Below are 51281 nucleotides of genomic sequence, written 5' to 3' on the forward strand. Positions count from 1 at the left end.
TTTGGGTGTGTTTTTCTTGGTCGTTAAACATCCTACCCAAAAAGCGCTCTTCACTTACCCCCACAACGGCTCAACAACGAACTGCCACCCACGAAAACAGCAATAGAGCCCTATTTTGATGGCCCTGAGGCCTTGGCGATGTCATGGACCAGCGCTGGTGGTCTGTCCGGTAATGCAGTGGACGTTTGGTACAGCGAACTCAATTATGAGATCGAGCATCCGAACGCCTCCGCTTCCGATCTGGCTCAGGAGCGTCAGGGGTATGGCCACTATCTCACCGAGGTGAGCCCATTGGCCGACATCGCCGGCATGGGCGTTGCCGTGAAGGATGGCGTCACCATCACCGTTCTGGAAATCGGAAATAACTATTCCAAGCAGGGCACCACCCAGTCCGTCGAAGATGCGATCAAGAAGTACGAGCCGAAGACCACCTACACGGTGAAGTTCGATTCGAACGGCGGCAGCACGGTCGCCACGCAGACCGTGAACTCGGGCGATTCCGCCACCGAACCGTCCACCGCGCCGACCAAGGACGGCTACACGTTCGGCGGCTGGTACTCGGACGCCGCGCTCACCACCAAGTACGACTTCTCCACGCCCGTGACCGGCAACATCACCTTGTACGCGAAGTGGGATCCGATCACGATTACCTCGCTCGATGATGCCGGCACCGTCTCCACGCCCGCCGGCGTGGACCCGACCGGCCAGCTGCCCCAGCAGGTGACCGCCCACTACAGCGACGGTTCCACCCAGCAGGTCAATGTCACGTGGGACGTCATCAACAAGAACGACTACGCCAAGGCAGGCACCAACTTCACCGTGAACGGCACCGTCAACGGCACCTCCATCAAGGCCAAGGTCACCGTGACCGTGACCGCCGCCGAACCGACCGGCGCCACCGTCGCGCCCGCCTCCGTCTCCACGATCGCCGGCACCGCGCCGTCCCTGCCCGCACAGGCAACCGTCACCTACTCCGACGGCTCCACGCAGTCGGCCAACGTCGCGTGGGATTCCATCGACCCGGACCAGTACGCCACCGAGAACGCCGACGGCTTCGACGTGAACGGCACGGTCACGGCCGGAGACAAGACCTTCGACGTCACCGTGAAGGTCATCGTCACTGCGCGCACCATCCAGTCCGTCACCGCGCCGGCTGACCAGACCGTCGCATCCGGCACCGAGCCCACGTACCCGGACACCGTCGATGTCACGTACAACGACGGTGAAACCGGCATCGCGAACGTCACGTGGACGAAGCTCACCAAGGACCAGTACGGCAAGCGCGCCGGCGGCGTGTTCACCGTGAACGGCACCGTCGACGGTTACACGAAGGGCGTCTCCTTCACGGTGACCGTCAGTCCCGCCACCGTCACGTCCGTCGCACCGTCCGCCACCACCGCGACCACCGTCGTCGGCGAGGTGCCCGACCTGAGCGGCATCACGGCGACCGTTACCTGGTCCAACGGCGACGTCGAGACCAAGGACATCACGTGGCCGCAGCTCACCAAGGACCAGTTCGAGAAGGAAGGCGCCACCGTGCCGGTCAACGGTTCCGTGACCGTCGACGGCACGGAGCATGACTTCACCGTCAACGTGACCGTGGTCAAGGCGACCGTCAAATCCGTCACCGGACCGTCCTCCGATGCCCCGGCCGTGACCGTCGACTCCGGCACGAAGCCCGACCTCTCCGGCGTGAAGGCGACTGTCACGTGGTCCAACGGCACCACGACCCAGGAGACCGTCACGTGGGATGAGCCCGTCAAGGCCGACTACACCTCCCGCAAGGGCGGCACGTTCACCGTCAACGGCAAGGTCACCATCGCCGGCAAGGATTACCCGGTCACCGCCACGTACAAGGTCAATCCGGCCGTCGCCAAGCAGGCCGAACCGGCCGACGGCACCGCCACGATCACCGTGCCGTCCGGCACCGATCCGACCGGCAAGCTGCCGAAGACCGCGACCGTCACCTGGTCCAACGGCGACACGACCACGAGCCCGATCACGTGGAATACCTCCACCTACTCCAAGGCCGACTGGACCGCACGCGCCGGCAAGACGTTCACCGTGAACGGCGCCGTCGATCCAACCGTCGAATCCTCCGCCGCGGCCGACGCCTCCAAGGTCATCGTCGCGAACGTTACGCTGAACGTGACCGCGACCGTCACCGTCGCGCCGGCCACCATCACCAAGGTCGCCGACATCCCCGCCGTGACCACCGAGGCGAAGGTCGCGCCGCAGCTGCCTACCACCGTCAAGACCGACTGGAGCAACGGCGAGACCGGCGTCGACACGCCGATCACGTGGGATGCCATCGACGCGGACCAGTACGCGAAGCGTGGCGAGTTCACCGTGAAGGGCAAGGCAATCGACGCCACGACCGGTGAATTTGCCGACGTGAAGGTCACCGTCAAGGTGACCGCCAAGGCCGAATCCGCCGTCAAGCTCGCCGACGTGACCGTCGATTTCGGCACGGACCCGGCATCCAAGCTGCCGAAGACCGTGAAGGTCACCTACACGGACGGCGCTATGGAAGACGCCGACATCACGTGGGACGCCAAGTCCTACACGAAGGCCGACTACTCGAAGCGCGAGGGCAACACCTTCGTCGTCAAGGGCAAGGCCGCCGGCCTCGACGTGACCGTCACTGTGAACGTGAACCCGGCCACCGTGAAGTCCGTCGACACCACGGCCGTGACCGTCGGCACCACGGTCGGCGTGCAGCCGGACCTGCCGAAGACCACCACCGTCACCTGGTCGAACGGCGACGTTGAGTATGCGACCATCACATGGCCCACGATCCCCGCCGACAAGCTTGACAAGGTCGACTCGTTCGACCTTGAAGGCACCGTCACCGCGGGCGGCAAGGACTATAAGATCAAGGCCACCGTCATCGTGAAGGAAGCGCCGAAGGTGACCGTCGACTCCGTGGACCGTGACGTGAAGGTCACCACCACCGTCGGCAAGGCGCCCGTCCTGCCGAAGACGGTGAAGGCCCACTGGTCCGACGGTTCCACGACCGATGCGGCCGTGACCTGGGCCGACGTGCCCGCCACCGCCTACGCGAAGGCCGGCACCTTCTCCGTGAAGGGCGTCGCCACGGGGAACGGCACCGACTACGAAGTGACCGCCACCGTGACCGTCACCCCCGGCGACACGCTTCGCGCGCCGGACCAGAAGACGAACGGCACGCTGACCAGCACCGGTTCCAGCGTCGCAATCATCGCGGTCGTCGTCGTGCTGCTGGTCATCGCGGGCGTCGCGCTCGTCATGGTCAAGCGCAAGAAGCAGTGACGCGGTGCGGTGACGCGGTGACACGGCGCTAGACCGGCACCGCGACATCACTCCATCCGTGCGCGGAAACGCACCGATGTGAAGTGGCCTCCTTCCTCTCCCGGGAAGGAGGCCACTTCGTGTTTTGGCGCGCGTATCGGGCTACCCCCGCGTGAACCACGACTCGAGCGCATTCGCATCGTCGCGGCGCAGGAACCTGAAACGGATGTCGGAGATCCCGTTCATCACGAACAGTGACATCTGCAATCCCTCGATGCTACGGGATTCGCGCCACAATGCGGTGGTGCGGGTGATGGACTGCACACGGGCCCGCCGCGTCAGCATGGCGAACAGCCCCCATCCCCGCGCGCCCGTCACGACGATGCGGTGTCGCAGCGGACTTCCGTGCGATGGCCCGCATGCGTGTCTGCACGCTGTACCGTCCGAGTCGGGAGCGTCCAAGTCTGCACCGTCCAAGTCTGCACCGTCCGAGTCTGAATCGTCCGAGTCTGAATCGTCCGAGTCTGTACCGTCCGAGTCCGAATCATTCGCATCCGACATGGAAATATCCGGCACGGGGATGCCGGGCATAGGGGCGTCAAGCATAATCGCGTATCCCTCGCTACGCGACTTCAACCAACGCGCCGATAGCCAGCACATTCCAGCGGCGGCCGGAACGAACAGGAGCCACCACGGCCAGACATGCGTCGCCGCGCTGCCGATACCCGTCAGCATCGTCGCCGCGACGGTCACGGACAAGGGAATCGTCAGGTAATAGCGCAGCAGCCCCCGCCCGGTGTACCGCAAACGGCCACGTGCCGCGGAACCGTCCGCTCCGGATACGGCGTCATGTCCCGCGTCCTGCGGCAATCGCGTCATTCCCAGCTCGGCGGGGACGTCCCATTCCGGCAGCATCAGACGCAACACCGGTACGACGCGACGGGTGCCGATGACCGGTAGCACAACCGTGGCCGTCGCGGCATCATTGTCGTGCGCCGACGCGCTCAACCCGAGACGCACCGAACACAAGCGGAACAGGCGCCGCAACACCGACTGGTGGACGACGATCGTCTGAATGCGACTCACCGGAATCGACGTCTCCCGACGGGTGAGCAGACCACGCACTAGCACCAGGTCGTCGCCGCGACGCCACACCGCGAAACCATAGAACCGCAGCAGCGATGTCACGACGCTGACGGTGGCCACCGCCAGCAGACATGTCGTCACCAGCATCATCACGGCGGGGACGCCGCGCGACGCGTAATCGCCGATCGAACGCTCCGCGCCATGCACCATGTCATGCGGCAGCATGTCCTGCAGGTTCTGCACGAACCCGAACACGACGAACACCGCCGCGACGACACCGAGATCGGTGACGGCGAACAGCAGGACGTCACGCGTCGACGCGCGGAACACCGGCGCATGGCCGCCAGCAGCGTTATCGGTGCGTGTCGGACGCGCAGTCGACGTTTCCGGCATCGGCGACGGAGAACCGGACGATTCCCCCGATTCGTGCGATGCCGGTATCGCACCCGTAGCATCGGCATTCCGCCGCGCGACGGCGCGCAGACGCTCCAACTCCAGCTGCAACGCCACCGGCACCGCATCCAACGTGATATCCGCATTGGCTCCCACGGGCGAAACCGTCAGCCGGACGATGCCGAACGGCCGCAGATACACCGGTTGTGCGCTGTTGACCGCATGGATCGCGCCATAGGAGATGGTGCGCCGCTTGCGGAAGAACAGACCCGATCGGTATTCCAACGCGTCGGCGGTCAGCCGGTACCGCGTGGTCAGCCACGCGCACAGCGGGCGGACGATCACGACCGCCACGATCGCCGCGGCGCACGCCCACAGCCACCAATCACCGCGTCGCAGCGACTCGCGCACAATCACGATGAACGAGAACAGCAACGATACCGTGCTTTTCACGTTCGATGCCGTCTGGACGATCAACGCCGCCGGGTGAAGACGACGCCAGCGGTGCACGGGCGCGGCGGTGGCGCGGACGGCTGGCGTATCGGCGGCTGGCGTACTGGTGTCGGACGCGTCCATCACAGATCGTCCTTCGCCCTCGTCACATGGTCGGCGATTAACGCCGCCATGCGTTCCGCTTCGGCCGTGTCCAACGCGGCGATCTCATGCTCGTCGGCGGCCGTATGCACCACCACCGTGGTCAGGCCGAACCGGCGTTGCACAGGATTCTGCTTCGTGTCCACATGCTGCACGCGGTTGTACGGCGTGGTCGTGGTCCGGCGGAACAGCCAGCCCTTGCGTGTGGCCAGATCGCGCTCGCCGATGCGGAAGCGGGTGAACGCGTACAGGTATTTCGTCTGCAACGGCTGGGTCGCGAGGGCGCCGACCGCGTAGAGCGCGACGATGCCCGCTACCAGTTGCGTCCAGAAGCCCCACCATCCGTTGGTCATGCACACCGCCACGAACACGCCGCACGCCGCCAGCCAGATCGCACAGCCGATCGCCTCGTTGATCAGCCACACCGTGCGCACGCGCTCCGGCAACGGGCGCCAGCCCGCATCGTCGGCTCCACCCTCATCGTCGGCGATGCCGATGGGATCGATGAGGCCGTCGCTGGAATCCTCTTCGAGCTCGTTCATACGGCCTACTGTATCGGAGCGGGATGGTTGTCGGCGAATTCATCGGCGCGTTCATATGACGGTCACGAATCGTTCAGGAATAGGGCATAGGTTGGGCGATATGAGTACGAATGAAGAGCATCCGCAGGGGGATGCGAATCCGCAGATGCAGCAATCGGGGCAGGAACCATGGGCGGCGGCGCGGCAGTCGCAGGTCGCGCAGTATGACGGGCCGGTGCAGACGCCGCAATCGGTGCAACCGACGGCATCGCCGGCATCGGAGGCACCTGTTGAACCCGAATCGGTGAAACCGACAGGGGGCGGGGGTGAACCTGCACGGTTCGGCTTCGAATCTGTAGGGTTTTCAGGCGAACCTGTACGGTTCGGGGGCGAACGTGTGGAGGGTGGTCGAGTATCGGCACCCTCCGAGCCGTTCGGCAATCAACGGAATCCGCGGAATGACGCGGTTTCCGGAAATCAGATGATGGCTCAGGGGGCGGGTCTTCACGAGGGGGACCTGCACAACACCGCCGGAAACCTGCACATTGCCGGTGAGACTCCGCACAATGCACCGGAAACCATGCAGGTGAGTAGTGAAACCATACAGGTTGGCGGAACCCCGTATGCCGAGGGAGCTCCGCAGGACGGTGGCGTGCCGCCGCGGACCCGTGGCATGTCTCCGCAGGTCCCCTCCGACCCGGCTTCGGCATGGGGGTATCCGCATCCCATGTATCAATGGCAGGGGTATCCGCAATCCGCCCTGTACTCCCAAGGACGAGGCCAATCGATTCCCGGGGAAGGGCGGACGGAGACTTTGTATCCGCAGGCCCCTTCGCCGACCGAACGGCCCGTGAGCCCCGGATATGCGCAATCTCCGACGTGGCCGTCATCGCAGCCGTCGGTACAGCCCGTGTCGCAGTCCGTGCCATCCGCGTATGCGGCCGTTGCCCCGGAGACGCCTGTGATGCAGCCTCTCGCCGCATCCGCCGCGGTGCCGCAGCAGCCTATGCCGCAGTATGCCTCTCCGGCTCCACAACCCGCGGCACCCCCGCAGGGTGCGCAGTATCAGCAGGCTCCCCAAGCCGCGCAGTATCCGCAGCCGGCAGCGCCTTTTGCCCAGTATCCGGCGCAACCTGCCCAGTACCAGCAGCAGTATCCGCAACACGAGCAGTACCAGCCTCAGTCCCAACCCCAGCCTCAGCCGCAGCCGCAGTTCCAGCAGTATCCCCAATCCCAGCCCCAGCCGATGTGGCCCACCTACTACGCGCAGCCGGTGCCGATGGCCGTGCCGACGTTCGCGCCCATCGACCCACGCGCGTGGTGGCGTACCTGGCGGCGCAAGGTCGTCAACCGTGCGATGGGCCTGACCTTCGCGTATGAAGGCGTGATGTGGGGCGTAGGCCTCGTCGCTGCTTTCGCCTTCGCCATGATCTTCGGTGCGGTGAACGCGAGTGCGTCGTCCTCCGCCTACAATGACGCGTTCAACCGGTGGTCTGGCATCTTGAGCCTCGTCACCGTGTTCGCCGCGGTCGGATTCCTGATCCTCATGCGTCACCGTGACATCTTCACCCGCGAATTCTGGCTTGGCGGCCCGCATCGCGACACCTACGGCGAGCCGAACCAGTTGGGCACGGTCAGCCAATACGGCGAACGGCGCATGACCCCGCTCGCATGTCTCGCGATCATCGTGGTCGCATTGGGCGTGCAGGGGGTGGTCGTCCTCATCCAGCTCGCGTTCTCGATATTCGGCACCGACCTGGCCTCGCCCACGTCGGAGAGCATCGACCAGTCGGCCGTCACCGTGAGCATGTGGCTGTACATCGGACTGATCGGTCCGATCTGCGAGGAGATGATGTTCCGCGGTGTGCTGATGAAGGAGCTGAAGCCGCTCGGCAAGAACTTCGCGATTCTCACCTCGTCGCTCGCGTTCGGCCTGTTCCATGACGATGTGGTGCAGGGTTTCTTCGCGTTCCTGTTCGGCCTGGTGCTCGGCTACGTCGCGATGGAGTATTCGCTGGTCTGGTCGATTGCGTTGCATATCTTCAACAACGCGATCCTGTCCGGCGTGGTCGACGGTCTGGCAAGTCACTTCCTCAGCAACACGGGGTACGGGATCTTCGCATTGGCTTTGGCGGTGCTCGGCGTGATCGGCTCGATTATCGTCTTCGCGTTGTGCGGCAGGAGACTCGGATGGTTCCTGCGTACCAACCGCAGCCAGCAGGACACGTATATCGGATGGACGTCATGGGCGTTCATTGTGTTCGTCGTGGTCAACGCCCTGTACGCGATCGTCTCGTTCATTCTCGCGATGGTCGGTTGAGCCCGTCGCAGTGGAGGGGCAAGCCAGTTACGCATTTTCCGGGACCGTCCCGCCAGTTGCACATTTACCGGGATAGTCCCGGTCGTATCTGTACGGCTCGTTCGTTCCTTGACTTGCACGGTTCACTCCGCGGTTTGCATCGGTTTTCCGTGGCAAACCACGGAGTGAGTCGTGACGATTGGGGAGTGAACCGTGACGGGCGGGGCGCGATCCGTGATGAGTGGGGGAGCGGGGCGCGAGTCGTTTGTGTATGACGATGCCTATGCTGGATAACGGACAGACAGGCGAGGGTGTATCCGCCGGTTTCGGCGATTTCCGCCCGATAACGCCGACAACGCGCATGGGCGCAGCCGCATCCGCACACAGCCATCATCCGCACACAGCCAAGGAGAAGCGAGGACACCATGAGCCAGGACAACCAGCAGTCCGCACCGTTCTACGACGTGAACCGCACGTATGAGGACAATTACGAACAAGGCCCGTTCGGCGCGTTCGCCGAGGCACTGAAGCGGGACGGGGCGCAGCCCGCCTCCGCGTCCGCTGCTCCCACCGACTTCGCGTCCGACGCAGTTCCCGCGTCCGCCCCCGCGGACGGCAGCCTCGCTCCCGCCGACTCGTTCCTCGGCGTGCCGGTGAACCTCGCGTTCGGCATTCCCGCCGGACCGCTGCTCAACAGCCGTTTCACGACGGCCGCGTTCCGCATGGGCTTCGACCTCGCCACCTACAAGACCGTGCGTTCGCGCGCGTGGGGCTGCAATCCGTTCCCGAACGTGCTCGCCGTGCATCCGAAGTCGGCGGACGGCTCGCTCACTCCCGGCAGCCCCGAACTCGACGAGGGCGTGCTCGCCGACACGAACTACGAGCGCCCGATCTCCATCTCCAACAGCTTCGGCGTGCCCTCGCAGGACCCGGATCTGTGGCAGCCGGACATGTTCCGCGCGATTGCGGCGGCCGGCCCCGGCCAGCTGCTCGTCCCCGGCTTCCAGGGCTCCCGCGTGGAGGGCATGAGCGAGGAGGAATACATCGCCGACCATGCGACCACCGCGCGTCTCGTCAAGGAGACCGGCGCGAAGGTCATGGTGATGAACACGAGCTGCCCGAACGAGGGCCATAACGTGCTGTTGTGCCACAATCCGCTGCTCGTCGGCCGCATCGCCGAGGCGGTGAAGAACGAGATCGGCGACATGCCTCTCATGGTGAAGCTCGCCTACATCCCCGACGACGCGGCGCTCGAGCTCATGGTGCAATCCACGGTGGGGCGCGGCACCGTGCAGGGCTTCAGCACGATCAACACGATCTCCGCGCGTCTCGTCGACGCGGAAGGCCGCCAGGCCCTGCCGGGCAAGGGCCGCGACCGTTCCGGCGTGTGCGGTCATGCGATCCGCGGCGCGGGTCTTGACATGGTCGCGCGTCTCGCCGCGATCCGTGAGAAGACCGGTCTCGATTTCGCGATCAACGGCGTCGGCGGCGTCGTGACGCCGGAGGATTTCGCGGCGTACAGGAACGCCGGAGCGGACAGTGTGATGTCCGCGACCGGCGCGATGTGGGACGCCGACCTCGCCCATAGGATCAAGGCGACGATCGGGGAGTAGACATGAAGCATGGCCGTGCATGACGCACGGCCATGCTTCATGGCCTATCGCAGTCGGCCCGGTCCGCCGTCGCGGCGGTTCCGATTCTCAGGCTTCGGCGGCGGCCTTCATGGCGACGGCGCCCACGTAGTAGACGGGCTTGTCGAAGTTCGGCTGGAACAGGAAGTCCACGTTCGCGAGCTGGTCGATGGTGAACTTCGCTTGGATCGCCATCGAGACCACGTTCGCGGCGCCGGAGATGTCGGCCTTCGAGCAGAACTGGCCGCCCTTGACCTCGCGCGTGGCCGGATCCCACGTGAGGATCGAGGTGACCGGCGTGGTGGTGAGCATGAAGTCGGGGCGGTAGTCCTCGGTCAGCTCGGTCTCGCGCACCGTCAGACCGCGGCGTTCGGCACCGGCCTTCGTGAGTCCCGACGCGGCGAGCGACAGGTCGTACAGCTGTACGGCGCTCGTCGCCTGCGTGCCCAGGTACTTGACGGTCGGCTTGTCGATGTTGCGACCGACGAGCAGGCCCTGGCGCACCGCGTTCGTGGCGAGCGGGATGTAGTCATGCTTGCCGGTCGGGTTGTAGAAGACGGTCGCCGAGTCGCCGCACGCGTACACGTCCGGCGCGGAGGCGCGCATGTAGTCGTCGACGACGATCGCGCCGTTCGGCAGCATGTCGACCTGCCCCTTGAGCAGGTCCGTGTTCGGCAGGAATCCGACCGCGAGGATCGCCATCTCGGCCGTGTACTCGCCCTTCTCGGTGACGACGGTGACGGTGTCGTCGTCGTTGTCGCGGAAGGCGGTCACCTTCTGTCCGAGCGCGAGCGTGACGCCGTGCTCCTCGAACGCGGCGGCCACCTGGTCGGTAATCTGCTTGTCGAAGTTGTTGGCGAGCGGGCGGTCGAGGCCGTCGACGAGCGTGGTCTTGACACCGGTGAGCGAGAACTGTTCGGCGATCTCCGCGCCGATGTAGCCGGAACCGATCACGACCGCGGACTTTGCCTCCTTCGCCTTCTCCTTGATGGCGATGGCGTGGTCCCAGTTCTTGCACAGCAGCACGTGCGGGCTGTCGATGCCGGGAATCGGCGGGATGACCGGGCGTGAGCCGGTGGTGACGACGAGCTTGTCGAAGTGGAGGATCTGCTGCTCGCCGGCGGCGTCGCCCACACCGATCGCATCGACCGGACGGTAGGTGAGCGTCTTGGCGGCGACGTCGATGGACGTCACGTCGGTGCGCATGTGCATGGTCGCGCCCGCCTCGGCCAGCGCCTCGGGCGACGAGTAGAACATCTTCTTCGGGTCGGACACGTGGTCGCCGACCCACAGTGCGATGCCGCATGAGAGGAACGACAGCGTGCCGTTGCGCTCGAAGACGTGGACGGTCCAATCGGGGTGTTCGGCGAGGATCGACGTGGCGGCGAAGGTGCCGGCGTGCGTGCATCCGACGATGGCGACGGTGGTCATGGATTATGCTCCTTTGCGTGGGTTTCGGGGCGGTGCGTTCCGGGCAGCCTTCTGTTGCCTGCCTTCCGTGAACGTTCACCTCTGTCTCTCACCATAGCAAAGCGATTGCAATGCGTTGCCGGGCGGGCGGTGATTATCCACGATTGTGACATGGGTCACAGTCACGTGTGGCGGGTACGTTCCGCTCGCGACGATTACGCCGCCAGCCGCATCGCCACGTGCTTCACGGTGTTCGCACATGCCTTATGGCACACTGTTTGATAGTGTTTCGCGGTCCTGTTGAATCGAAAGAGGTAATCGTGGGCGAAAACGAGAACGACGTGCTGCACGTCGAGGGCGGCAAGCCGCTGAACGGCACGATCAAGGTGCGTGGCGCGAAGAACTTCGTGAGCAAGGCGATGGTCGCCGCGCTGCTCGCGCCGGGCAAGTCGGTGCTGAAGAACGTTCCGGAGATCCGCGACGTGCACGTCGTGTCCGATCTGCTGCGTCTGCACGGCGTGGACGTGACCGTCGACGGCGACCACGGCGTGGTCGAAATCGACGCGACGCACGTGCAGCTCGCCGACGTGGCGGACGTGGACACGCTGTCCGGTTCGTCGCGCATCCCGATCCTGTTCTCCGGCCCGCTGGTGCATCGTCTGGGCGAGGCGTTCATCCCCGCGCTGGGCGGCTGCAACATCGGCGGCCGTCCGATCGACTTCCACCTGGAGACCCTGAGGAAGCTGGGCGCGAACGTCGACAAGGAGCACAAGGACGGCATCCACATCACCGCGCCGAACGGCCTCAAGGGCGCGAAGATCCACCTGCCGTACCCGTCCGTGGGCGCGACCGAGCAGACGCTGCTCGCGGCCGTGCTGGCCGAGGGCAAGACCGAGCTGTCGGGTGCCGCGATCGAGCCGGAGATCATGGATCTGGTGGCCGTGCTGCAGAAGATGGGCGCGATCATCAGCGTGGACGTGGACCGCACGTTCCGCATCGAAGGCGTCAAGGAGCTCAAGGGCTACACGCACACGTCGCTCACCGACCGCATCGAGGCGGCGAGCTGGGCGTCGGCGGCGCTGGCCACGCGCGGCGACATCTTCGTCAAGGGCGCGACCCAGCCGGAGATGATGACGTTCCTCAACGTGTTCCGCAAGGTCGGCGGCGAGTTCGACGTGACCGACAAGGGCATCCGCTTCTGGCATCCGGGCGGCGACCTCAAGCCCGTGGCGATCGAGACGGACGTGCACCCGGGCTTCATGACCGACTGGCAGCAGCCGCTGGTCGTGGCCCTGACGCAGGCGAACGGCCTGTCGATCGTGCACGAGACCGTGTACGAGAACCGTTTCGGCTTCACCAAGCCGCTCGTGCAGATGGGCGCGACGATCCAGCTGTACCGCGAGTGCCTGGGCTCCCTGCCGTGCCGTTTCCAGCAGCGCAACTACAAGCATTCCGCGGTGATCTTCGGACCGACCCCGCTGACCGGCCGCGACATCGACGTGCCGGACCTGCGCGGCGGGTTCTCCCACCTGATCGCGGCGCTCGCGGCGAAGGGCCCCTCCAACGTGCAGGGCATCTCGCTCATCGACCGCGGCTACGCCGACTTCCGCGGCAAACTCCACCAACTCGGCGCCGACATCGACTGAGCGAACGCCGTTGCCTGGCCCCCTCTGACGAGGGGGCCTTTGTGCGAGCCCGTTGGAATCGCATCACCGCGGCAGGGGCGAACGTACAATAAGGCGCATGGCATCCAAAGGAAAACCATCGCCGCGCTCCGCGGTCAAGCCGCTCTCCGACGCGCGCGTCGCCGAACTCGCGAAGAAGCACCATCTCGTTGACCCGATGCGCGACCTGCCCACCGGTCCGAACCGTCGCATCAACCGTCGTGAGATCGACGCGCAGAACCCGAACGGCACCCGCCGCCTGCTCAAAGGCGTCGACGTCGTCTTCAACGCAAGCTGCCGAACCTACGCGTGGGGACTCGACAACATCCCCGAAAACGGCCCGTTCATCACCGCGGCCTCGCACGTGACCATGTTCGACGTGTTCGTGCCGATGGCCAGCATGTTCCACATGGGCCGTCGCCCGCGCTACATGGCCAAAGCCGAGATGGCGAAGTGGCCGATCATCGGCAAATGGTTCCAGATCGTCGGCATGCAGCCCGTCCAACGCCACTCCGGCAAAGCCAAGGAGATCGAGGAGACCTCGATCGACATCCTCGTCTCCGGTCGTCCGCTCACCGTCTGGCCCGAAGGCACCGTCACCCGCGACCCGAAGAAATGGGTGATGAGCATCAAGGAAGGCGCCGCATACATCGCGCTCGAAGCATCCCGCCGACTCGGCAAGCAGGTGCCGCTGTTCTGCGCCGCCACCTGGGGTGCCGCCTCCATCAACCACTGGTGGCCGTGGCCGCGCAAGAACGTCGTCATGTGCTACGACCACCAGCTCGACTATGCGGACCTGCTCGAAGGCATGGAATCCTGGGGCGACGAGCCGCCGGCCGAAGCCGTGGAAACACTCAAATGGCGCATGTTCATCCGCCTCAACGAACTGCTCGAGGAGATTCGCGGCGAGGAATTCCCCAAGGACGGCTACTGGGACTACCGCACGATGAGCCGCAAGCCGATCGTCTCGGCGTAGGCGACGAGTAGCATGGCGTGAAGGCGAAGCATCGCAACCACAGGCAAGACAAGCAGGCAAACAAGTAAGGAATCACACAACATGAAGATCACCGTTCTTGGCGCAGGCGCATGGGGCACCGCATTCGGACAGGTGTTGGCCGACGCCGGCAACGACGTGACGATGTGGGCGATGGAGCCCGAAATCGTCGAAGGCATCCGCGACAACCACTGCAACCACGTGCGTCTGCCGTTCATCGAGCACCTGCCGGACAACATGACCGCCACCGGCGACCGCGCCGAGTCCGTCAAGGACGCCGAGATCGTCGTCGTCGCGATCGCCGCGCAGTTCGCGCGCGTCGCGCTCGCCGAATTCAAGGGACTCATCCCCGACGACGCCATCGTCGTGAGCCTCATGAAGGGCATCGAACGCAACACGAACAAGCGCATGGACGAGGTCGTGCGCGAATCCCTCGACCTGCCGGCCGAGCGTTTCGCCGCCGTCTCCGGCCCGAACCTGAGCAAGGAGATCGCGCTGCGCCAGCCCGCCGCGACCGTCGTCGGCTGCGCGGACCTCGACAACGCGAAGACCGTCGCGCGCGCGTGCTCCACCGACTACTTCAAGGCGTTCGTCACCACCGACGTCATCGGACTGGAGATGTGCGGCTCGTTGAAGAACGTCGTCGCGCTCGCCGTCGGCATGGCGCGCGGCGCCGGCTACGGCGAGAACACCGCCGCGATGATCGAGACGCGCGGTCTCGCCGAACTCACCGCGCTCGGCGAGGCCGCCGGCGCCGATCCGAAGACCTTCGCCGGACTCGCCGGCGTGGGCGACCTGATCGCCACGTGCGGCTCCCCGCTGAGCCGCAACTACACGTTCGGAGCGAACCTCGGCAAGGGCCTGAGCAAGGAGGAGGCGACGAAGGTGAGCAACGGCGTCGCCGAAGGCGTGCCTACCACCGACGCCGTCGTCGCGCTCGGCAACGAGCTCGGCGTGCCCACGCCGCTCGCCTACGCGATGAGCCGCGTGCTCGACGAGGGCATCTCCTGCGCGGAGATGCTGTCCCTGCTGTTCGGCCGCGAGATCACCGCGGAGTAGCACCGCGGAGCAGTCACCGCGGAGCAGTCACCGCGAAGTAGTCCGGGCGCCACGGCACGTCGGCGTGCGGACGAGTAGGATACGGTACCCGGAACGATTCGGAAGAGAAACGGACGAGAACGATTATGACCAAGAAGCGCATCGTGGTGTTGTACGGCGGCAGGGCCGACGAGCATTCGATCTCCTGCATTTCGACCGCCGGCGTGCTGAACGCGCTCGACGCCGACCGTTTCGAGGCGGTGTCGGTCGGCATCACCAAGGACGGCAAGTGGATCGTCGACGGTGAGGACCCGCGCGGCTGGAACCTCGACGGCGGCACGCTGCCGACCGTCGAGCGTACCGCCGGCGCGCGCGACGTCGTGCTCGACGTGGCGCTCGGTCAGGACGGCTTCTTCGCACGCAACGCGGACGGCACGCTCGAGCCGTTCGGCCACGTCGACGCCGTGTTCCCCGTGCTGCACGGGCCGTACGGCGAGGACGGCACCGTGCAGGGTCTGCTTGAGATGATGGACGTGCCGTATGTCGGCTGCGGCGTATTCGCATCCGCCGCGTGCATGGACAAGCACTACACGAAGGTCGTGCTCAACGCGGCCGGCATCCCCACCGCGCCCGGCGTGATGGTCGACGCCCGCGCCGTGACCGGCGAGGAGGCGCTCGCGCGCGTCGCCGAGGCGGGGCTCATGTATCCGTTGTTCGTCAAGCCGTCGCGTGCCGGCTCCAGCTTCGGCGTGACCAAGGTCGAGGAATCCGATTCCCCCGAAGCTCAGGCCTCCGAGCTGGGCGCCGCCATAGCCGAGGCCGGCAAGCATGACTGGAAGGTGCTCATCGAACAGGGCATCGACGGGCGCGAGATCGAGTGCGCGGTGCTCGCCGCAGCTCCCGGCGACGAGCCGGAGGCCAGCTGGCCGGGCGAGATCGTGCTCGACCATCAGGATGACGACCAGTTCTACGATTTCGACTCCAAGTACATGGACTCCACCGCCAGCCACGTCGAAGTGCCCGCCGACCTGCCGGTCAGCGTGCTCGAGGACGTGCGTGACGTGGCACGACGCGCGTTCACCGCGGTCGACGGCGCCGGCCTGAGCCGCGTGGACACCTTCGTCCAGCCCGACGGCACCGTGATGGTCAACGAGATCAACACGATGCCCGGTTTCACGCCGATCTCCATGTACCCCAAGGCGTGGGAGGCCACCGGCGTGAGCTATACGGCGCTCATCACCCGCCTCATCGAAGGCGTGCTGCGCTAGCCTCGCGGCTTCTCTGGCGTTTCGCATCTTCGTCGTCCGTTTCGGGGGTGACTGCGGGTTCCGCGGTCGCCCCTGTTCCGTTCCATGGCCAAGATGCGGGACACTTGTGCCCGGGACGATTGGGACGGGACGGAAGTGACGAAATCTACGTAGGTGTCACCCGTTCATCGGCGGTTTCCCGGAATTCATCGACGCGTCGCGCAAGGTCGCGCGACGTTCACCGTGGCGCCGGTGTCGCGACAGATAACGTTCCTAACCTGCTCAATTGGAATTACGGGCCGCGCGGATACAGCGCGAATGCGAGCCCCGACTCCATAGAGGCAAGTTGAATAAAGGAACATCCATGAAGAACCTGCGTAAGATCGCGGCGGGCGCCATCGCCACCGTGCTCGCGTTCTCGATGGCCGCCTGCGGCTCGTCGAACGCATCCTCCGACAACGGATCCGGCTCCACCGGCAAGGCCGTCACCGTCGACCAGAAGTCCGCCAAGGCCACCTCCCTCGCCGATTTCGGCACGATGGACGACCTCGTCAAGGCCGCCGAGAAGGAGGGTGCGCTGAACGTCATCGCCCTGCCGCACGACTGGTCCAACTACGGCGAGGTCATCTCCACCTTCAAGAAGAAGTATCCGAAGATCAAGGTCACCGAGCTCAACCCGAACGCCTCCTCCAAGGAGGAGCTGGACGCCGCCAAGACCAACAAGGGCACCGACGCCGCGCCGGATGTCTTCGACCTCGGCCAGTCCATCGCCGCCACATCCACCGACTCCTTCGCGCCGTACAAGGTGCAGGCGTGGGACAAGATCCCGGATGAGAACAAGGACGCGAACGGCGCCTACTACGCCGACTACACCGGCATCATGTCCATCGGCTGGAACAAGGACAAGTACGGCGAGATCAAGTCCATCAACGACCTGCTCGACCCGAAGTTCGCCGGCACCGTCGCCCTCAACGGCAAGCCCGCCGAGGCCGGCGCCGCCTTCAACGGCTACCTGATGATCAACCAGCTGGCCGGCGGCGACATCAAGAACGTCCAGCCCGGTCTCGACTTCTTCAAGAAGCTCAAGGACGCCGGCAACCTCACCACCGTCGACGTGACCAACGGCACCATCGACTCCGGCCAGACCGGCGTCGTCATGGACTGGACCTACAACCAGGCCTCCTACAAGAAGGACCTGGAAAGCAAGGGCGTCAACTGGGAGTACAAGACCTTCCCGAAGGCCCAGGTCGTCAGCTACTACAACCAGGCCATCAACAAGGACGCGCCGCACCCGGCCGCCGCCCGCCTGTGGGAGGAGTACCTGTACACCGCCGAAGCCCAGAACCTGTGGTTCAAGGGCGGCGCCAACCCGGTGCTGCTCGACTCGATGAAGCAGGACGGCACCGTCGACAAGGCGACCCTCGATGGCGCCGTCACCATCGAAGGCAAGCCGGTCAGCTACACCAACGACGACGCCACCCGCGTCACCGACTGGCTCCAGAACAACTGGGACAAGACGATCGGCAACTGAGCCGGACGTCCGCAGGGAAGACCATCGATCCCATGACCGCGTCAATCGCACAGCGTGGGCCCGTCGCCGCCAAAGGCGCGGGCCCGTCCGCTACCTCCGCATCGTCCGCCATCGCGCGGCATCGCAAGGAACTCGGCACCTTCGCGGTGACCGTCCCGTTCTTCGCGTACACGGCGTGCTTCCTGCTCGCCCCCACCGTGATCGTCGTCGTCGGCGCGTTCCAGACGCACGACGGCGGGTTCACGCTCGCCAACTTCAGCAAACTGTTCGAGGCGAACACCGTCTCCGCGTTCGTCACCTCGATCATCGTGTCCATTGCCTCGTCGCTGATCGGCGCCGTGGTTGGCGGTCTCGCCTCCTACGCGCTGGTCATCGGCTCCAAGCCGAACGGCCTGCTGCGCCGCATGGTGTCCGCCATCTCCTCCGTGCTCGCCCAGTTCGGCGGCGTGATGCTCGCGTTCGCGTTCATCGCCACAATCGGCATCAACGGCATCGGCACAATGCTCATCAAACAGGTGACCGGACTGACCGTCAACCCGAACTGGCTGAGCTCGCTGCCGGGCCTGGTGACCGTGTACTGCTACTTCCAGATTCCGCTGATGATCATCATCTTCCTGCCCGCGGTCGATTCGATCCGGCCGCAGTGGCGCGAGGCATGCGAGTCTCTCGGCGGCAACACGTTCCAGTACTGGACGCGCATCGCGTGCCCGATTCTCGCGCCCCGCTTCATCTCCGCGTTCCTGCTGCTGTTCGCCTCCGCGTTCTCCGCGTACGCGACGGCCGCCGCCCTGTTCTCCCAGCGTTCGATCCTCGTGCCGCTGATGATCCAGGGCGCCATGCGCAACGAGATGGACCCCAACCAGCAGGGCTTCGCCCAGGTGCTGGCATTCGCGATGATCGTCGTCGTGGCCATCGTCATGCTGCTGAGCCACGCCGTGGAAAAGAGGGCCGGACGTTGGCAGTGAACACCACCATCGAAACCCATGGAACCACCGGAACCGTCAGGGCCGCCGAGGTCTCCGGTTCCGTTGCGGCGGAACCTCAGGGGAACCGCCCGCCGCAGCTGCGCGCCGCCCGCGTGCGCCGGCAGGGCGTCATCAAGTTCGTGATCCTCGTCGTCACGCTCGCGTTCCTGTTCGTGCCGCTCATTTCCATGCTCGTCTTCACGCTGCGACACCCGCTGTCCGGTCGATGGTCGCTCGCCCCGTGGGTCGCGATCTTCACCGGCAACGGCGAATCGCTCGGCGCGGATATGACCGTCCTGTGGCAGGGACTGGGCACTTCGCTTGCCCTGTGCGCCGTGACCGTCGTGCTCATGCTGCTGCTCATGGTGCCCACCATGGTCATCGTGCACATTCGCTCCAAGGCGCTCGAACGGGCCATCGAATGGGTCGCCACCCTGCCGTTGACCATCCCCGCCATCGTGCTCGTCGTCGGGCTCGGCCCCATCTACCGTTGGCTGAGCTCCGCCGTGCTCGACACCAATCCGATCTGGCTGTGCTTCGCATACGTCGTGCTCGTCATGCCGTTCGCCTTCCGCGCCATCGCCGTCGGCCTCAACTCCATCGACGTGAAAACCCTCGTCGAGGCGTCCCGATCGCTCGGTGCCTCCTGGCCCAAGGTGTTCTTCCGCGTCATCATCCCGAATCTGTGGCAGTCCATCCTGTCTGCCAGCTTCATCTCCATCGCCGTGGTGCTGGGCGAATACACCGTCGCCTCGCTGCTCGGCCGCATGAACCTGCAGGTCGCGCTCTACCAGCTCGGCCAGTCCAACTCCCAGATCTCCACCGCCATGTCGCTGCTCGCCCTGCTGTTCGGCGTGGTGCTGCTCGTCGCGCTCGACCTCATTTCCGAACACATCGGACGGATGCGCACGGGCGAAACCAAGGAAGGCAAGTAAACTCCCATGTCACTTACGCAACAGAAGCAACAGCATCCGCACGATCAGCGCGGCGGCGTCGCGGCCGGCGCGTCTGGCGTGCAGTCGCCCGCACAGGCCGAGGACGCGTTCAAGAACGACCCGACCGCTTCGCTCACCGGCGTCGACGCGCACGACGTGACCGCCGCCGCCAAGGCGCTGCTCAAGGATTCCGCCACCCGAGGCGGCGGCATCCGGATGCAGGACGTCGTCAAGATCTACCCGGGCTCCTCCGTCCGCGCGCTCGACGACTTCAACCTCGACATCAAGCCCGGCGAGATGGTCGTGCTGCTCGGCGGCTCCGGCTGCGGCAAGTCCACCGCGCTGCGCTCACTCGCCGGCCTTGAGGACATCCAAGGCGGTCGGATCCTCGTCGGCGGGCAGGACGTCACCGGCGTGCCCGTCAACAAGCGCGGCATGTCGATGGTGTTCCAGGCCTACTCGCTGTTCCCGCACATGACCGCCGTCGAAAACGTCGAATTCGGTCTCGAAGTGCGTGGCGTCGGACGTGAGGAACGCCGCCGCATCGCCATGGAACAGCTCGAGCTCGTCGGTCTCGCCGACCAAGCGAACAAGTTCACCCAGCAGATGTCCGGCGGCCAACAGCAGCGCGTCGCCCTCGCCCGCGCCCTCGCCATCAAGCCGCGCGTGCTGCTGCTCGACGAGCCGCTCTCCGCCCTCGACGCCAAGGTGCGCGTCCAGCTGCGCGACCAGATCCGCCGCATCCAGCTCACCACCGGCACCACCACCGTGTTCGTCACGCACGACCAGGAGGAGGCACTCGCCGTCGCCGACCGCATCGGCGTCATGAACCATGGCCGCATCGAGCAGATCGCCGCGCCGCAGGACCTCTACCAGCGTCCCGCCACCGAATACGTGGCCACGTTCATCGGCCTGACGAACCGCCTTCCCGGCGCCTCCGACGGCGAGGAGGCGGTCGTGTTCGGCCAGCGCGTGCCGCTGCTGCCCGGCTCGAAGAAGGGCGATCCGGTGGCCGTGCTCGTGCGTCCGGAGAACATCGCGCTCACCCGCGCCGGCGAAACCGACAGCGCCGCCGGCGAACATGCGCGCGTCGAGGTGATCCACTTCCTCGGCGCCGTCGCGCGCGTCGACTGCGAGATCTCCAGCGGCGAATACCAGCATTGGAACAAGGGCGAACGGCTCAAGGTCACCGTCCAGCTGCCCGCGGGCGAACTGCCCTCCGGACTCGCTCCGGGCGATGAGGTCGTCGTCACTCCGCGTCCCGTCGCGGCGCTCGCCTGCTGAACGACTGTTCATGCCCCGTGCGGTGCCGTAAGCTGGGGGTATGAGTGATCAACAGCCCCGGCTTGCGGCACCGACCCCGTCCCGCCCGTTCTTCATGGAGGCGCATCGACGGTTCACGCTGATCGGCATCGGCCTGTGCGTGACGATCGCGGTGTGGACGGGATTGAACATCATACTGTCCGGCCTGCTGAACCCCTATTTCCCGGATGGCGCACCAACATGGCTGATTCTGCTGCTCTCATCCGGGCCGCTGTATCTGATCGCGATGCCGCTGGGAGTCGTCGTGTTCAGACGCGTGCCCGCATTGCGGACCCGGACGTTCACGCTCGGCGGGAAACGCTTCTGGAAGCTGCTCATCGTCTGCTTCCCGATCACGATCGTCGGCAACATCATCGGCACAGGGCTGTCCGGTCTAGTGTCCGGAGGCGAGGCCACGAACCGCGTCTCCGACATCGTCACGCAATCGAACCCATGGGTGAACGCCCTGTTCGTCGTGCTGCTCGCGCCCTTGTTCGAGGAATGGCTGTTCCGCAAGCAGATCATCGACCGCACGCGCCGCTACGGCGAACGCACCGCCATCGTACTGTCCGCCTTCGCCTTCGCGCTGTTCCACATGAACCTGTACCAGTTCTTCTACGCGTTCGGCTTGGGGCTCGTGTTCGGCTACGCGTACATGCGCACCAGCAGGTTGCGCTACCCGGTGGTCATGCACATGGTCATCAACGCGTCCGGGTCGCTGATCGCGCCCGGAATCCTCTCGCTCGTCTCCAGCGGTGGCGGTGACGCGGACGCGCTCGCCGGCGGCACGATGAGCGAGGCGGAACTGGCGCGTGTGGCCGAAAGCAATCCGGTCGCCATGGTGGGCGTCGCGCTGCTCGGACTGTACGCGATGGTCATGGTGGGGTTGACGGTCGCCGGCATCGTGATTATCTGCCGGGACGTGCGGCGGCTTGAATTCTACGATCCGCCCGAGCAGCTGCCGAAGTGGTATGGCGCGCGTCTCGCGTTCCTCAACCCTGGCATGGCGGTGTATGTGGTGCTCACCGTCATGCTCGGGCTGTGGCAGATGGGGCTGATTTCGCCCGGGTTCTGATAGTGCTGATAGTTCTGATAGGGTGTTTCTCCCTTCGTCCGCCGTTGGTGGCTGCTTCCCTTATCAGGGAGAGCCGCGCAATCATTCGGAGGCGCCGCCGTCCTTGACCAGATAGTCGGCGGTGGCGATGGCGCGCGCCGCACGGTCCTTCGCGGTGGACAACAGCACGCCGTCGCGCACGAACAGCAGAATCTCGCCCTCCGCGCCGTACGGCGAGAACCCGGTGAACTTCACCAGCGGCGGATGCTCCGGGCGCAGTACCGCCGAAGCACGCTCCTCCACGCGGCGCAGCATGTCGCGGCTCACCTCGTCCGGGTCGGCGCTGCCCTTCACCGTGAACGGCACCGTGGCCATGCCCTCGGTCACTTCCGTGAGCTTCGTCAACGACGCCGTGTTGAGAATCGAATTCGGGATGACCATGCGGTCTCCCGAACGCGTCTCGATCATCGAATGACGCCACGTGATGTCCTTGACCGTGCCGGTCACGCCCTGGATCGAGACCAGATCGCCCGGCTGGATCACGCGGCCGAGCATCAGTCCGAAGCCGCCGATCACGTTCGCGATCGTATCCTTCAGGCCGAGGGACAGCGCGACGCCGCCGACGCCAAGGGCGGTGACCAGCGTCGTCGGATTGATGCCGAACACCGGTTGCAGCACCATCGTGGCCGCGGCGCACCAGACCACCACGCGCATCAGGTTCACGAAGATCGAGGCGCTGGGAATCTGCGAATTATCCAGCACTTTGCGTACCACGCGCCTGAGGATGCGGTCCGCCACCCATGCGGCGGCCAGCACCACGAGCAGCCAGACCAGCTTGCCCGCGTTCGCGTGGAACCAGTTCATAATCATGTCATCGAGGTTTTCCATGCGCACCACGATAAACGCGGTCGCTGGAAGCCGGTAGATATCTACCGGAAAACATCCGGGAAACGGCGTGACGGCGTGTCGCGGGCGTGGAGCGGCCCGCGGATACGCCGCCACGAGGTCGTGCCGCTCCACTGGTGTGCTGCCCTTACGGCCACGGACCGCTGTCGTACGGATGCGCCGTTCCACGACGCACGGCTCCGTGGGTGTGCGGTCCTACAGGCGCGTCGTTCTATGGTCGTGCCGCCCTACGGCCTGCCGGGCGCGCCCGCCGGGTTCATGCCTCGGTCTGGTGCTCGCGGCAGGTCTGGCCCAATCCGCGCGCCAGACGGATCGGATCGAGGAGCTCATCGAGCCGCTCCGCCGGCAGATCGGTCATCTCGCCCGCCACCTCGCGTACCGTGCGGCCCGAGCGCACCGCCTCCGCGGCGATCGCCGATCCCTGCTCGTAGCCGATGTAGTGGTTCAACGCGGCGGCGATCGACGGCGTCGACTCGGCGTGCGCACGCCCCACCTCCGTATGCACGACGATGCCCTCCACGCAGTTGACGCGGAACACGTCCATCGCGTTCGTGAGCAGCGACATGCCGGTCAGCAGCTCGTGCACCATCACCGGGTCGAACGCGTTGAGCTGCAGCTGGCCCTCCGCCACCGCCCAGTTCACCGTCACGTCCATGCCGAAGATCATGAAGCAGCACTGGTTCACGCATTCCGGGATCACCGGGTTCACCTTCGCCGGCATGATGCTCGATCCGGCCTGACGCGCCGGCACGTCCAGATCGTTGAAGCCGGCGCGCGGCCCCGAGTTGAGCAGACGCAGGTCGTCGGCCGCCTTCTTCAGGTGTACGGCGAGGTTCTTCAACGCCGCCGAGGTCGCCACATACGCGCCCATGTCGGTCATCGCCGCCACCGGGTCCGGCGCCGCCGTGATCGGCAGTCCGGTGATGCGTGCCAGGTGCTCGGTCGCCGCGCGCCGGAACCGCAGATCCGCGCAGATGCCGGTGCCGATGGCCGTCGCACCCAGATTCAGCTGCGCGAGCTGCGGCACGAGCCGCTCGAACACCGCCAGATCGGATTTGAGCAGCGTCGCGAACGCGTGGAACTCCTGGCCGTAGGTCATCGGCACGGCGTCCTGCAGCTGTGTGCGGCCGAGCGTCACGTCGTTGATGTGCTTGTCCGCCAGATCGTGGAACGCCTTCGCGAGACGCTTCGTCGCCTCGGCGAGCGGGTGGATCGCGTCGATGAGCGCCAGCTTGCACGCCGCCGGATACGTGTCGTTCGTCGACTGCGACTCGTTCACGTCGTCGTTCGGGTGGATGTACGCGTAATCGCCGCGCCTGTGCCCGGCGAGTTCCAGCGCGCGGTTCGCGATCACCTCGTTCATGTTCATGTTCGACGAGGTGCCGGCACCGCCCTGCATCACGTCCACCGGGAACTGGTCGGCGAGCTTGCCGCCCTCGATCTCCACGCACGCCTCGCGGATGAACCGCGCCTTGTTCGCGTCGATGAGTCCCAGCTCCTCGTTCGCGCTCGCGCAGGCGCGCTTGACCGTCGCGTAGGCGCGGATGAGCTCCGGGTGCGCCGAATCGGTGATGCCGGAGACCGGGAAGTTGCCGATTGCGCGTTGCGTGTGGATGCCCCAATACACGTCCGCCGGCACCGCCATCTCGCCGATGCAGTCGTGTTCGATGCGGACCGGTGTCGGCGTCGCCGCCGGTGTCGGTGTTGGCGTCGCTGTTGGCGTCGGTGTCGCTGTCGTACCGTCCGTCCGCGTCGTGTCGTTCGTCGTGCCGTCGCTCGTCTCGTCTGCCGGAGTCGTCGCGTTCGTCGCGTCCATTGCGTTCGTCTCGTTCGTCATGTCTCCATGATGTCGCCTCGACGCGGGAAACGCCATGCCCGCGCGACGATTCCCCTCTGTGAGAAACCGCACACGTCTCGCGGGTTGCCGGGGGTACCGGGGGTGTCGGAGTGCCGGGGTGTCGGGGATCCCGGTGGCGGGCGTTCTCCTTTTCGGGAGTGCCGGGGTGCCGGGGGTGTCGGAGTGCCGGGGTGCCGAGGGTGTCGGAGTGCCGGGGTGCCGAGGGTGTCGGAGAGTGCTGGGAGTGTCCGGGGATCTAATGGCAGGCGTTCTCCTTTCGGGAGCGCCGGGGGGCCGGGGTGCCGGAAAGTGTCGTGGTGCCGGGTGCCGGGGGTGCCAGGGAATACCGACGCTCGGCTATTTGTTGTAGATGCGGTTCCAGTAGGCGAGCATGTTCTCCTTGGACATGGACAGGTACATGCCCATGGCGAGCACGGCCACGTCCTCGTTGAGCAGATCGTCCATCGAGACGGTCTTGCGCAGCTCCGGCCAGCGTTTGAGGATGGTGAGCAGCCCGCCGGCCGTGAAGTCCAGCAGCAGATCGGTTTTGAGATCGAGGCGGTCCGCATCGAGATCGAGCGTCTGGATGAGCGACATACGCGCGAAATCGTGCAGTGACTCGACGAGCTCGGGGGAGCTGTGGGGGCCTGCGAGCAGGGCGAGACGGTCGAGACGCTGCTGTTCGCGCGGCGAGTTCATGAAATGCGTGATGCGCTTGCGCCATTGCTCCTGCGGGTCGGCGGTCGGGTTCGGGGCCTCTTGGATGAGCGGTGCGGTCCGCACCTCGTTGAGGATGGCGGCGTCGGCGAGTTCCGGCAGTCCGGAGAAATGATAGTAGAACGAATTGCGGTTCACCTTCGCGCGATGCACGATGTCGGTGACGGTGATGCGACGGTATTCGCGGTCGGCGAGCAATCCCCAGAAGGCGCTCTCCATGCGTTCGCGTGCAGGTGGGATGTTCGAGTCCCTGCGCGGGCGTGGCATGTTTCCTCCTCGATGATGTGACGGTGGTGCGGCGATAACGCGGCGGTACGGGCAATCAACTAGACAGCTTGTCTAGACAGTATAGCCAATAATGAGACAATCGTCGCTCATCGTCATCGGACATCGGCCGTCGCCGTCGATCATCATGGTCGGACGTCAGACGTCTACGTCTCAGACGTCTGACGTCTCCGTCGAAGCGCCGTCATCCGTGTTCTTCGCGGCGTGCGGAACCGCGCCATCGCCGCCGGGAGCCGCCGCGTCGTCGGGAACATCCGTCGCCGTCTTCGCGCCACGCCTGCCGCGCGCCATCGACGCCCTCACCAGAATGCCCACGGCCTCCAGCAGATGCCGGCGGTCCTGCGCCGGCAATCCCAGCATCGAAGCGATCATCGCCGGCAGGGACCCCGGGAACCCAGCCATCACCTCGGAGAACGTCGTCGCACCGTTCGCATGCAACACCGCGAACAACGCATCCACCGCACGCTCACGCTGCTCCACCGTCAACCCGACCATCCACGCGTTCAACGACTGGTTGAACAACTGCGAACTCGACGCGAGATCCGGCTCCGTCGCGAAATGATCACCCTCCACCTGCCAGGAGAACGAGAAATGCTGCATGATCCCATCCGAATCCGACGTGACCACGCGGCACGGCTCCGGCGTCTCGAAAATCTGCCCCACGATCGACGAACTCGGCACGATCTTCGTCATCTTCGGCTGGATGTCCAGATACTGCCGCGACGTGACCACGTTCGACGGGAACCCCGGGCCATCCAGCGAATACACGTGACGGATGCGCCGACGCACCTCCTCGTCCGCGTTCATCGCCGCATACACCGCCAGATTGCCGCCCTTCGAATGCCCGGTGAGCACGATCGGCCCGCGCCACAGCCGCGCCACCATGTCGAGATACGCGCTCGCCGCCCGCTGCGCCGGCACCGGATACTGGAAGGCCATGTTGAAATCCTCCTTCCAGCCGATGAGCGAATCGTCGGTGCCGCGGAAGGCGATGACGAGCGTGCCGCCGCGCGTCGGGTCCGTGCCGCGCGTGACGCCGCCGGGGCCGCTTTCGGGGCCGCCTTCGACGCCGCCGGGGTGCCTGCCGAGATGACGGGAAAGCCATCCTCTGTGATTCCTGCCGTCCGGCAGGCGGAACGTCATCGCCGCGAACTGCGTCTGCTCGCCCGGATTCATGTGTTCGACCACCGCGCCGAGCCGGGTCGCGGCGAACCGTGGCGAGGCAGCCACCGCGGCGAAGAAGTCATGCGTCTCATTCGGATCGGTCAGGCCGACCATCTGTACGTCTGGTTTGGAGCCGTCGTCGTTGCTTGTGTCTGTGAGCTCATGGTGCAGCGCCTGCTCCGCCTCGACGAGCGTGACCGACTCAAACGGTTCGCGCACCAGCCCCTTGATCCACAGCCACGGGTGGCGCGGTTCGAACGCGCGCAATCGCGCCGCGAACGAGCCGCCGCGGGCAGTGCGCCCGCCGCGTTCGTTGTGGCCGTTGTGGACTGTGGTCTCGTCCAGAGCGAGCGTGGGGGAGAGACGCGCCACATCCTCGTAGGCGAGCGAGGCGAACACGAGCGCATCGACCTCGTTGAACGGGGCGTCCGGGTCGGTCAACGGGCGTCGCTCGGCGTTCACGTAATCGAACACGTTGCCCATGGGCGTCTCCTTTCCGTGCGATGCCGGCGTTGGTTTGGCTCGGTCGGTTCGGCTGACTTGGCTGGTTCGGTCGGTTCGGCTGACTTGGCTGGTTCGGTCGGTTCGGCTGGTTTGGCTGGTTCGGTCGGTTCGGCTGGTTTGGCTGGTTCGGTCGGTTCGGCTGGTTTGGCTGGTTTGGTCGGTTTGGCTGGTTTGGCTGGTTTGGTCGGTTTGGCTGGTTTGGCCGTTCTGTTTGGCTTGATCGTTCCCTCCGTTCCTTCCGTTCCGTTTGGTTTATTTGGTCCAGTCGGTTCGGTTAGTTCCTTCCTTCCGTTCCGTTCTATCCGTTCCTTCTGTTCCGCCCCGTTCGGCTGCCGAGTCGTTCAGTCTTTCAGTCTAGTCGCGTGCGGGGTGGTGTCTGTGCGTCATCATCGGTGATTTCGTGCGGTTTTCACCGCTCGGGGAGGATGGGGCCGAGTGCTTGCAGCATGGTGCGACACGCCGATGAGGGGCTTCGATTTGCATAACCTGAAAAACCCGCGTATGTTATTCACTCGTTGCTTCACGAAGCAGCAAACAACTGCGGACATAGCTTAGTTGGTAAAGCGCAACCTTGCCAAGGTTGAGACCGCGGGTTCGAGTCCCGTTGTCCGCTCTCGGAAGACCGAAGCGATTCGGTCTGAGGATGACCCGGGCGGTTGGCGCAGTGGTAGCGCACTTCCCTGACACGGAAGGGGTCACAAGTTCGAATCTTGTATCGCCCACGAACGTGATTTCCTCGGCGATTGCGTGTATAACAGAATATGGGGCTATGGCGCAGCTGGTAGCGCATCTCCATGGCATGGAGAGGGTCAGGGGTTCGAATCCCCTTAGCTCCACTCGAAGAAAAGGCCGGCAGTCAGCCGGTTTTTTCGTCGAAACGCCGATTTTGCTCGAATATGTGGAATCGGTACGCGATATGGGCGATTGGCGCAGCGGCTAGCGCACTTCGTTCACACCGAAGGGGTCGTAGGTTCGATTCCTACATCGCCCACCCATCAAGGCCACCGCTTCCGCGGTGGCCTTTCGCATATTGCATTCGCTGATTCCTTCCCTGGCGATCGTATTCTCCTCACGCTGGCGGGAGGAGGCGCGCAGCGCCGGAGGGTGGTTACGAGACGGGACGTTATGTCGGTGTCCAGCCAGGATGTCAGTCAGGTAGCTCTTCGCGTTTGGGCATGTACGGGGGCAGCCATCTTCCTCCCGCTGGCGGGAGGTGGTGCGTAGCGCTGGAGGGTGGTCGTGGGCGTGACGCTAGGCCCGGTGATGTCGAGTTTGTGGGAAGCCGCAGCTTAGACGAGCTGCCAGACGTGTACGGGGCCCGTTGCTCCGTGCTGGCTTGGCGGATGTGTGGAACTGCCGATAGGTTCTGTGGAGTTGAAGGATGAATCTGCGGAGTTTCGCTACGGATGTGTAGTCCTTGGCTGTGGATGTGTGGGGTGTCTCCTTGAAGACAAGGCCGTTCGGTGGTTCCTGCATTCGTCGAATCCGCATGATTCCAAGCATCTCGGCTGCAAGAAATCACCGGGTTGACGCTGTCTTCCCGGGGTGACTGCGCAGATCCCCGGCCAGATTATGCAGGTCGTCGCTCGAATCATGCAGGTTCGTACCCGAACCGTGCAGATCCATGTCCGAACCGCACAGGATTTGCCGGTCGCTCCACACGTCTAGTTTCAGCGGAAGTTGACGCATGTCTCGGGGCATGGTTGCCGGTCGCTTCTCATGTCTCGCTGTTTCGGCGTGTTGCGGCTCTTTACATTTGGGCGTACATGAGCCAGCTCTCTTCTCTTTTGCGTCTGTTCAAGAGAAAGTGGGTCGTGCGAGCGTGTTGTCGTGCGAGCGTGTGGATGTCTTTGCGCCAAGAGAAACGCCGAAACAGAGCCGCGTCAACTTAACCAAACACATTCCTTCCTCCCGCTGAGGGAGGTGACGTGCAGCGCCGGAGGGTGGTTGCAGGCCGAGCAGGTCGGAAGCCTTGGGTCTGATGCCGTGTGATGGCTGGCGGGTCGCGCGTGGCGCGGGCGTGGTGTACAGTAGGGGAGTTGCATGTCGCGGCAAGTGCTTGGCACTGGTCGTCAGATGTGTGATTCTGGGTTCGTAGCTCAGTGGATAGAGCGTCTGTCTCCGGAACAGAAGGTCGAGGGTTCGAACCCCTTCGAGCCCACAGGTAAGCCCGCTTTCCTCATCTTGGGAAGCGGGCTTTGTTGGGCTATAGGAACTCAACGTGGTTGTTGATCGGTGTGCGGCCGTGTGCGGGTGGCTGTCGCGGGTGGTGTGCCCGTGGTGCGGGATGGTTTCGTTGTACGGGGTCTGGATTGTGCGCCCCGGTAGGCTGGTCGGGGGTCGTTTCCGGCTACGGGGCGCGCCTTCTCCGGGTACCGATTCCGGGGTTTATATGGGAATGGCTATGTTCCAGCGTTTTCGTTCGGTCCTGTTGCGTCCCCGTATGCGGGTTTGGCTTGTTTGGGCGTGCGGGGGCGCGGGTGTGCGCCCCCGTAGGCCGGAAACGGGGGTCATGCCCGTGCGGGGCGGATTATATGCCCCCGTACCTGTTGTTCGGCATTGCTGGTTTACGGGGGCATACGCCCGGCAGTGGTGGCCGTGGGAGTGACGGTGCTCCACGACGGCGTGTGGATCGTGTTTGGGGCGACGGCGTTCCACGACATTGTGCGGGGAGCGCTGTGGGACCGCGATGCTCCGCTCGTCGCACCGGTCCGTGCTATGGGGCGGCCGCGGGGATGGCGGTACGCCACAACAGCGTGCGGGAATCGTGCTGTGGGGAGGGCGGTGCTCCACAACGGCATGTAGGGATTGTGTTGTGGAGCGGCGGCGTGCCACAACACGGCCGTGGAAGGCGGTTCGCGGGAGTTGTGGCGCGATTTGAGGGCCCGGCTGCTCCACGACTCGCGGTGGGAACGATACCGGCGGCTGTTGTGGAGCGGGGCCGCTCCACAACAGGAGCGGAACCCGGGATCGCAGGGAGTTGTGGCGCACTTTACGGGCCGGGAACGCCGAAAACGGGGGTTTGTACGGGGCAAGCGGCGGAATGCCGCTCCACAACAGGTTCTCCGGCACGTGTCGTGGAGCAGGACTGGCCGGAGACATGGGGATGGGAAGCCGCGCGCCGCACGAGCCCGCCGCACGCACCCTGAAAACGACCGGCCCCACACCCGAACCGACCGGCCCAACACTGGCCCAACACTGGCCCCGCCCGAAACGACCGGCCCCGCAACGACGGACACACCGGATTCCAGCCCGCGGCCACCCTCCGACACCACGGCGCTTCCGGCCCGCGGCCACCCTCCGGCGCTATGCGCCACCTCCCGCCAGCGGGAGGAGAGGTAAGAGGGTTGCAGACGCATAATCCGGTATCACGGCACCTCCGGTTCGTGACCATCCTCCGGCACTGCGCACCACCCCGCCTGTGACCACCCTCCGGCGCTGCGCGCCCCCTCCCGCCAGCGGGAGGGGGATGACAGTACATCTGCGACCTGATTGCTGTCTCCCGCCGGCGTGAGGGGATGACATGCCGCGATTCCTTCGCTCTCGCTGGCGGGGGGCTCCCGGCGTGAGCCGGGTGGGGGCGGCTGCGTCAACGATGCCGTCGGTATCGGCCGGACACGACGGTGATACACGATCGCCGACTATCCTCCGGCGCTATGCTCCCCCTCCCGCCAGCGAGAGGGGGAGAGGGAATCGCAACCGCGTAATCCGAGGCCGCATGCCCGTTGGCCACTTTCCGGCGCTGCGCGTCATCTCCCGCTGGCGGGAGAAAGACAGGAGGGCCAGAGCCGTATAGCCCCGTACACGCCTCAATGCGAAGAACCGCTGTATCGTCTTCTACCTCAGCGGGAGATGATGAGGGGAATCGGCCCATGCGTGGCTACGCTCCGGCCCATGCTCTACAAGCCGCGACGCTTCAGATCCGCGACCAGCCCCACGTAGAATTCGCGCACGTCGAAACCGGGGATGTTTTCGCGGTTCAGATCGATCATGTCCGCGTGGGAGATGCCGCGCACGCCGTTCGGCTCCAGCCAGGTGAAGCGCTCGCTCCACGGGAAGGATGGTCGCGCGACCAACCCATCGTTCGGGCCGTCGAACCATTTCACCAGCGGATACGTGAAGTTCAGCGGGAACTTGCCGGTCGTCGCGTGCGCGAGCTTCGAGCCGACGCTGCGGCACAGGATGCCCGTGAACGGCCCGGCCTCCGCCTCGCCGCCAGCCGCCGGCACCAGCGTGCCGTCTGCCGCACGCGCCCCAGCCTCAAGCAGTGCCGCATCACCGATCTCCGCGTTGAGCCGCGCGCACCCGGCCTGCGTGAGATCGTGCACCGCGGCCATGAAATCGGGCCGCCTGTCACCCAAATGCGAGGCAGCCGCGTTGTATACGGCCTCGACGCGCCGCTGCACCGCCATCGGGATGTTCGTCAGCAGATAGTCCGCGAATCCGCAGCCGCGGTGCGGCGTATTGATCGTTGTCAGCGATGCCACCCATCGCCCCGCGCCGCATCGTGCGATCGCGTAGCGCATGTCCAGTCCGCCTTTCGAATGGGCGATGACGTTCACCTTCCCGCATCCGGTCGTCTCGACGATTCGCCGGATGCGTTCGGTCAGTTCGCGTGCGCTGTCAGCCACGGACGCCGCCGACTGATGCTCGCCGTAATAGACGACCGCGCCGTTGCGCTCCAGTTCGGCCGGTATGCGCCCCCAATAGTTGAGCGCCTTCGTGTCGCGGAAGAAGACGCCGTGCACGAGCAGAATCGGGTAGCGTGTCGCGCATACGCGTGCGGCGGCGCGCGCACGGTCCAGTCCTTCCTTCGCCGATTCGAAACGCACCTCCTCGGCCACGGTGCGGATGATGAGCCGTAGCGCGATGAGGTTCGCGATGGGAATCCACCCGCACAGGACGCCGATCACGCGGATCTTCAGTCCCAGCTGCACCGACGTGAGATACACGGTGACGATGCCGATCCAGAAGACCACCGACTCGATCAGGGCCACGACGCCCAACGCGACGAGCCACGCCTTCCATCCGGCAGCCCAGGCGACAGGCCACGGAACCGTCAGCATCGTCGTCAATGATGTCGCAAGCGCGACGCAGGCAATCAGCGTCGTCCACCAGAACACGCGCAGCATGGCCACGCCGAACGCGCAGGCGGCGATGCGCCCGCTTTTCGCCGGTGCGACCGGAATATTCGCAGAGCTGTTCACACCTCCACTCTAGCCGCGGCGGAATACCAGGAATACCGGGAATACCGGGAATACCGGGAATACCGGGAATACCGGGAATACCAGGAATACCGGGAATACCAGGAATACCAGGAATACCAGGAATACCAGGAATACCGGGAATACCAGGAACCGTCCGTGCGACCGTCCGTGCGACCACCTACGGCAGCTGCACTTCGGCCGCCGGATGCTTCCCGCGCCACCACTTCTGCACGAAGTAGGCGGCATAGCACACCACGATGAACAGCAGCTCGGCCGCAAGCGCGAACCGCTGCTCCGTGTCGAAGAACACGAGCAGGAACGAGGCGGTGCACAGGATGAACGCGCCCCACGAGGTCCACGGATAGCCGGGCGTCGCGTACTTGAGTTCGCCGACCGTATGCCCGGAGGCGATCCAGCGGTGACGGAACACGATCTGGCAGTAGGCAATCGCGATCCACACCACCACGGCGGACAGGCCGGACAACGCCACGAGCACGAGGTACACGGTGGAGGCGGCCACCACGGAGGAGAGCAGCGCGAGGAGGCCGCCCGCCATCGCGGCGCACAGGGCCAGCATCGGCACGCCGCGACGGTTCGTCTTCGCGAACCAGCGCGGAATCATGCCCTCATGGCCCATCGACCACACCATGCGCGTCGAGGCGTACAGGCCGGAGTTCGAGGCGGAGAGCACGGCCGTGAGCACGACGAAGTTCATGATGTCCGCCGCATACGGGATACCCACCGAGCTGAGCACGAGCACGAACGGGCTTTCGCCCACGCCTGCCTTGCGCCACGGGATCAGCGCGCTCATCACGACGATCGAGCCGATGAAGAACAGGACGAGACGCCACAGCGTCGTGTGGATCGCCTTCGGCACGGCCTTCTCTGGGTCGCGCGTCTCGCCGGCGGTCACACCGATCAGCTCGGTGCCGGAGAACGCGAAGTTCACGGTGAGGATCGTGGCGAACACGGGCATGAAGCCGTTCGGGAAGATGCCGTCCTTGAACAGGTTGTCGAACATCGGCGCGTGCGTGTACCCCTTCATCGGGATGACGCCGAAGATCGTGAGCGTGCCGATGAGGATGAACGCGCAGATCGTGAACACCTTGATCGAGGCGAACCAGAACTCCGCTTCGGCGAAGAACCGCACGGAGAGGGCGTTCAACGTGAAGATCAGCGCAATGCACGCCGCCGACCACACCCATGTGGGCGTATGCGGGAACCACCGCTGCATGAGCAGGCCGGCGGCCGTGAACTCGGAGCCGAGCGCCACCGTCCATGTGAGCCAGTACTGGATGGCGATCACGAAGCCGGTCCCCGGCCCGATGAACTTCTCCGCGTACACGTGGAACGAGCCGGTCACAGGCATCGCCACGGACAGTTCGCCGAGCGTGAGCATCACCAGATAGACGATGACCGCGCCGATCGCGTAGGCGAGGATCGTGCCGATCGGGCCCGCCTGCTGGATCGTGTAGCCGGAGCTCAGGAACAGGCCGGTGCCGATCACGCCGCCCAGCGAGATCATCTGCAGGTGGCGGGCCTCCATACCGCGCTTGAGGTTCGTGTGCAGCGCGTGCTTCGTATGCTTCTCGGCGCCGGTCGTCGAATCGTCCGGTGCGGTGGTCGTCGCCGTCGCGGCGTCGTCGGGTCGCTCCGTCGCCGTCGTTCCGGATTCGCTGTCGCTCATCTCTCTCGTCCTCTGTCTCGCGTTTGCGGTCGAATCGCGAACAGTATACGCTACGCGGGTCACGAGCGGGAGGCCGGTTCCGGCGCGACGTTCCGCCGGCGCGCGTGCCGCGACGCCGCGGACGTCAGCCGGTTCCGGCATCCGCGGCGGTTCGCGGCGATCCCGCGTCAGTCCGCTTTCACGTCGCCTTCCGCGTGCGTGATCGCCTCGGCGATGTTGTCGCGGGTGAAGTCGTGATTGCGGTAGTCGGGATTGTCGACGGGCAGGTGCGTGACCATCGTGTCGAACACCTGACTGAGGATCTCGCCGCGTTCCAGCACCGCGTCGAGCACGTGTCCGCCGATCGAATGGTCGTCGGCGAGGAAATGCTCATGGAAGCCGGCGACGGCGGCGCCATGGAACATGACGGGGGAGAAGTAGCCGAGCATCGTGCCGCGCACGTCGTGGCCGAGGAAGATCGCCTGCCGGTCCGCGACCTCTTCGAGCGTCGGGTACGGCGCCTGCTGTTTGATGACGGCGCGCGTCTTGATGAAGCTGAACGTGCCGCGCACGATGACGGAGAAGAACGTGTTCGCGCGGCCGTTCGCCTCGACGATGCGCCGGTTGAGCTCTTCCAGGCCGATGTCGCTGCGTTTGCACTGGTATTGGAACGCGGCCCGGTGCATGTTCGCGAACGGCAGCGTCAGATCGTCCGGCACGGTCTCCACTTCGCCGGTGCGTCCGACCTTCCACGCACGCCCGTCGAGGATGATGATCTCGCCGTCGAGCCCTTCGCCGGTGCCGATGCCCGTGTCGCCGTGGGTGAGCAGCTCGCCCATCGTGGTGGTGCCTTCCAGCAGACCTGGTACGAGCAGCGCGAGCGTGCCGTGCTGGTACAGCACGTTCGCGCGGTGCTCGTGGATCGGCTCGATCGATTTGCCCTTCAGTTCGCTCACGATTCCGTAATATAAGGGGTCTGCTGCGTGCGGACAAGGACGGTGTCGTGGTTTGTCGCGCGCATGGCCGTGATTCCGCTCACACGTGTCCGGGCGGCCGGCGGTGTGCCGATGTTTCGCCTACGGCGTGGATGCGGTGTGATTGCAGTGCGATTGGGATGTGATTGGGGTGTGATTGGGGTGTGATTGGGCACGGTTGGGTATAGCGTAATCGCGTGCTTTCGGGGCGTCGTATCGTCGATGACGACGACGGTCCCCGATGAGGTCTGCATGGGAAAACGGTCGGCACGGGAAGAAGTATGCGGCATATGGCGACAAGGCTGGAATCATCGAAGCGCACGCTCACGCGCGAGGAATCATACGTCGACGGGAAACTGACGCACACGGCGTTCGTCTCGCTCGCCATCCTCACGTTCATCACGTTCGTCGGCAACTTCACGCAGCTGCAGCTGTCCGCCGCGCTGCCGTCGATCGTCGACGAATTCCGCATCAACGTGACCACCGGACAGTGGCTCACGTCCGTGTTCCAGCTCGTGATGGGCGTGATGGTGCCGCTCACCGCGTTCCTCACGCGTCGCTTCTCCACACGCCAGATCGTCATCACGTCGATGATCGTGTTCACGCTCGGCTCCGTGTGCGCATGGCTCGCGCCCACGTTCCTCGTCCTGCTCGGCGGCCGCGTGCTGCAGGCCGTCGGTACCGGCGTGATGTGGCCGGTCCTTCAGATCACCGTGTTCTCGATCTTCCCGCTGTCGCGCCGCGGCGCCGCGATGGGCACCGTGGGCATCGCGATGAGCGTCGCCCCCGCCATCGGTCCGACGCTCGGAGGCCTCCAGACCGACGCGAACGGATGGCGTTCGATCTTCCTCACGCTCACGGTAATCGGCGCGCTCTCGCTTCTCGCCGCCGTGCTGTGGCTGCATGATTTCGGCGAGAACGACGCGACCGCGCGCGCCGACTTCTTCTCGGTGATGCTGTCCGTGTTCGGATTCGGCGGACTGATGTTCGGATTCACGAACATCGAGAACTACCCGTTCTCGCATCCGATGGTGTGGGCGTCGATGCTCGTCGGCGTGGTCGGCATCATCTGGTTCGTCGCACGGCAGGTGCGTCGCGCGCGCCGGTACCGCGAGGGCGTCGCGCGCGGGGAGACCCCCGAGCCGGCGCTGCTCGACCTCGGGGTGCTCAACAACCGTTCGTTCACCGTGGGCACGATCACCGCGTCGCTCGCGTTCTTCGCGTTCAGTTCGATTCTCGTGATCATGCCGCTCTACATCCAGAACGACCGCGGCTACTCCGCGACGATGAGCGGCCTCATCATGCTGCCCGGCGCGATCGGCCAATGCATCTCCCAGCTATTCGGCGGCAAGGCGCTCGACCGCTTCGGCGCGCGGCCCGTCGCCTTGTTCGGCGCGGTCATGCTCACCGTCGGCACGATCGGCATGAGCCTCATCTCGTCCGACACGTGGATCTGGTGGGTCTCGATATGCCAGTTCGTGCGTCAGATCGGCATGGGATCGCTGCTGATGCCGATCACCACGTGGTCGCTCAACTGCCTGGAGCCTTCCGGCCTCTCCGCCGGTTCGGCCGTGACGAACACGGCGCGGCAGGTGGCGGGCGCGATGGGCGCGCCGATTCTCGTGATCCTCATGGAGACGTTCACCGCCATGTACCATGCGGGCGGCATGGACGCGACGCTCGCGAACATCGCCGGCATCCAGTGGGCGCTGCGCATCTCCGCGTCCCTGTGCTTCGTCATGGTGCTGCTCGTCGCCTTCGGCGTGCGCGGCAACGGCGCGGGCTCCGCGCATGAGGCCGCGGCCCGCGCGATGCGGCGTCTGCGCCGCTAAGCGGGGGCGGGGCATGCCGTGACGTGTCGGGCATGCCTTGGTGATGTGCCGGGCATGCCGTGACGTGTCGGGCATGCCGTGACGTGCCGGGCATGCCGTGACGTGCCGGGCGCGCCCTGACGTGTCGGGCATGCCCGGTGGTGGTTGTCTGGCGCGTCTTGGTGACGGTACCGGGCGTCACCAGACCTTATCTACAGCGTCAAACGGACGAAAACGATGGTGATATTCGCCCATGTGACGCTGTAGATTCCGGAATTCGGGGGTTTGAACCGGGGGTTGCTCGTGTGGATGGGGTTGGTCGTGGGGATGAATCGGATGTGGGGATGGGGCGGACATGGGAATGGAATGGCCGTGAGGGAGAGCGGCCGTGGGGGAGAGCGGCCGTGGGGGAGAGCGGCCGTGGGGAGAGCGGCCGTGGGGGAGATCGGCCGACGACGGATGTGGGATCGGGGTTGTTCCTTTACTCTGGTCGTATGCATGATGTGGCCAGGCCCGTGAATGATTCTTCCGGCAATCCCGTGAGTCCCCGTCTGACGAGTCCCCGTCCGACGAATCCACGTCCGACGAATCCACGTCCGACGAATCCGACGAATCCGGTGAATCCGGCGAGTCCCCATCCGACGAGTCCCCGTCCGACCCGCGTGAGGGATTGGATTCCCGACCAGCCCGGGGCGTGGGTGATGGCGCTCGCGCCCGCGTTGGCCGGTCTCATGGTCGGCGGGGCCAGCCTGGCTTCCATCTGGCTGATCGCGCTGTGGGCGTTGTGCTATTGCGTGCAGTTCGCCGCCGCGCGATGGCTTAAATCCCGGTTTGCCCATCGGTATCTGCGCCCGATGGTCGGCTATGGGGTGATTCTGACCATGTGCGGCGTGCCATTCGTCGTATGGCATCCGCGCGTATTGATGTGGGCTCCTTTATATATGGTGTTGGCCGCACTGTCGTTCCTCGCCGCATGGCTGCGGCGCGAACGCACATTGTGGGGCAATGCGGTGGCCATCGCGGCATCGTCGTTCATGGCCGCGGTGGTCGCATCGTTCGGCTCGCGCGGTCCGTCGCACGTCGTGCCGCCGCCCGCGGCCGGACTGACGGTCGCGGCGGCGTTCGCGGTCACACAGTTCGGTTCGGTGTTGTTCGTCAAGACGATGATCCGCGAGCGGGGGAGCCGCACCTACCTCGTCGCGTCGCTCGTCTGGCATGCGGCGCTGCTCGCGGGCGTCACATGGTGGGGTGTTGCGTTCCTGACATCCGGCGGTGCCGATGCGCGATGGCGGATGCCGATGCGGTATATGGTGGTGGAGCTCGCCGCTCTCTGGCTGCTCGCACGCGCCGTCACGTTGCCGTGGATCGGATCGCGGCGACGACTGAAGCCGGTCGTCGTCGGCATGGTCGAGATGATCTCCAGCCTGCTCGTGTTCATCGCGGTGGTCGTGCAGTGAGCAACGCGTACCTCGTCGCTCCGGCGGGGGCCGTCGGCTGGCTCCTCGTCACCCAGCCGGGGGTGTCGGCTGGCTCCTCGTTACCCGGCCGTGGCCGTCGGCTGGCTCCTCGTTACCCGGCCGGTGCCGTCGGCTGGTGATTCGCTCGCGGTGCAGTCCGATCAGGTCTGGCCCCCGCCAGCGGGGAGGTGACGTGCACGAGCCGCTCCTCGTTTCTTCCCTCCTGCTGGCGCGAGATGGCGCGTAGCGCCGGAGGGCGGTCGCGGATGGATGTGGTGTGGCAGCGGTCCGTGCGGTTGTGATTCGTATCTTCCTCCCGCTGGCGGGAGGTGGCGCGCAGCGCCGGAGGGTGGTCGGCGATCGTGTATCGCCGTCATGCCCAGCCGATACCGGTGGCGTCGTTGATGCCCGCCTCCATCCGGCTCACGCCGGGAGCCCCCGCCGGCGGGGGCAAAGGCCGTACCGCGTGAGCACGGATCCCTTGAGGGCCCGGGAGCCCCAGCCGGCGGGGCAAGGGGATTGGCGGCATGCCAGCCCCTCCCACCGGAGGGAGGTGACGCGCACGAACCGCTCCTCGTTTCTTCCCTCCCGCTGGCGGGAGGTGGCGTGTAGCGCCGGAGGGTGGTCGCGCCCCGGCGGGACGATATGCGCCGATATCCGCCCCGGCGTCACAAATCCCGGAGAACAACGGTCTCGTCCGTAATCCGGGACACCGAATCTTTCCCAGCGTCTTTCCCAGCGTCCCGGATTCGGGAGGACAACGGCGTCGTCCGGGATTCCCGGCGCTGGGCCGCACTTAGCCGCACTTAGCGTCCCGGATTACGGAGATGAGCGGCTTCATCCGTAATCCGGGATGCTGAGCCGCTCCCAGCGTCCCGGATTACGGAAACGGGCGCCTTCGTCCGTAATCCGGGATGCTGAAGCCTCTCCCAGCATCCCGGATTACGGACGATAGGGCCATTCTCCCGAATCCGGGACTCCTGGCGGCCCCCGGCCGTCCCGGATTCCGGACGAGGCCGTTCGCTTCCGGGATTCGTGACGCCGGGAACGGCCGCCTGGAGCGATGCGGCGGCCGGCTCCGGGCCAAGGGGCGTTCTCGGGCTCCACCCGCTGCGCCGACCCACGCCCCGGGGCGCTCCGCAACATTGTGCGGGGAGCGTGTATGCGGGGAGCGTGTCGTGGAACCATGACGCCCCACGCACGCCGCACCGGTCCGCACCGCGGGGTGCGGCGGTGCTCCACGACATTGTGCGGGGAGCGCTGTGGCACCGTGATACTCCGATCGTCGCACCGGTCCATGCCATGGAGCAGTCGCGGGGATGGCGGTACGCCACAACATCGTGCAGGGATCATGTTGTTGCATGACGGTGCTCCATGACGGCATGTGGGAATCGTGCTGTGGGGAGGGCGGTGCTCCACAACGGCATATGGGGATCGTGTTGTGGAGCGGCGGCGTGCCACAACACGGTTGCGGGAGGCGATTCGCGGGAGTTGTGGCGCGATTTGAGGGGTCGTCTGCTCCACGACTCGCGGTGGGAACGATACCGGCGGCTGTTGTGGAGCGGGGCCGCTCCACAACGGGGACAGGAACGGGGATTGCGGGGAGTTGTGGCGCACTTTACGGGCCGGGAACGCCGAAAACAGGGGTTTGTACAGGGGTCGCGGCGGTATGCCGCTCCACAACAGGCTCTCCGGCACGTGTTGTGGAGCAGCCCCGGCCGGGACACGGGGCACAGGGTGCCACGCGCCGCGCGCGTTCGCCACACGCACACTGAAAACGAACCGGGGCCCATGACCAAACCTACCGGCCCACGCCTGGAACGACCGGCCCAGCGGCGACGGACGCACCGGATTCCGACTCGCGACCACCCTCCGGCGCTACGCGCCACCTCCCGCCGGCGGGAGGAGAGGTAAGAGGGGTGCGGCCGCATGATCCGGCGTCGCGGCACCTCCGGTTCGTGACCACCCTCCGGCACCACGGCACCTCCGGCCCGCGGCCGCTCTCCGGCGCTGATTGCCACCTCCCGCCAGCGGGAGGGAATAAGAGAGCTGCGGCCGCATGGTCCGGCATCACGGCACCTCCGGCACTGTGCACACACACCCCGCCCGTGACCACCCTCCGGCGCTGTGCGCCACCTCCCGCCAGCGGGAGGAAGATGCGGACCAAGGATACGAGGTATTCGGTATCCTCGGCCACCTCCCGCCAGCGGGAGGAAGATGAAAATCACAACCGCGCGAAGCCATGCACACCATAATCGAAGAATCCCAAAACTGCGCACCACCCGGCCCATGGCCACCCTTCGGCGCTGCGTGCCACCTCCCGCCAGCGGGAGGGGAATAGGAGACTCATGCCTCATGTGCGCCACCTCCCACCGGCGGGCGGTGGATTGTTCTTGGCGGGCTGCTGTCGGGGACTGCCGGGCCTGCCGGCGGGGCAAGAAACCGGGGATTGGGGCGGCGACACGCCGCACTCGTTTATCCTGCACTTAGTCCAAGGCCGGTGATTAGATACTCAAGTTGCCTGATTTGGGCTCGCACATTGGAAATAACAAAGCGAGCACGGACCAGCGGGTCGCTCAAGCGATTCGTGGTGCCGTGCACTGATGTCGGATGACCGCCAGAGGACGTATGTCCAAGGGAGGCCATGCGCGCCGGTGCCCTGAAGAAGCAGGCTGGAAACCAGTACACGAATCGCTAGAAAGGGCGGACGGCAATGGCGGGACAGAAAATCCGCATCAGGCTTAAGTCCTATGACCACGAGGTCATCGACCAATCGGCGAAGAAGATCGTCGAAACGGTGACGAACGCGGGCGCAACTGTTGTTGGCCCCGTTCCGCTGCCGACCGAGAAGAACGTTTTCTGTGTTATCCGTTCTCCTCATAAGTACAAGGATTCTCGCGAGCACTTCGAGATGCGCACGCACAAGCGCCTTATCGACATCGTGGACCCGACCCCGAAGGCCGTGGATTCCCTGATGCACATCGATCTGCCTGCGGACGTCAACATCGAGATCAAGCTGTAAGGGAGGAGGGAACCGCTATGTCGCAACATAAGGATCGCAAGGCGCTGCTGGGCAAGAAGCTCGGCATGTCGCAGGTGTGGGACGAGAACGGCTTCTTCGTGCCCGTCACGCTGGTGGACGTCTCCACCAACGTCGTCACCGCCATCAAGACCCCGGAGACCGACGGCTACACCGCCGTCCAGCTCGGCTACGGCCAGATCGACCCGACGAAGGTCACCAAGCCGCTCGCCGGCCACTTCGCCAAGGCCGGTGTGACCCCGCGCCGTCACCTCGTCGAGGTGCGCGAGGACAACGCCACCGAGTACGAGGTGGGCCAGGAGCTCAACGCCGACGTCTTCGCCGAGGGTGCTGAGGTCGACGTGACCGGCACCACCAAGGGCAAGGGCTTCGCCGGCACCATCAAGCGTTGGGGCTTCAAGTCCTACCGCCGTACCCACGGCTCCCACAAGAACGAGCGTCGCCCCGGTTCCGTCGGCGCGTGCGCGACTCCGAGCCGTATTCTCAAGGGCAAGCGCATGGCTGGCCGCATGGGTCATGTGACCTCCACCGTGCAGAACCTGACCGTCGTCTCCGCGGATGTCGAGAACGGCATCCTCGCCATCAAGGGCGCCATCCCGGGCCCGAAGGGCGGCATCGTTCTCGTTCGTTCTGCAGTGAAGGGAGCCTGATAAATCATGGCAAACGTTACTCTGAACGTCACTGATCCCCAGGGCCAGGTCTCCGGCACCGTCGAGGCTCCGGCTGAGATCTTCGGCTTCTCCGCCGAAGAGGTCGCCGCCCGCGTCCCGCTGATCCATCAGGTCGTCCTCGCGCAGCTCGCCGCCCGTCGTGCCGGCACCCACGCGACCAAGACCCGCGCCAACGTCTCCGGCGGCGGCAGGAAGCCGTGGAAGCAGAAGGGCACCGGTCGTGCTCGTCAGGGCTCCATCCGCGCCCCGCAGTGGTACCACGGTGGTGTCGTGTTCGGCCCGCAGCCGCGCGACTACTCCCAGCGCACCCCCAAGAAGATGAAGGCCGCCGCCCTCAAGTACGTGCTCTCTGACCGCGCCAACGCCGGCCGTATCGCCGTCGTCGACTTCGGCATCGGTGAGACCCCGTCCACCAAGGCTGCCATCGCCGCTCTCAACCCGGTCATCGGCGAGAAGTTCGCGACCATCGCGTTCACTCGTGACCAGATCAACGAGTGGGTTTCCGTGCGCAACCTTCCGTATGTTCACCCGATCTTCGTTGATCAGCTCAACACGTACGACGTGGTGACCTCGCAGTACGTCGTCTTCACCAAGGAGGCCCTCGACGCCTTCGTGGCGGCGAAGACCAAGAAGGAGGCCTGATTTTCATGGTCGCTATTCACAAGCCGGCTCACGACATCATCATCAAGCCTGTCGTGTCCGAGAAGAGCTACGCCGCCTCCGACCGTGGCCAGTACACCTTCGTGGTGGCCCCGGACGCGAACAAGGTGCAGATCAAGCAGGCTATCGAACAGATCTTCAATGTCAAGGTGACGAAGGTTAACACCCTCAACCGTGAGGGCAAGCGCACTCGCACCCGCACCGGTTACGGTCGTCGCGTCGCTCAGAAGCGTGCGATCGTCTCCGTCGCCGAGGGCCAGACCATCGACATCTTCGGTAACTGAAGGTTAGCCGAGAAAAGTTAAAGGAAGAACTACATTATGGCTATCCGCGTTTACAAGCCGACGAGCGCCGGCCGCCGCAACGCCTCTGTCTCGGACTTCTCCGAGATCACGCGTTCCACGCCTGAGAAGTCGCTCGTTCGTCCGCTCTCCAAGACCGGCGGTCGTAACTCCTACGGCCGTATCACGTCCCGCCACCGCGGCGGCGGCCACAAGCGCCAGTACCGTCTCATCGACTTCCGTCGCTGGGACAAGGACGGCGTGCCGGCCAAGGTAGCTCACATCGAGTACGACCCGAACCGCTCCGCCCGCATCGCCCTCCTGCACTACGCCGACGGCGAGAAGCGCTACATCATCGCGCCGAAGGGCATCAAGCAGGGCGACGTCATCGAGACCGGTGCCCAGGCCGATATCAAGCCGGGCAACAACCTGCCGCTGAAGAACATCCCGACCGGTACGGTCATCCACGCCATCGAGCTCAAGCCGCTCGGCGGCGCCAAGATCGCCCGTTCCGCCGGTACCTCCGTCCAGCTCGTCGCCAAGGATGGCGCCTACGCCCAGCTGCGTATGCCGTCCGGCGAGATCCGCAACGTCGACGCCCGCTGCCGCGCGACCGTCGGCGAGGTCGGCAACGAGGACCACGCCAACATTCAGCTTGGTAAGGCCGGTCGTGCCCGTTGGATGGGCAAGCGCCCGATCACCCGTGGTGAGTCCATGAACCCGGTCGACCACCCGCACGGCGGTCGTACCCGCGGTGGTAAGCCGCCGGTCTCCCCGTGGGGCAAGGGCGAGGTTCGTACCCGTCGTCCGAAGAAGGCTTCGAACAAGATGATTGTTCGTCGTCGTCCGTCCGGCAAGAACCGCAAGTAAGGAAGATTCGAAGAGATGACTCGTAGCATCAAGAAGGGCCCCTTCGTCGACGCCCACTTGCAGAAGAAGGTCGACGAGCAGAACGAGAAGGGCACCAAGAACGTCATCAAGACGTGGTCCCGCCGTTCGATGATCACCCCTGATTTCATCGGACACACGTTCGCTGTCCACGATGGTCGCAAGCACGTCCCGGTGTTCGTCACCGAGGCCATGGTCGGCCACAAGCTGGGTGAGTTCGCCCCCACGAAGACCTTCAAGGGTCACGTGAAGGACGACAAGAAGGCCCGCCGCTAAAGGAGAGAATGACTTATGGAAGCTAAAGCAATTGCCCGTCACGTCCGCGTGACGCCGCGCAAGGCTCGTCGCATGGTCAACCTCATCCGAGGCAAGCAGGCGACCGAAGCCCTCACCATCCTCAAGTTCGCTCCGCAGGATGCGTCCGTCCCGGTTCGCAAGGTCCTCGAGAGCGCCATCGCCAACGCGCGCGTCAAGGCCGACAAGGCCGGCGAGCCGTTCCGTGAGAACGACCTGGTCGTCAAGGCGACCTACGTGGACGAGGGCGTGACGCTCAAGCGTTTCCGCGCTCGTGCCCAGGGCCGTGCCGCTCGTATCAACAAGCGCACCTCCCACATCACGGTCGTCGTCGCCAACAAGGAAGGAAACCGCTAAAGATGGGTCAGAAGATCAATCCCTTTGGCTACCGCCTGGGCGTCACCGAAAACCACCGTTCCAAGTGGTTCTCCGATTCCAACAAGGCCGGCGAGCGCTACAGCGACTTCGTCCTTGAGGATGACAAGATCCGCAAGGAGATGAACAAGGACCTCGAGCGCGCCGGCGTGAGCAAGATCGTCATCGAGCGCACCCGCGACCGCGTCCGCGTCGACATCCACACCGCCCGTCCGGGCATCGTGATCGGTCGTCGTGGCGCCGAGGCCGAGAAGGTCCGCGCCAAGCTCGAGAAGCTGACCGGCAAGCAGGTCCAGCTCAACATCTTCGAGGTCAAGAACGCCGCGCTGGACGCCCAGCTCGTCGCTCAGGGCATCGCGGAGCAGCTGACCAACCGCGTCACCTTCCGCCGCGCGATGCGCAAGGCCCAGCAGGACGCCATGCGCGCCGGTGCCAAGGGTATCCGCATCAAGCTCTCCGGCCGTCTCGGCGGTGCGGAAATGAGCCGTTCCGAGTTCTACCGCGAGGGTCGCGTCCCGCTGCAGACCCTCCGCGCCCTGATCGACTACGGCTTCTTCGAGGCCAAGACGACCTACGGCCGCATCGGCGTCAAGGTCTGGATCTACAAGGGCGACATGACCGAACGCGAGTTCGAAGAGCAGCAGGCCCAGCAGAACAACCGTCCCGGCCGTCGCGGCGATCGCCGTCCGCGCCGTGGCAACCGCAACGCCGGTGCCGCCCGCAACGCTGAGGCCCCCAAGGCCGAGGCCGCCGCGGCCCCCGCTGCCACGGAAACGAAGGAGTGAGCAAGAATGCTTATCCCAAAGAGGACCAAGTACCGCAAGCAGCATCGTCCCGTCCGCTCCGGCATGTCCAAGGGCGGCAACGAGATCAACTTCGGTGATTTCGGCATCCAGGCGCTGGCCCCGGCCTACGTGACCAACCGCCAGATCGAGGCCGCGCGTATCGCCATGACCCGCTACATCAAGCGTGGTGGCCGCGTGTGGATCACGATCTTCCCGGATCGCCCGCTGACCAAGCACCCGCTCGGCGCCCGAATGGGTTCCGGTAAGGGTACGCCTGAGTTCTGGATCGCCAACATCCACCCCGGTCGCGTCATGTTCGAGATCGGTGGTGTGTCCGAGGACGTCGCCAAGGAAGCCCTGCGTCGTGCCATCGACAAGCTCCCCATGAAGTGCCGTGTGATTGCTCGTGAAGGCGGTGACATCTGATATGGCAGTCGGAACCGAAGAATACTCCATCAAGAATCTCAATGAGAAGACCAACGCGGAGATCGAGGGCTTCCTGAAGAAGTCCAAGGAAGAGCTGTTCAACCTGCGCTTCCAGTCCGCCACCGGTCAGCTCGAGAACACGGCCCGTCTCAAGGCCGTCAAGCACGACATCGCCCGCATGTACACCGTGCTGCGCGAGCGCGAGCTTGGCATCACCTCCGAGCCGGCCGACGAAGCTAAGGAGCAGTGAGCATGGCTGAAGAGCAGAAGGAACGCAACTTCCGCAAGGTCCGCCGCGGCTACGTCGTGTCCGATAAGATGGACAAGACGATCACCGTGGAGCTCGAGAACCGCAAGACCCACCCGCTGTACGGCAAGGTCGTTCGCACCACCAAGAAGGTCAAGGCCCATGACGAACACAACGAGGCGCACATTGGCGACCTCGTGAGTATCATGGAGACTCGTCCTCTGAGCAAGACCAAGCGTTGGCGTCTCGAGTCGATCATCGAGCGCGCCAAGTAAAAAAATAAGTTCGGCAAGGCTCGCCGTCCACCGGGCGCGGTTAGATAGATGTTCTGTGCGTCTATCCACCGCGCCCGGTGTGCGGGGAGAACCAGCTCGGCTAAGGAGAATCAATGATTCAGCAGGAAACGCGGCTTCATGTCGCCGACAACACGGGTGCCAAGGAAATCCTTGCCATCCGCGTGCTCGGTGGCTCGAAGCGACGCTATGCCGGCCTGGGCGACGTCATCGTCGCCTCGGTCAAGGACGCGATCCCTGGCGGATCGGTCAAGAAGGGTGACGTGGTCAAGGCCGTCGTCGTCCGTACCGTCAAGGAGCACCGTCGTGTCGACGGCTCCTACATCAAGTTCGACGAGAACGCCGCGGTGATTCTCGGCTCCGGCCGTGAACCCAAGGGCACTCGTATCTTCGGACCGATCGCCCGTGAGCTTCGCGACAAGAAGTTCATGCGCATCGTGTCCCTCGCCCCGGAGGTGATCTGACATGGTAGCCAAGATCAAGAGCGGCGACCAGGTGAAGGTCATCCGCGGCAAGGATCGCGGCAAGGAGGGCAAGGTCCTTCGTGTGCTGCCGAACGACCGTCTGATCGTCGAGGGCGTTCAGATCGTCAAGAAGCACGTCCGCGCCACCCAGCAGGGCCAGCAGTCCGGCATCGTCGCCGTCGAGGCGCCGATCCATCGCTCCAACGTGATGGTCATCGACCCGGAGACCGGCAAGCCGACCCGCGTGGGCGTCATCGTGAAGGAAGAGGCGCGTGACGGCAAGGTGAAGACCGTGCGCGTGCGCGTCGCCAAGAAGTCCGGAAAGGAGCTGGCATGACCGACACCACTACCGTCGAAGCGCCGGCCACCCCGCGCTTGAAGGTGCAGTACAACGAGCAGATCGTCCCTGAGCTCGAGAAGGAGTTCAAGTACTCCAACCCGATGCAGGTCGCTCGCGTCCAGAAGGTTGTCGTCTCCATGGGTGTCGGTGCCGCCGCTCGCGACTCCAAGCTCATCGAAGGCGCCGTCAAGGACCTCACCCTGATCACCGGCCAGAAGCCGAAGATCACCAAGGCCAAGAAGTCCGTCGCGCAGTTCCACCTGCGTGAAGGCCAGGCCATCGGCGCGTACGTCACCCTGCGTGGCGACCGCATGTGGGAGTTCCTCGATCGTCTGCTGACGATGGCCCTCCCGCGCATCCGCGACTTCCGTGGCATCAACGGCCACCAGTTCGACGGCCAGGGTAACTACAACTTCGGTCTCACCGAGCAGTCCATGTTCCACGAGATCGATCCGGATTCCATCGACCACCAGCGTGGTATGGACATCACCGTGGTGACCAGCACCAAGGACGACAAGGAAGCCTACGCGCTGCTCAAGCACCTCGGCTTCCCCTTCAAGGAGAACTGATATGGCAAAAACCGCTCTTAAGAACAAGGCGGCCGGCAAGCCGAAGTTCAAGGTGCGCGCCTACACGCGTTGCCAGGTCTGCGGTCGTCCCCATTCCGTGTACCGCAAGTTCGGCCTGTGCCGCATCTGCCTTCGCGAGAAGGCCCACCGCGGCGAGCTGCCCGGCGTTACGAAGTCCAGTTGGTAAACATCGACGCTGAAGGTCCGCGGCCGTAGCTCTCCTGGAGCCCCAGGGGAGCCGGCGGCGGAAACCACGGCGAGAAAGGGCATAAGCCCACATGACAATGACAGATCCGATCGCAGACATGCTCACGCGTCTGCGTAACGCGAGCGCGGCGAAGCACGAGACCGTGGATATGCCGTACTCCAAGTTCAAGAAGAACATCGCGGAGATCCTGAAGCGCGAAGGCTTCATCAAGGACTACACCGCCAAGGAAGCCAAGGTCGGTCAGACCCTTGAGGTCACCCTCAAGTACGGTCCGAACGGCGAGCGTTCCATCCAGGGCATCAAGCGCATCTCCAAGCCGGGCCTGCGTCGCTACGCGAAGTCCGACTCCCTGCCGATGCCGCTCGGTGGCCTCGGCATCGCGATCATCTCGACCTCGTCGGGACTGCTGACCCAGAAGGAATGCCTCGATCGAGGCATCGGCGGCGAGATCGTCGCCTACGTGTGGTGAGAAAGGAGAGCTGACACATGGCATCGCATATTGGTAAGCTCCCCATCGCCATCCCTGCTGGCGTTGAGGTCAAGATCGACGGTCAGCACTTCGAGGCCAAGGGCGCGAAGGGCACCGACTCCTACGACCTGCCGGAAGGCATCACCGCGGCCGTCGAGGGCAACGAGATCATCGTCACCCCGGCCGACGACCTGCGTCCGACTCGTGCCAAGCACGGTCTGGCCCGCTCCATCATGGCCGGCATGGTCAAGGGCGTGCACGATGGCTACTCCAAGACCCTGGAGATCGTCGGCACCGGTTACCGCGCCGTCGCCAAGGGCAAGGGCATCGAGTTCTTCCTCGGCTACTCCCACACGATCACCGTCAACCCGCCGGAAGGCATCACGCTCAAGGTGACCGACGCGACGCACGTCGTCGTCGAGGGCACCGACAAGCAGATGGTCGGTCAGGTGGCCGCCAACATCCGCAAGCTGCGCGCTCCGGAACCCTACAAGGGCAAGGGCATCAAGTATGCCGGCGAGCATATTCTGCGCAAGGCTGGAAAGGCTGGTAAGTGATATGAGCGTCACTATTTTCGGCAAGGGCAAGAAGGCCGCGCTCAAGCGTCGTCACGCCCGCATCCGCAAGCGTATCTCCGGTACCGCCGAGCGTCCGCGCCTGGTGGTCACCCGTTCCAACCGCCACATGGTCGCCCAGATCGTCGACGACACCAAGGGCATCACCCTGGTCTCCGCGTCTACCCTGACCGCCGACTTCGCCGGCTTCGAGGGCACCAAGGTCGAGGCCGCCAAGAAGGTCGGTGAGCTCGTGGCCGAAAGGGCCAAGGCCGCTGGCATCGAGGCCGTCGTGTTCGACCGTGGTGGTCACAAGTACACCGGCCGTGTCGCCGCCGTCGCCGATGGCGCCCGTGAGGGAGGTCTGGCACTGTGAGCGAAGAAATGAAGGAAACCCAAGTGGCTGAAGAAACTCAGAACACTCAGGCTGCTCCGGCTGACGAGAACAACGCCAACGACGAGCGTCGTGGTGGCCGCCGTGGCGGCCGTCGCGGCGAAGGCCGCCGCGGTGAGCGTCGCAACCGTCGCGAAGAGAACAAGGGCGATGAGCTCCTCGATCGCGTCGTGACCATCAACCGCGTGTCCAAGACCCACAAGGGTGGTCGTACGTTCAGCTTCGCCGCCCTCGTGGTGGTTGGCGACGGCAACGGCACCGTGGGCGTCGGCTACGGCAAGTCCCGTGAGGTCCCCGCGGCCATCGCCAAGGGCCAGCTGGATGCCAAGAAGCACATGTTCACCGTGCCGCGCGTTCGCGGCACCGTCACCCACCCGGTGATCGGTCACGACGCCGCGGGCACCGTCCTGCTGCGTCCGGCCGCCCCCGGTACCGGCGTTATCGCCGGTGGCCCGGTGCGCGCCGTCATGGAGTGCGCCGGCATCACCGACGTGCTGACCAAGTCCATGGGCTCCCCGACCGCGATCAACATGGTCCGTGCGACCGTCGCCGCCCTCAAGCAGCTTGAGGAGCCGGAGGAGATCGCCGCCCGTCGTGGTCTCGCCCTCAACGAGGTCGCCCCCGATGCCCTGCTGCGCGCCCGCGCCGCCGGCATCGCCGAGGCCCGCAAGGCCCGTGAAGAGGCTCAGGCCGCCAAGGCCGCCGAAGCGAAGGATGGTGAGTGATAGATGGCTAACCTGAAGATCACGCTCCACCACGGTCTCGTGAACCGCACGCCGAAGCAGCGTGCCGCCGCGAAGACCCTGGGTCTGAACAAGATCGGCAAGACCGTTGTCCGTCCGGACATCCCGGCCAACCGCGGTCTGGTGAACGTCGTTCGCCACCTGGTCACCGTCGAGGAGGTCGACTGATTATGGCAGACAACGAAATCCTGCAGATGCACGACCTGAAGCCGGCTCCGGGCGCCAACAAGGCGAAGACCCGCGTCGGCCGTGGTGAGGGCTCCAAGGGCAAGACCGCGGGCCGTGGCGCCAAGGGCCAGACCAAGCGCACCAACGTGCGTCCTGGCTTCGAAGGTGGCCAGCTCCCGCTGTACATGCGCCTGCCGAAGCTCCGTGGCTTCAAGAACCCGTTCAAGGTCGAGGCCCAGGTCGTCAACATCGCGCGTCTCGTCGAGCTCTTCCCGGAGGGTGGCGAAGTCTCCGCTGAGACCCTGGCCGCCAAGGGCGCCGTTCGCGGCAACGCCCCGGTGAAGATCCTCGGTGACGGCGACGTCAACGTGGCGTTCACGCTCAAGGGCGTGAAGGTCTCCGCTTCCGCCAAGGCCAAGATCGAGGCCGCCGGTGGCAGCATCGTCGAAGCCTGATTCGCGTTCCCGCGAGTCACTTCGGTGAGATAACTTCACACGCATGGCCCTCTCGCTCCTCGTGAGCGAGAGGGCCATGTCGTATATCTACCTCCCGCTGGCGGGAGGCGCCGATCAGGTTTCAGATGTGCTGCGGGGTGATCGTTACCCATTACCATGTTTGGTAGGCCTCGATGGTCGGGGCTGGGTCGCCGGTCCTGGTATGACTTTCCTGCCCTGTCGTTGATGATCCGGGGGGGTGTTGTCGCCGGGAGCGGGGGCGTCCGCAGACCGCTGATAGGAACCAGGCCGGCCGCATGGACGCGTCGGGGCGCATGGCGCAGGTCTTGTCGTAATGTGGGTGCGGCGCGGACGTCCGGACTCCATACCCCGGGGTCCACGGCGGCCAAGGCATCTCATGACGGGAGATACGACGATGAGTCCGGACGACATCGACGTGTGGGTCGGCCTGGACGTGGGCAAGAGCGCGCATCACGCGCACGCCCTCGACCATGA

At 65.1% G+C, this 51281-nt stretch carries 45 protein-coding genes and 5 tRNA genes; 40 read left to right on the forward strand and 10 right to left on the reverse strand.

Features of this window, described 5'->3' with window-relative positions; translation table 11 throughout:
- The first annotated feature begins 138 nt into the window (after positions 1–138).
- The gene (locus AC1AYR_RS09525; protein WP_476512438.1) at positions 139–3291 is read left to right on the forward strand and encodes an Ig-like domain-containing protein; all 3153 of its coding nucleotides are present in this window, start codon (positions 139–141) and stop codon (positions 3289–3291) included.
- 141 nt (positions 3292–3432) lie between these two features.
- On the opposite strand, the gene AC1AYR_RS09530 is transcribed toward AC1AYR_RS09525, so the two are convergent.
- Together AC1AYR_RS09530 and AC1AYR_RS09535 are read right to left on the reverse strand one after the other, a co-directional pair.
- A complete protein-coding gene (locus AC1AYR_RS09530) occupies positions 3433–5325 on the reverse strand; it encodes a PH domain-containing protein (protein ID WP_476512439.1) in 1893 nt (630 codons plus the stop codon).
- Complete coding sequence (locus AC1AYR_RS09535) at positions 5325–5885, reverse strand: PH domain-containing protein (protein ID WP_476512440.1); 561 nt, start codon at positions 5883–5885, stop codon at positions 5325–5327. Before AC1AYR_RS09535 ends, AC1AYR_RS09530 begins: the two co-directional genes overlap by 1 nt.
- A 943-nt stretch (positions 5886–6828) precedes the next feature.
- Between AC1AYR_RS09535 and AC1AYR_RS09540 the strand changes: the two genes are divergently transcribed.
- Together AC1AYR_RS09540 and AC1AYR_RS09545 are read left to right on the forward strand one after the other, a co-directional pair.
- Positions 6829–8184 (forward strand): lysostaphin resistance A-like protein, encoded by a 1356-nt coding sequence (locus AC1AYR_RS09540; RefSeq protein ID WP_476512472.1) that lies wholly within the window; start codon positions 6829–6831, stop codon positions 8182–8184.
- A 404-nt stretch (positions 8185–8588) separates the two neighbouring features.
- Positions 8589–9776: a diguanylate cyclase gene (locus tag AC1AYR_RS09545; RefSeq protein WP_476512441.1), complete on the forward strand. Its 1188-nt coding sequence runs from the start codon at positions 8589–8591 to the stop codon at positions 9774–9776.
- 87 nt (positions 9777–9863) lie between these two features.
- On the opposite strand, the gene AC1AYR_RS09550 is transcribed toward AC1AYR_RS09545, so the two are convergent.
- Positions 9864–11225: an NAD(P)/FAD-dependent oxidoreductase gene (locus tag AC1AYR_RS09550; protein WP_476512442.1), complete on the reverse strand. Its 1362-nt coding sequence runs from the start codon at positions 11223–11225 to the stop codon at positions 9864–9866.
- A gap of 299 nt (positions 11226–11524) precedes the next feature.
- Here AC1AYR_RS09550 and murA point away from each other — a divergent pair, with 299 nt between their 5' ends.
- From murA to AC1AYR_RS09595, 9 genes are all read left to right on the forward strand, one after another.
- Positions 11525–12850, forward strand: a complete 1326-nt coding sequence (gene murA, locus AC1AYR_RS09555; RefSeq protein ID WP_476512443.1) for a UDP-N-acetylglucosamine 1-carboxyvinyltransferase — start codon at positions 11525–11527, stop codon at positions 12848–12850.
- Between the two features lie 97 nt (positions 12851–12947).
- Entirely contained in the window at positions 12948–13844 is an 897-nt protein-coding gene (locus AC1AYR_RS09560; RefSeq protein WP_476512444.1) for a lysophospholipid acyltransferase family protein, read from the forward strand.
- Between the two features lie 81 nt (positions 13845–13925).
- Positions 13926–14921 (forward strand): NAD(P)H-dependent glycerol-3-phosphate dehydrogenase, encoded by a 996-nt coding sequence (locus AC1AYR_RS09565; protein ID WP_476512445.1) that lies wholly within the window; start codon positions 13926–13928, stop codon positions 14919–14921.
- 125 nt (positions 14922–15046) lie between these two features.
- Positions 15047–16168, forward strand: a complete 1122-nt coding sequence (locus AC1AYR_RS09570) for a D-alanine--D-alanine ligase family protein (RefSeq protein WP_476512446.1) — start codon at positions 15047–15049, stop codon at positions 16166–16168.
- A 343-nt stretch (positions 16169–16511) separates the two neighbouring features.
- A complete protein-coding gene (locus tag AC1AYR_RS09575) occupies positions 16512–17678 on the forward strand; it encodes an ABC transporter substrate-binding protein (protein ID WP_476512447.1) in 1167 nt (388 codons plus the stop codon).
- A gap of 32 nt (positions 17679–17710) precedes the next feature.
- A complete protein-coding gene (locus AC1AYR_RS09580; RefSeq protein WP_476512448.1) occupies positions 17711–18643 on the forward strand; it encodes an ABC transporter permease in 933 nt (310 codons plus the stop codon).
- Positions 18644–18741: 98 nt separating this feature from the next.
- A complete protein-coding gene (locus tag AC1AYR_RS09585) occupies positions 18742–19578 on the forward strand; it encodes an ABC transporter permease (RefSeq protein ID WP_476512473.1) in 837 nt (278 codons plus the stop codon).
- A gap of 6 nt (positions 19579–19584) precedes the next feature.
- A complete protein-coding gene (locus AC1AYR_RS09590; protein WP_476512449.1) occupies positions 19585–20862 on the forward strand; it encodes an ABC transporter ATP-binding protein in 1278 nt (425 codons plus the stop codon).
- Positions 20863–20902: 40 nt separating this feature from the next.
- Positions 20903–21955 (forward strand): lysostaphin resistance A-like protein, encoded by a 1053-nt coding sequence (locus AC1AYR_RS09595; protein WP_476512450.1) that lies wholly within the window; start codon positions 20903–20905, stop codon positions 21953–21955.
- Positions 21956–22036: 81 nt separating this feature from the next.
- Here AC1AYR_RS09595 and AC1AYR_RS09600 read toward each other — a convergent pair whose 3' ends face one another.
- The 4 genes from AC1AYR_RS09600 to AC1AYR_RS09615 form a co-directional block, all read right to left on the reverse strand.
- Positions 22037–22822, reverse strand: a complete 786-nt coding sequence (locus tag AC1AYR_RS09600; protein WP_476512451.1) for a mechanosensitive ion channel family protein — start codon at positions 22820–22822, stop codon at positions 22037–22039.
- A gap of 274 nt (positions 22823–23096) precedes the next feature.
- Positions 23097–24677 carry an aspartate ammonia-lyase gene (locus tag AC1AYR_RS09605; RefSeq protein WP_476512452.1) on the reverse strand — a complete coding sequence of 527 codons (1581 nt, stop codon included), beginning with the start codon at positions 24675–24677 and terminating at the stop codon, positions 23097–23099.
- Between the two features lie 357 nt (positions 24678–25034).
- Entirely contained in the window at positions 25035–25661 is a 627-nt protein-coding gene (locus AC1AYR_RS09610) for a TetR/AcrR family transcriptional regulator (RefSeq protein WP_476512453.1), read from the reverse strand.
- A gap of 171 nt (positions 25662–25832) precedes the next feature.
- A complete protein-coding gene (locus AC1AYR_RS09615) occupies positions 25833–27326 on the reverse strand; it encodes a DUF2974 domain-containing protein (protein WP_476512454.1) in 1494 nt (497 codons plus the stop codon).
- 561 nt (positions 27327–27887) lie between these two features.
- Here AC1AYR_RS09615 and AC1AYR_RS09620 point away from each other — a divergent pair.
- The 5 genes from AC1AYR_RS09620 to AC1AYR_RS09640 all read left to right on the forward strand — a co-directional run bounded on the left by AC1AYR_RS09620 (position 27888) and on the right by AC1AYR_RS09640 (position 29508).
- Positions 27888–27960 (forward strand) — tRNA-Gly (locus tag AC1AYR_RS09620).
- A gap of 37 nt (positions 27961–27997) precedes the next feature.
- Positions 27998–28069, forward strand: a tRNA-Val gene (locus AC1AYR_RS09625).
- Between the two features lie 41 nt (positions 28070–28110).
- Positions 28111–28183, forward strand: a tRNA-Ala gene (locus AC1AYR_RS09630).
- Between the two features lie 82 nt (positions 28184–28265).
- A tRNA-Val gene (locus AC1AYR_RS09635) sits at positions 28266–28338 on the forward strand.
- 1097 nt (positions 28339–29435) lie between these two features.
- Positions 29436–29508: transfer RNA gene (locus AC1AYR_RS09640), tRNA-Arg, on the forward strand.
- Positions 29509–31246: 1738 nt separating this feature from the next.
- Here the strand turns inward: AC1AYR_RS09640 and AC1AYR_RS09645 are convergent.
- The 3 genes from AC1AYR_RS09645 to budA all read right to left on the reverse strand — a co-directional run bounded on the left by AC1AYR_RS09645 (position 31247) and on the right by budA (position 35176).
- Complete coding sequence (locus AC1AYR_RS09645; protein ID WP_476512455.1) at positions 31247–32554, reverse strand: esterase/lipase family protein; 1308 nt, start codon at positions 32552–32554, stop codon at positions 31247–31249.
- 178 nt (positions 32555–32732) lie between these two features.
- Positions 32733–34241 (reverse strand): amino acid permease, encoded by a 1509-nt coding sequence (locus AC1AYR_RS09650; RefSeq protein WP_476512456.1) that lies wholly within the window; start codon positions 34239–34241, stop codon positions 32733–32735.
- A 167-nt stretch (positions 34242–34408) separates the two neighbouring features.
- Positions 34409–35176: an acetolactate decarboxylase gene (gene budA, locus AC1AYR_RS09655; protein ID WP_476512457.1), complete on the reverse strand. Its 768-nt coding sequence runs from the start codon at positions 35174–35176 to the stop codon at positions 34409–34411.
- 299 nt (positions 35177–35475) lie between these two features.
- On the opposite strand from budA, the gene AC1AYR_RS09660 reads away from it, so the two are divergent.
- From AC1AYR_RS09660 to rplO, 23 genes are all read left to right on the forward strand, one after another.
- Positions 35476–37026, forward strand: coding sequence for an MDR family MFS transporter (locus AC1AYR_RS09660; RefSeq protein ID WP_476512458.1), 1551 nt, complete (start codon positions 35476–35478; stop codon positions 37024–37026).
- A gap of 641 nt (positions 37027–37667) precedes the next feature.
- On the forward strand, positions 37668–38462 hold the full coding sequence (locus tag AC1AYR_RS09665; protein WP_476512459.1) for a YwiC-like family protein: 795 nt from the start codon (positions 37668–37670) through the stop codon (positions 38460–38462).
- 2713 nt (positions 38463–41175) lie between these two features.
- On the forward strand, positions 41176–41484 hold the full coding sequence (gene rpsJ / locus AC1AYR_RS09670) for a 30S ribosomal protein S10 (RefSeq protein WP_003827292.1): 309 nt from the start codon (positions 41176–41178) through the stop codon (positions 41482–41484).
- Between the two features lie 17 nt (positions 41485–41501).
- Complete coding sequence (rplC, locus tag AC1AYR_RS09675; RefSeq protein WP_034527320.1) at positions 41502–42152, forward strand: 50S ribosomal protein L3; 651 nt, start codon at positions 41502–41504, stop codon at positions 42150–42152.
- A 6-nt stretch (positions 42153–42158) separates the two neighbouring features.
- Positions 42159–42815, forward strand: coding sequence for a 50S ribosomal protein L4 (rplD, locus tag AC1AYR_RS09680; protein WP_476512460.1), 657 nt, complete (start codon positions 42159–42161; stop codon positions 42813–42815).
- A 5-nt stretch (positions 42816–42820) separates the two neighbouring features.
- Complete coding sequence (rplW, locus tag AC1AYR_RS09685; protein ID WP_476512461.1) at positions 42821–43117, forward strand: 50S ribosomal protein L23; 297 nt, start codon at positions 42821–42823, stop codon at positions 43115–43117.
- Positions 43118–43153: 36 nt separating this feature from the next.
- Positions 43154–43984: a 50S ribosomal protein L2 gene (gene rplB, locus AC1AYR_RS09690; protein WP_476512462.1), complete on the forward strand. Its 831-nt coding sequence runs from the start codon at positions 43154–43156 to the stop codon at positions 43982–43984.
- Between the two features lie 15 nt (positions 43985–43999).
- Positions 44000–44278, forward strand: a complete 279-nt coding sequence (rpsS, locus tag AC1AYR_RS09695) for a 30S ribosomal protein S19 (protein WP_003814508.1) — start codon at positions 44000–44002, stop codon at positions 44276–44278.
- Positions 44279–44293: 15 nt separating this feature from the next.
- Positions 44294–44653: a 50S ribosomal protein L22 gene (gene rplV / locus AC1AYR_RS09700; RefSeq protein ID WP_476512463.1), complete on the forward strand. Its 360-nt coding sequence runs from the start codon at positions 44294–44296 to the stop codon at positions 44651–44653.
- A gap of 2 nt (positions 44654–44655) precedes the next feature.
- Positions 44656–45456 (forward strand): 30S ribosomal protein S3, encoded by an 801-nt coding sequence (gene rpsC / locus AC1AYR_RS09705; RefSeq protein ID WP_034527300.1) that lies wholly within the window; start codon positions 44656–44658, stop codon positions 45454–45456.
- Positions 45457–45462: 6 nt separating this feature from the next.
- Entirely contained in the window at positions 45463–45882 is a 420-nt protein-coding gene (rplP, locus tag AC1AYR_RS09710) for a 50S ribosomal protein L16 (protein ID WP_476512464.1), read from the forward strand.
- A 1-nt stretch (position 45883) separates the two neighbouring features.
- Positions 45884–46132, forward strand: a complete 249-nt coding sequence (gene rpmC / locus AC1AYR_RS09715) for a 50S ribosomal protein L29 (RefSeq protein WP_034527294.1) — start codon at positions 45884–45886, stop codon at positions 46130–46132.
- Positions 46133–46134: 2 nt separating this feature from the next.
- Positions 46135–46404 (forward strand): 30S ribosomal protein S17, encoded by a 270-nt coding sequence (gene rpsQ, locus AC1AYR_RS09720; RefSeq protein WP_476512465.1) that lies wholly within the window; start codon positions 46135–46137, stop codon positions 46402–46404.
- A gap of 113 nt (positions 46405–46517) precedes the next feature.
- Positions 46518–46886 (forward strand): 50S ribosomal protein L14, encoded by a 369-nt coding sequence (gene rplN, locus AC1AYR_RS09725; RefSeq protein WP_034527288.1) that lies wholly within the window; start codon positions 46518–46520, stop codon positions 46884–46886.
- A 1-nt stretch (position 46887) separates the two neighbouring features.
- Positions 46888–47223 (forward strand): 50S ribosomal protein L24, encoded by a 336-nt coding sequence (gene rplX / locus AC1AYR_RS09730; RefSeq protein ID WP_476512466.1) that lies wholly within the window; start codon positions 46888–46890, stop codon positions 47221–47223.
- On the forward strand, positions 47220–47795 hold the full coding sequence (gene rplE / locus AC1AYR_RS09735) for a 50S ribosomal protein L5 (protein WP_476512467.1): 576 nt from the start codon (positions 47220–47222) through the stop codon (positions 47793–47795). Before rplX ends, rplE begins: the two co-directional genes overlap by 4 nt.
- Before the next feature lies 1 nt (position 47796).
- Positions 47797–47982, forward strand: a complete 186-nt coding sequence (locus AC1AYR_RS09740) for a type Z 30S ribosomal protein S14 (RefSeq protein ID WP_003814530.1) — start codon at positions 47797–47799, stop codon at positions 47980–47982.
- Between the two features lie 91 nt (positions 47983–48073).
- A complete protein-coding gene (rpsH, locus tag AC1AYR_RS09745; RefSeq protein WP_034527281.1) occupies positions 48074–48472 on the forward strand; it encodes a 30S ribosomal protein S8 in 399 nt (132 codons plus the stop codon).
- A gap of 17 nt (positions 48473–48489) precedes the next feature.
- Positions 48490–49029, forward strand: coding sequence for a 50S ribosomal protein L6 (gene rplF, locus AC1AYR_RS09750; RefSeq protein ID WP_476512468.1), 540 nt, complete (start codon positions 48490–48492; stop codon positions 49027–49029).
- Between the two features lies 1 nt (position 49030).
- Positions 49031–49402 (forward strand): 50S ribosomal protein L18, encoded by a 372-nt coding sequence (gene rplR / locus AC1AYR_RS09755; protein ID WP_476512469.1) that lies wholly within the window; start codon positions 49031–49033, stop codon positions 49400–49402.
- The gene (rpsE, locus tag AC1AYR_RS09760; RefSeq protein WP_476512470.1) at positions 49399–50145 is read left to right on the forward strand and encodes a 30S ribosomal protein S5; all 747 of its coding nucleotides are present in this window, start codon (positions 49399–49401) and stop codon (positions 50143–50145) included. Before rplR ends, rpsE begins: the two co-directional genes overlap by 4 nt.
- 3 nt (positions 50146–50148) lie before the next feature.
- Positions 50149–50331, forward strand: a complete 183-nt coding sequence (gene rpmD / locus AC1AYR_RS09765) for a 50S ribosomal protein L30 (RefSeq protein ID WP_034527270.1) — start codon at positions 50149–50151, stop codon at positions 50329–50331.
- Between the two features lie 2 nt (positions 50332–50333).
- On the forward strand, positions 50334–50786 hold the full coding sequence (rplO, locus tag AC1AYR_RS09770; protein ID WP_476512471.1) for a 50S ribosomal protein L15: 453 nt from the start codon (positions 50334–50336) through the stop codon (positions 50784–50786).
- Positions 50787–51281 lie beyond the last annotated feature (495 nt).

The organism is Bifidobacterium sp. LH_417 (genome assembly GCF_056357035.1).

Excerpts from the sequence above, each read along its gene's own strand:
- AC1AYR_RS09595 (WP_476512450.1), top strand. The coding sequence starts at position 20,903 with ATGAGTGATCAACAGCCCCGGCTTGCGGCACCGACCCCGTCCCGCCCG.
- AC1AYR_RS09540 (WP_476512472.1), top strand. The coding sequence starts at position 6,829 with ATGCAGCCTCTCGCCGCATCCGCCGCGGTGCCGCAGCAGCCTATGCCG.
- AC1AYR_RS09600 (WP_476512451.1), bottom strand. The coding sequence starts at position 22,822 with ATGGAAAACCTCGATGACATGATTATGAACTGGTTCCACGCGAACGCG.
- rplN (WP_034527288.1), top strand. The coding sequence starts at position 46,518 with ATGATTCAGCAGGAAACGCGGCTTCATGTCGCCGACAACACGGGTGCC.
- rplO (WP_476512471.1), top strand. The coding sequence starts at position 50,334 with ATGGCAGACAACGAAATCCTGCAGATGCACGACCTGAAGCCGGCTCCG.
- AC1AYR_RS09605 (WP_476512452.1), bottom strand. The coding sequence starts at position 24,677 with ATGACGAACGAGACGAACGCAATGGACGCGACGAACGCGACGACTCCG.
- AC1AYR_RS09575 (WP_476512447.1), top strand. The coding sequence starts at position 16,512 with ATGAAGAACCTGCGTAAGATCGCGGCGGGCGCCATCGCCACCGTGCTC.
- AC1AYR_RS09660 (WP_476512458.1), top strand. The coding sequence starts at position 35,476 with ATGCGGCATATGGCGACAAGGCTGGAATCATCGAAGCGCACGCTCACG.
- rpsJ (WP_003827292.1), top strand. The coding sequence starts at position 41,176 with ATGGCGGGACAGAAAATCCGCATCAGGCTTAAGTCCTATGACCACGAG.
- AC1AYR_RS09740 (WP_003814530.1), top strand. The coding sequence starts at position 47,797 with ATGGCAAAAACCGCTCTTAAGAACAAGGCGGCCGGCAAGCCGAAGTTC.
- rpmC (WP_034527294.1), top strand. The coding sequence starts at position 45,884 with ATGGCAGTCGGAACCGAAGAATACTCCATCAAGAATCTCAATGAGAAG.
- AC1AYR_RS09560 (WP_476512444.1), top strand. The coding sequence starts at position 12,948 with ATGGCATCCAAAGGAAAACCATCGCCGCGCTCCGCGGTCAAGCCGCTC.
- AC1AYR_RS09550 (WP_476512442.1), bottom strand. The coding sequence starts at position 11,225 with ATGACCACCGTCGCCATCGTCGGATGCACGCACGCCGGCACCTTCGCC.
- rplB (WP_476512462.1), top strand. The coding sequence starts at position 43,154 with ATGGCTATCCGCGTTTACAAGCCGACGAGCGCCGGCCGCCGCAACGCC.
- AC1AYR_RS09545 (WP_476512441.1), top strand. The coding sequence starts at position 8,589 with ATGAGCCAGGACAACCAGCAGTCCGCACCGTTCTACGACGTGAACCGC.
- AC1AYR_RS09615 (WP_476512454.1), bottom strand. The coding sequence starts at position 27,326 with ATGGGCAACGTGTTCGATTACGTGAACGCCGAGCGACGCCCGTTGACC.
- rplD (WP_476512460.1), top strand. The coding sequence starts at position 42,159 with ATGGCAAACGTTACTCTGAACGTCACTGATCCCCAGGGCCAGGTCTCC.
- rpsH (WP_034527281.1), top strand. The coding sequence starts at position 48,074 with ATGACAATGACAGATCCGATCGCAGACATGCTCACGCGTCTGCGTAAC.
- AC1AYR_RS09565 (WP_476512445.1), top strand. The coding sequence starts at position 13,926 with ATGAAGATCACCGTTCTTGGCGCAGGCGCATGGGGCACCGCATTCGGA.
- rplR (WP_476512469.1), top strand. The coding sequence starts at position 49,031 with ATGAGCGTCACTATTTTCGGCAAGGGCAAGAAGGCCGCGCTCAAGCGT.
- AC1AYR_RS09530 (WP_476512439.1), bottom strand. The coding sequence starts at position 5,325 with ATGGACGCGTCCGACACCAGTACGCCAGCCGCCGATACGCCAGCCGTC.
- rplW (WP_476512461.1), top strand. The coding sequence starts at position 42,821 with ATGGTCGCTATTCACAAGCCGGCTCACGACATCATCATCAAGCCTGTC.
- AC1AYR_RS09650 (WP_476512456.1), bottom strand. The coding sequence starts at position 34,241 with ATGAGCGACAGCGAATCCGGAACGACGGCGACGGAGCGACCCGACGAC.
- rplC (WP_034527320.1), top strand. The coding sequence starts at position 41,502 with ATGTCGCAACATAAGGATCGCAAGGCGCTGCTGGGCAAGAAGCTCGGC.
- AC1AYR_RS09610 (WP_476512453.1), bottom strand. The coding sequence starts at position 25,661 with ATGCCACGCCCGCGCAGGGACTCGAACATCCCACCTGCACGCGAACGC.
- rpmD (WP_034527270.1), top strand. The coding sequence starts at position 50,149 with ATGGCTAACCTGAAGATCACGCTCCACCACGGTCTCGTGAACCGCACG.
- AC1AYR_RS09535 (WP_476512440.1), bottom strand. The coding sequence starts at position 5,885 with ATGAACGAGCTCGAAGAGGATTCCAGCGACGGCCTCATCGATCCCATC.
- rpsQ (WP_476512465.1), top strand. The coding sequence starts at position 46,135 with ATGGCTGAAGAGCAGAAGGAACGCAACTTCCGCAAGGTCCGCCGCGGC.
- AC1AYR_RS09570 (WP_476512446.1), top strand. The coding sequence starts at position 15,047 with ATGACCAAGAAGCGCATCGTGGTGTTGTACGGCGGCAGGGCCGACGAG.
- rpsS (WP_003814508.1), top strand. The coding sequence starts at position 44,000 with ATGACTCGTAGCATCAAGAAGGGCCCCTTCGTCGACGCCCACTTGCAG.
- rplE (WP_476512467.1), top strand. The coding sequence starts at position 47,220 with ATGACCGACACCACTACCGTCGAAGCGCCGGCCACCCCGCGCTTGAAG.
- rplX (WP_476512466.1), top strand. The coding sequence starts at position 46,888 with ATGGTAGCCAAGATCAAGAGCGGCGACCAGGTGAAGGTCATCCGCGGC.
- rplF (WP_476512468.1), top strand. The coding sequence starts at position 48,490 with ATGGCATCGCATATTGGTAAGCTCCCCATCGCCATCCCTGCTGGCGTT.
- AC1AYR_RS09590 (WP_476512449.1), top strand. The coding sequence starts at position 19,585 with ATGTCACTTACGCAACAGAAGCAACAGCATCCGCACGATCAGCGCGGC.
- rplP (WP_476512464.1), top strand. The coding sequence starts at position 45,463 with ATGCTTATCCCAAAGAGGACCAAGTACCGCAAGCAGCATCGTCCCGTC.
- AC1AYR_RS09525 (WP_476512438.1), top strand. The coding sequence starts at position 139 with ATGTCATGGACCAGCGCTGGTGGTCTGTCCGGTAATGCAGTGGACGTT.
- rplV (WP_476512463.1), top strand. The coding sequence starts at position 44,294 with ATGGAAGCTAAAGCAATTGCCCGTCACGTCCGCGTGACGCCGCGCAAG.
- rpsC (WP_034527300.1), top strand. The coding sequence starts at position 44,656 with ATGGGTCAGAAGATCAATCCCTTTGGCTACCGCCTGGGCGTCACCGAA.
- AC1AYR_RS09580 (WP_476512448.1), top strand. The coding sequence starts at position 17,711 with ATGACCGCGTCAATCGCACAGCGTGGGCCCGTCGCCGCCAAAGGCGCG.